59 protein-coding genes, 1 other RNA gene and 1 pseudogene (2 of these 61 cut by a window edge) are annotated in these 54597 nt (G+C 66.3%); 38 read left to right on the top strand and 23 right to left on the bottom strand.

The genetic code is table 11. From position 1 onward, the window contains the following. The 5 genes in view from SPICUR_RS09390 to SPICUR_RS09370 are tightly spaced (at most 38 nt apart) and all read left to right on the top strand, a layout consistent with a single transcriptional unit that may run on beyond the window. Nucleotides 1–207: the 3' end of a F0F1 ATP synthase subunit epsilon gene (locus SPICUR_RS09390; RefSeq protein ID WP_041381903.1), read on the top strand. Its footprint begins 222 nt before the window's first position; only the last 207 of its 429 coding nucleotides appear in the window; its start codon lies beyond the left edge, outside the window; it ends in the stop codon at nt 205–207. Nucleotides 208–245: 38 nt separating this feature from the next. After that, nucleotides 246–1616: a bifunctional UDP-N-acetylglucosamine diphosphorylase/glucosamine-1-phosphate N-acetyltransferase GlmU gene (gene glmU / locus SPICUR_RS09385; protein ID WP_023368392.1), complete on the top strand. Its 1371-nt coding sequence runs from the start codon at nt 246–248 to the stop codon at nt 1614–1616. Nucleotides 1617–1636: 20 nt separating this feature from the next. Beyond that, nucleotides 1637–3469 (top strand): glutamine--fructose-6-phosphate transaminase (isomerizing), encoded by a 1833-nt coding sequence (glmS, locus tag SPICUR_RS09380; protein ID WP_023368390.1) that lies wholly within the window; start codon nt 1637–1639, stop codon nt 3467–3469. 19 nt (nt 3470–3488) lie between these two features. Beyond that, the gene (locus tag SPICUR_RS09375; protein WP_023368388.1) at nt 3489–3938 is read left to right on the top strand and encodes an EF-hand domain-containing protein; all 450 of its coding nucleotides are present in this window, start codon (nt 3489–3491) and stop codon (nt 3936–3938) included. After that, nucleotides 3928–5214: a hypothetical protein gene (locus SPICUR_RS09370; RefSeq protein WP_023368386.1), complete on the top strand. Its 1287-nt coding sequence runs from the start codon at nt 3928–3930 to the stop codon at nt 5212–5214. The genes SPICUR_RS09375 and SPICUR_RS09370 overlap by 11 nt, the downstream gene beginning before the upstream one ends. An 11-nt stretch (nt 5215–5225) precedes the next feature. Here SPICUR_RS09370 and SPICUR_RS09365 read toward each other — a convergent pair whose 3' ends face one another. Both SPICUR_RS09365 and SPICUR_RS09360 read right to left on the bottom strand, forming a co-directional pair. Next, nucleotides 5226–5690, bottom strand: a complete 465-nt coding sequence (locus SPICUR_RS09365; RefSeq protein ID WP_023368384.1) for a PAS domain-containing protein — start codon at nt 5688–5690, stop codon at nt 5226–5228. Then, the gene (locus SPICUR_RS09360; RefSeq protein ID WP_023368382.1) at nt 5690–6166 is read right to left on the bottom strand and encodes an SRPBCC family protein; all 477 of its coding nucleotides are present in this window, start codon (nt 6164–6166) and stop codon (nt 5690–5692) included. The genes SPICUR_RS09365 and SPICUR_RS09360 overlap by 1 nt, the downstream gene beginning before the upstream one ends. 114 nt (nt 6167–6280) lie before the next feature. Here SPICUR_RS09360 and SPICUR_RS09355 point away from each other — a divergent pair, with 114 nt between their 5' ends. Together SPICUR_RS09355 and SPICUR_RS09350 are read left to right on the top strand one after the other, a co-directional pair. After that, on the top strand, nt 6281–6748 hold the full coding sequence (locus SPICUR_RS09355; protein WP_023368380.1) for a DUF4864 domain-containing protein: 468 nt from the start codon (nt 6281–6283) through the stop codon (nt 6746–6748). After that, complete coding sequence (locus SPICUR_RS09350; protein ID WP_023368379.1) at nt 6745–7458, top strand: fumarylacetoacetate hydrolase family protein; 714 nt, start codon at nt 6745–6747, stop codon at nt 7456–7458. Before SPICUR_RS09355 ends, SPICUR_RS09350 begins: the two co-directional genes overlap by 4 nt. Before the next feature lie 47 nt (nt 7459–7505). Here SPICUR_RS09350 and SPICUR_RS09345 read toward each other — a convergent pair whose 3' ends face one another. The 4 genes from SPICUR_RS09345 to SPICUR_RS09330 all read right to left on the bottom strand — a co-directional run bounded on the left by SPICUR_RS09345 (nt 7506) and on the right by SPICUR_RS09330 (nt 9985). Continuing rightward, nucleotides 7506–7928, bottom strand: a complete 423-nt coding sequence (locus tag SPICUR_RS09345; protein ID WP_023368377.1) for an organic hydroperoxide resistance protein — start codon at nt 7926–7928, stop codon at nt 7506–7508. Between the two features lie 44 nt (nt 7929–7972). Next, complete coding sequence (locus SPICUR_RS09340) at nt 7973–8371, bottom strand: PAS domain-containing protein (RefSeq protein ID WP_023368375.1); 399 nt, start codon at nt 8369–8371, stop codon at nt 7973–7975. A gap of 62 nt (nt 8372–8433) precedes the next feature. Beyond that, nucleotides 8434–9240, bottom strand: coding sequence for an iron chelate uptake ABC transporter family permease subunit (locus SPICUR_RS09335; RefSeq protein WP_041382602.1), 807 nt, complete (start codon nt 9238–9240; stop codon nt 8434–8436). After that, nucleotides 9230–9985 (bottom strand): metal ABC transporter ATP-binding protein, encoded by a 756-nt coding sequence (locus tag SPICUR_RS09330; protein ID WP_041382600.1) that lies wholly within the window; start codon nt 9983–9985, stop codon nt 9230–9232. The genes SPICUR_RS09335 and SPICUR_RS09330 overlap by 11 nt, the downstream gene beginning before the upstream one ends. A gap of 96 nt (nt 9986–10081) precedes the next feature. Between SPICUR_RS09330 and SPICUR_RS09325 the strand changes: the two genes are divergently transcribed. From SPICUR_RS09325 to polA, 5 genes are all read left to right on the top strand, one after another. After that, on the top strand, nt 10082–11068 hold the full coding sequence (locus tag SPICUR_RS09325; RefSeq protein WP_023368369.1) for a zinc ABC transporter substrate-binding protein: 987 nt from the start codon (nt 10082–10084) through the stop codon (nt 11066–11068). A gap of 71 nt (nt 11069–11139) precedes the next feature. Then, on the top strand, nt 11140–11913 hold the full coding sequence (locus SPICUR_RS09320) for a ParA family protein (protein ID WP_237220333.1): 774 nt from the start codon (nt 11140–11142) through the stop codon (nt 11911–11913). After that, the gene (locus SPICUR_RS09315; RefSeq protein WP_023368365.1) at nt 11910–12827 is read left to right on the top strand and encodes a LysR substrate-binding domain-containing protein; all 918 of its coding nucleotides are present in this window, start codon (nt 11910–11912) and stop codon (nt 12825–12827) included. Before SPICUR_RS09320 ends, SPICUR_RS09315 begins: the two co-directional genes overlap by 4 nt. Before the next feature lie 29 nt (nt 12828–12856). After that, complete coding sequence (uvrD, locus tag SPICUR_RS09310) at nt 12857–15031, top strand: DNA helicase II (RefSeq protein ID WP_023368362.1); 2175 nt, start codon at nt 12857–12859, stop codon at nt 15029–15031. 7 nt (nt 15032–15038) lie between these two features. Continuing rightward, nucleotides 15039–17765 (top strand): DNA polymerase I, encoded by a 2727-nt coding sequence (gene polA, locus SPICUR_RS09305; protein WP_023368361.1) that lies wholly within the window; start codon nt 15039–15041, stop codon nt 17763–17765. A 160-nt stretch (nt 17766–17925) separates the two neighbouring features. On the opposite strand, the gene yihA is transcribed toward polA, so the two are convergent. Further along, entirely contained in the window at nt 17926–18531 is a 606-nt protein-coding gene (gene yihA / locus SPICUR_RS09300; protein WP_023368359.1) for a ribosome biogenesis GTP-binding protein YihA/YsxC, read from the bottom strand. A gap of 80 nt (nt 18532–18611) precedes the next feature. Between yihA and SPICUR_RS09295 the strand changes: the two genes are divergently transcribed. The 5 genes from SPICUR_RS09295 (at nt 18612) to SPICUR_RS09275 (ending at nt 24109) form a co-directional block, all read left to right on the top strand. Then, the gene (locus SPICUR_RS09295; protein WP_023368357.1) at nt 18612–19250 is read left to right on the top strand and encodes a c-type cytochrome; all 639 of its coding nucleotides are present in this window, start codon (nt 18612–18614) and stop codon (nt 19248–19250) included. A 193-nt stretch (nt 19251–19443) separates the two neighbouring features. Beyond that, entirely contained in the window at nt 19444–21414 is a 1971-nt protein-coding gene (locus SPICUR_RS09290; RefSeq protein ID WP_023368355.1) for a cytochrome c biogenesis protein ResB, read from the top strand. A gap of 4 nt (nt 21415–21418) precedes the next feature. Continuing rightward, nucleotides 21419–22585, top strand: a complete 1167-nt coding sequence (ccsB, locus tag SPICUR_RS09285) for a c-type cytochrome biogenesis protein CcsB (protein ID WP_023368353.1) — start codon at nt 21419–21421, stop codon at nt 22583–22585. A 42-nt stretch (nt 22586–22627) separates the two neighbouring features. After that, entirely contained in the window at nt 22628–23272 is a 645-nt protein-coding gene (locus tag SPICUR_RS09280) for a thiol:disulfide interchange protein DsbA/DsbL (protein ID WP_023368351.1), read from the top strand. A 3-nt stretch (nt 23273–23275) separates the two neighbouring features. Then, a complete protein-coding gene (locus tag SPICUR_RS09275; protein ID WP_023368349.1) occupies nt 23276–24109 on the top strand; it encodes an endonuclease/exonuclease/phosphatase family protein in 834 nt (277 codons plus the stop codon). On the opposite strand, the gene SPICUR_RS09270 is transcribed toward SPICUR_RS09275, so the two are convergent. Further along, nucleotides 24036–24686 carry an arylesterase gene (locus SPICUR_RS09270; RefSeq protein WP_023368347.1) on the bottom strand — a complete coding sequence of 217 codons (651 nt, stop codon included), beginning with the start codon at nt 24684–24686 and terminating at the stop codon, nt 24036–24038. The genes SPICUR_RS09275 and SPICUR_RS09270 overlap by 74 nt on opposite strands. A gap of 10 nt (nt 24687–24696) precedes the next feature. Between SPICUR_RS09270 and SPICUR_RS09265 the strand changes: the two genes are divergently transcribed. From SPICUR_RS09265 to SPICUR_RS09255, 3 genes are all read left to right on the top strand, one after another. Further along, the gene (locus SPICUR_RS09265) at nt 24697–25392 is read left to right on the top strand and encodes an ABC transporter ATP-binding protein (protein WP_041382596.1); all 696 of its coding nucleotides are present in this window, start codon (nt 24697–24699) and stop codon (nt 25390–25392) included. Continuing rightward, the gene (locus SPICUR_RS09260) at nt 25392–27869 is read left to right on the top strand and encodes an ABC transporter permease (RefSeq protein ID WP_023368343.1); all 2478 of its coding nucleotides are present in this window, start codon (nt 25392–25394) and stop codon (nt 27867–27869) included. Before SPICUR_RS09265 ends, SPICUR_RS09260 begins: the two co-directional genes overlap by 1 nt. A gap of 329 nt (nt 27870–28198) precedes the next feature. After that, on the top strand, nt 28199–29950 hold the full coding sequence (locus SPICUR_RS09255) for a PHA/PHB synthase family protein (RefSeq protein WP_023368341.1): 1752 nt from the start codon (nt 28199–28201) through the stop codon (nt 29948–29950). Nucleotides 29951–30220: 270 nt separating this feature from the next. Here SPICUR_RS09255 and cysQ read toward each other — a convergent pair whose 3' ends face one another. Then, nucleotides 30221–31075 carry a 3'(2'),5'-bisphosphate nucleotidase CysQ gene (gene cysQ / locus SPICUR_RS09250; RefSeq protein ID WP_023368339.1) on the bottom strand — a complete coding sequence of 285 codons (855 nt, stop codon included), beginning with the start codon at nt 31073–31075 and terminating at the stop codon, nt 30221–30223. A 178-nt stretch (nt 31076–31253) separates the two neighbouring features. Between cysQ and trxA the strand changes: the two genes are divergently transcribed. Together trxA and rho are read left to right on the top strand one after the other, a co-directional pair. Continuing rightward, nucleotides 31254–31580, top strand: a complete 327-nt coding sequence (gene trxA / locus SPICUR_RS09245; protein ID WP_041382594.1) for a thioredoxin TrxA — start codon at nt 31254–31256, stop codon at nt 31578–31580. Between the two features lie 81 nt (nt 31581–31661). Continuing rightward, a complete protein-coding gene (rho, locus tag SPICUR_RS09240) occupies nt 31662–32918 on the top strand; it encodes a transcription termination factor Rho (RefSeq protein WP_023368336.1) in 1257 nt (418 codons plus the stop codon). Here rho and SPICUR_RS09235 read toward each other — a convergent pair. Genes SPICUR_RS09235 through SPICUR_RS09650 form a run of 4 tightly spaced genes read right to left on the bottom strand, consistent with a single transcriptional unit; the run spans nt 32915 to nt 36020 of the window. Then, nucleotides 32915–33409 carry a dihydrofolate reductase gene (locus SPICUR_RS09235; RefSeq protein WP_023368334.1) on the bottom strand — a complete coding sequence of 165 codons (495 nt, stop codon included), beginning with the start codon at nt 33407–33409 and terminating at the stop codon, nt 32915–32917. The genes rho and SPICUR_RS09235 overlap by 4 nt on opposite strands. Before the next feature lie 12 nt (nt 33410–33421). After that, nucleotides 33422–34216, bottom strand: coding sequence for a thymidylate synthase (locus SPICUR_RS09230; protein ID WP_023368332.1), 795 nt, complete (start codon nt 34214–34216; stop codon nt 33422–33424). A 24-nt stretch (nt 34217–34240) separates the two neighbouring features. Further along, on the bottom strand, nt 34241–35038 hold the full coding sequence (gene lgt / locus SPICUR_RS09225; RefSeq protein ID WP_023368330.1) for a prolipoprotein diacylglyceryl transferase: 798 nt from the start codon (nt 35036–35038) through the stop codon (nt 34241–34243). Nucleotides 35039–35087: 49 nt separating this feature from the next. Then, the gene (locus SPICUR_RS09650) at nt 35088–36020 is read right to left on the bottom strand and encodes a GGDEF domain-containing protein (RefSeq protein WP_158499843.1); all 933 of its coding nucleotides are present in this window, start codon (nt 36018–36020) and stop codon (nt 35088–35090) included. A gap of 167 nt (nt 36021–36187) precedes the next feature. Here SPICUR_RS09650 and SPICUR_RS09215 point away from each other — a divergent pair, with 167 nt between their 5' ends. Together SPICUR_RS09215 and argA are read left to right on the top strand one after the other, a co-directional pair. Beyond that, on the top strand, nt 36188–36841 hold the full coding sequence (locus SPICUR_RS09215) for a TIGR04211 family SH3 domain-containing protein (protein ID WP_148291351.1): 654 nt from the start codon (nt 36188–36190) through the stop codon (nt 36839–36841). 13 nt (nt 36842–36854) lie between these two features. Then, nucleotides 36855–38174 carry an amino-acid N-acetyltransferase gene (gene argA / locus SPICUR_RS09210; RefSeq protein ID WP_023368323.1) on the top strand — a complete coding sequence of 440 codons (1320 nt, stop codon included), beginning with the start codon at nt 36855–36857 and terminating at the stop codon, nt 38172–38174. On the opposite strand, the gene SPICUR_RS09645 is transcribed toward argA, so the two are convergent. From SPICUR_RS09645 to SPICUR_RS09185, 6 genes are all read right to left on the bottom strand, one after another. Beyond that, entirely contained in the window at nt 38171–39112 is a 942-nt protein-coding gene (locus SPICUR_RS09645) for a glucosaminidase domain-containing protein (RefSeq protein ID WP_023368321.1), read from the bottom strand. The genes argA and SPICUR_RS09645 overlap by 4 nt on opposite strands. Next, nucleotides 39093–39575, bottom strand: a complete 483-nt coding sequence (locus SPICUR_RS09200) for an EVE domain-containing protein (protein WP_041382589.1) — start codon at nt 39573–39575, stop codon at nt 39093–39095. The genes SPICUR_RS09645 and SPICUR_RS09200 overlap by 20 nt, the downstream gene beginning before the upstream one ends. A gap of 42 nt (nt 39576–39617) precedes the next feature. Then, on the bottom strand, nt 39618–40157 hold the full coding sequence (locus tag SPICUR_RS09195; protein ID WP_202951846.1) for a 5-formyltetrahydrofolate cyclo-ligase: 540 nt from the start codon (nt 40155–40157) through the stop codon (nt 39618–39620). A 19-nt stretch (nt 40158–40176) separates the two neighbouring features. Then, nucleotides 40177–40364: non-coding RNA, 6S RNA (ssrS, locus tag SPICUR_RS09845), on the bottom strand. Nucleotides 40365–40397: 33 nt separating this feature from the next. Then, nucleotides 40398–40712 carry a cell division protein ZapA gene (locus tag SPICUR_RS09190; RefSeq protein ID WP_023368315.1) on the bottom strand — a complete coding sequence of 105 codons (315 nt, stop codon included), beginning with the start codon at nt 40710–40712 and terminating at the stop codon, nt 40398–40400. Continuing rightward, entirely contained in the window at nt 40709–40927 is a 219-nt protein-coding gene (locus SPICUR_RS09185; protein WP_023368313.1) for a TIGR02449 family protein, read from the bottom strand. Before SPICUR_RS09185 ends, SPICUR_RS09190 begins: the two co-directional genes overlap by 4 nt. Before the next feature lie 56 nt (nt 40928–40983). On the opposite strand from SPICUR_RS09185, the gene SPICUR_RS09180 reads away from it, so the two are divergent. From SPICUR_RS09180 to SPICUR_RS09155, 6 genes are all read left to right on the top strand, one after another. Beyond that, nucleotides 40984–41571 (top strand): UPF0149 family protein, encoded by a 588-nt coding sequence (locus SPICUR_RS09180; RefSeq protein WP_023368311.1) that lies wholly within the window; start codon nt 40984–40986, stop codon nt 41569–41571. After that, nucleotides 41571–42881, top strand: a complete 1311-nt coding sequence (locus tag SPICUR_RS09175; RefSeq protein WP_023368309.1) for an aminopeptidase P N-terminal domain-containing protein — start codon at nt 41571–41573, stop codon at nt 42879–42881. The genes SPICUR_RS09180 and SPICUR_RS09175 overlap by 1 nt, the downstream gene beginning before the upstream one ends. Nucleotides 42882–42953: 72 nt before the next feature. Next, nucleotides 42954–44189, top strand: coding sequence for a 2-octaprenyl-6-methoxyphenyl hydroxylase (ubiH, locus tag SPICUR_RS09170; protein ID WP_023368307.1), 1236 nt, complete (start codon nt 42954–42956; stop codon nt 44187–44189). A 32-nt stretch (nt 44190–44221) separates the two neighbouring features. Continuing rightward, nucleotides 44222–44617 carry a glycine cleavage system protein GcvH gene (gene gcvH / locus SPICUR_RS09165; RefSeq protein ID WP_023368305.1) on the top strand — a complete coding sequence of 132 codons (396 nt, stop codon included), beginning with the start codon at nt 44222–44224 and terminating at the stop codon, nt 44615–44617. Beyond that, nucleotides 44610–46412 (top strand): phospho-sugar mutase, encoded by a 1803-nt coding sequence (locus SPICUR_RS09160; RefSeq protein WP_023368303.1) that lies wholly within the window; start codon nt 44610–44612, stop codon nt 46410–46412. The genes gcvH and SPICUR_RS09160 overlap by 8 nt, the downstream gene beginning before the upstream one ends. A gap of 22 nt (nt 46413–46434) precedes the next feature. After that, a complete protein-coding gene (locus SPICUR_RS09155) occupies nt 46435–47856 on the top strand; it encodes a Wzz/FepE/Etk N-terminal domain-containing protein (protein ID WP_023368301.1) in 1422 nt (473 codons plus the stop codon). Here the strand turns inward: SPICUR_RS09155 and SPICUR_RS09150 are convergent. Next, on the bottom strand, nt 47847–48869 hold the full coding sequence (locus tag SPICUR_RS09150; RefSeq protein WP_023368299.1) for an NAD-dependent epimerase: 1023 nt from the start codon (nt 48867–48869) through the stop codon (nt 47847–47849). The two genes, SPICUR_RS09155 and SPICUR_RS09150, sit on opposite strands and share 10 nt — an antisense overlap. Before the next feature lie 138 nt (nt 48870–49007). Between SPICUR_RS09150 and rfaH the strand changes: the two genes are divergently transcribed. Beyond that, nucleotides 49008–49505 (top strand): transcription/translation regulatory transformer protein RfaH, encoded by a 498-nt coding sequence (rfaH, locus tag SPICUR_RS09145; RefSeq protein WP_023368297.1) that lies wholly within the window; start codon nt 49008–49010, stop codon nt 49503–49505. 13 nt (nt 49506–49518) lie between these two features. Here rfaH and SPICUR_RS09140 read toward each other — a convergent pair whose 3' ends face one another. Then, on the bottom strand, nt 49519–50847 hold the full coding sequence (locus SPICUR_RS09140) for an Arm DNA-binding domain-containing protein (protein WP_237220332.1): 1329 nt from the start codon (nt 50845–50847) through the stop codon (nt 49519–49521). A 113-nt stretch (nt 50848–50960) separates the two neighbouring features. Between SPICUR_RS09140 and SPICUR_RS09640 the strand changes: the two genes are divergently transcribed. Together SPICUR_RS09640 and SPICUR_RS09135 are read left to right on the top strand one after the other, a co-directional pair. Further along, nucleotides 50961–51380 (top strand): AAA family ATPase, encoded by a 420-nt coding sequence (locus SPICUR_RS09640; RefSeq protein WP_051373265.1) that lies wholly within the window; start codon nt 50961–50963, stop codon nt 51378–51380. After that, complete coding sequence (locus tag SPICUR_RS09135) at nt 51313–52137, top strand: ATP-binding protein (RefSeq protein WP_077176372.1); 825 nt, start codon at nt 51313–51315, stop codon at nt 52135–52137. Before SPICUR_RS09640 ends, SPICUR_RS09135 begins: the two co-directional genes overlap by 68 nt. Before the next feature lie 27 nt (nt 52138–52164). Here the strand turns inward: SPICUR_RS09135 and SPICUR_RS09840 are convergent. Then, nucleotides 52165–52506: pseudogene (locus SPICUR_RS09840) on the bottom strand (putative toxin-antitoxin system toxin component, PIN family); the annotation flags it as partial. Continuing rightward, entirely contained in the window at nt 52503–52742 is a 240-nt protein-coding gene (locus SPICUR_RS09130) for a ribbon-helix-helix protein, CopG family (RefSeq protein WP_023368293.1), read from the bottom strand. The gene SPICUR_RS09130 and the pseudogene SPICUR_RS09840, both read right to left, overlap by 4 nt. Before the next feature lie 338 nt (nt 52743–53080). On the opposite strand from SPICUR_RS09130, the gene SPICUR_RS09125 reads away from it, so the two are divergent. The 5 genes from SPICUR_RS09125 to SPICUR_RS09830 form a co-directional block, all read left to right on the top strand. Next, complete coding sequence (locus SPICUR_RS09125) at nt 53081–53440, top strand: MarR family EPS-associated transcriptional regulator (protein WP_023368291.1); 360 nt, start codon at nt 53081–53083, stop codon at nt 53438–53440. Beyond that, nucleotides 53437–53739 carry a nucleotidyltransferase domain-containing protein gene (locus tag SPICUR_RS09120; protein WP_023368289.1) on the top strand — a complete coding sequence of 101 codons (303 nt, stop codon included), beginning with the start codon at nt 53437–53439 and terminating at the stop codon, nt 53737–53739. The genes SPICUR_RS09125 and SPICUR_RS09120 overlap by 4 nt, the downstream gene beginning before the upstream one ends. Next, on the top strand, nt 53736–54257 hold the full coding sequence (locus SPICUR_RS09115) for a hypothetical protein (RefSeq protein ID WP_051373263.1): 522 nt from the start codon (nt 53736–53738) through the stop codon (nt 54255–54257). Before SPICUR_RS09120 ends, SPICUR_RS09115 begins: the two co-directional genes overlap by 4 nt. Nucleotides 54258–54326: 69 nt before the next feature. Further along, nucleotides 54327–54503, top strand: coding sequence for a DUF1902 domain-containing protein (locus tag SPICUR_RS09835; RefSeq protein ID WP_023368285.1), 177 nt, complete (start codon nt 54327–54329; stop codon nt 54501–54503). Next, nucleotides 54484–54597, top strand: the 5' portion of a protein-coding gene (locus SPICUR_RS09830) for a nucleotidyltransferase family protein (protein ID WP_418064541.1). Its footprint extends 228 nt past the window's final position; the window shows 114 of its 342 coding nt (coding positions 1–114); the start codon lies at nt 54484–54486; its stop codon lies beyond the right edge, outside the window. Before SPICUR_RS09835 ends, SPICUR_RS09830 begins: the two co-directional genes overlap by 20 nt.

Below are 54597 nucleotides of genomic sequence, written 5' to 3'. Positions count from 1 at the left end.
GACGTGGTGACGGTGCTCGCCGACGCCGCGACCCGCGCCCACGATATCGACGAGGCCGCCGCTGAGCAGGCGCGGAAGCGCGCCGAGGAAGCGCTCGCCAATCGAAGCAGTGAGATCGACTACGCCCGGGCCCAGGGCGAGCTGGTCGAGGCCGCGGCCCAGCTGCGCACCATCCAGAAGCTCCGCAAGACCGCCAACCGGACCTGATCCCGGCTGGACGGCCCCTTCGGGCGGGAAGGAGTCCCATGTCCAGTCCACCACTCAGCATCATTGTCCTCGCCGCCGGCGAGGGCAAGCGTATGCGCTCTCACACGCCCAAAGTGCTCCAGACCGTGGCCGGGCGCTCAATGCTCGGTCATGTGCTTGATGCCGCCCGGCCGCTCAACCCGCAATCCATCCACGTCATCCACGGCCACGGTGGCGAGGCGGTGCGCGCCGCGTTCCCCGATCCGGACCTGCACTGGGTTCACCAGGCCCAGCGGCTGGGAACGGGCCATGCCGTCCAGCAGGCGCTGCCGCACATCCCCGATGCCCATCAGGTGCTGGTGCTCTGTGCCGATGTGCCGCTGACACGACCGCAGACGCTGCAGGCGCTGGTGGCCGAGGCCCAGCCGGGGGTATCGCTGCTCACGGTGGTTCTCGACGACCCCCGGGGTTATGGGCGGATCCTCCGTGATGGCGCGGGACTGGTCAGTGGCATTGTCGAGCAAAAGGATGCGACACCCGAGCAGCAGCGCATCGGCGAGATCAATACCGGTCTGCTCTGCCTGCCCGCCGGTCCGCTGCGCCGTTGGCTGGAACGGCTTCATACCGGTAACGCCCAGGGTGAGTATTACCTGACTGACTGCATCGCCATGGCCCACGACGAGGGCTGGAGCGTACGCCCGGTGACCTGCAGCGATCCGCGTGAGGTACAGGGCGTCAATGACCGCGAGCAGCTGGCGGCGGTGGAACGGGCCTGCCAGCAGCGCCAGGCACAGGCCCTGATGCGCGATCAGGGCCTTGGCCTTTCCGACCCAGCGCGTTTTGACCTGCGTGGAACGCTCACGGTGGGCCATGACTGTTCCATCGACGTCGATGCCATCATCGAGGGTGAGGTGAGCCTGGGGGATGACGTCCGGATCGGTCCGTTCACCCGACTGCAGGACTGCACGCTTGGGTCAGGCACCGAGGTCCTCGCGCACTGCGACATCGAGTCAGCGGCGATCGGCCGCGACTGCCGGATCGGGCCCTTCGCACGGCTGCGCCCCGGTACGACACTGGCAACGGGGGCCCGGGTCGGCAATTTCGTCGAGGTCAAACAGGCCCGGATCGGTGCGGGCAGTAAAATCAATCACCTTTCCTACGTGGGGGATGCCCGGGTGGGCGCCCACGTGAACGTGGGCGCGGGGACGATCACCTGCAACTATGATGGTCGTGACAAGCATGTCACGCAGGTGGATGACGGGGTTTTCATCGGCTCCAACACCGCGCTGGTGGCGCCGCTGCATATCGCCGCCGGCGCCACGATCGGTGCCGGCACCACACTGCGTGACGATGTCGCCGCCGACAGTCTCGCTGTGGATCGTGGCCAGGTTCGCCAGATCCCCGGCTGGGGCGCCGACCGGGACGGATAGTTCGACAGGGGAGAAGCCGAATGTGTGGAATCGTTGGAGCGATCGCGGAAAGGGATGTCGCGCCCATACTGCTGGAGGGGCTGCGTCGCCTCGAATACCGCGGCTATGACTCCGCCGGGCTGGCCCTGCTCGATGCCGCCGGCGACCTGCATCGCCACCGGGCCGTCGGCAAGGTGGCGGCCCTCGCCGACGCCCAGGCAGCAGCGCCCCACAGCGGCGGCGTGGGCATCGCCCATACCCGCTGGGCCACCCATGGTGCCCCCACCGAGGCCAACGCCCACCCCCATGTCGCCCGCGACGAGGTGGCGATCGTCCATAACGGCATCATCGAGAATCATGAGGCCCTGCGGGATCGCCTGACCGCGGTGGGCTATACCTTTGAATCGCAGACCGATACCGAGGCGGTGGTGAACGCCGTCCACGAGCGGCTCGAGGGCGGTGACGACCTGCTCGCCGCCACGCAGGGTGTGATCGCCGAACTCACCGGCGCCTATGCGCTGGGGGTGATCGCCCGGCGTGATCCACAGCGTCTGATCGTCGCGCGGCGGGGCAGTCCGCTGGTGATCGGGGTGGGTATCGGCGAGCATTTCATTGCCTCCGATGTCGCCGCCCTGCTGCCAGTGACCCGCCGTTTCATTGACCTCCAGGAAGGGGATGTCGCCGAGCTCACCCGCCAATCCGTGCGGGTGTTTGATGCCAACGGTCACGCCGTCGAGCGCCCGATCCGCACCTCTGATCTGACGGCCGATGCCGTTGAGCGCGGGGCATTCCGGCATTTCATGGCCAAGGAGATCCACGAGCAGCCCAATGCCGTGGCGGAGACGCTTGAGGGTCGCGTGGCCGATGATCGCATCCTGCCCGAGGCCCTGGGACCGGCAGCGACGCAATTACTGGCCGATGCCCAGCGCATCCAGATCGTCGCCTGCGGGACGAGCCATCACGCCGGTCTGGTCGCACGCTACTGGTTCGAGTCCATCGCCGGGCTGCCCTGCGACGTCGAGGTGGCCAGCGAATTCCGCTACCGCCGCCATGTGGTCGCGCCGGGGACGGTGTTCGTCACTCTGTCCCAGTCCGGGGAGACCGCCGACACCCTTGCCGCCCTGCGCGAAGCGAAGACCCTCGGCTATCGGGCGACCCTGGCGATCTGCAATGTTCCCGAGAGCTCGCTGGTCCGTGAATCCGATCTGGTCATGATGACCCGGGCCGGCCCAGAGATCGGCGTTGCCTCCACCAAGGCCTTCACCACCCAGCTCACCGCATTGCTGCTGACGGTCATCGCCGCCGGCCGGGCCCATGGCATGGACCGTGAGGCGGAGGCGCGCCTGATACGGGCATTGCGCCAGATCCCGCGACAGATCGAGACGGTGCTGGATCTCGAATCGCGCATTGAGACCCTCGCCGAGGCCTTCATCGACAAGCACCACGCCCTGTTCCTGGGCCGGGGAACGCAATACCCGATCGCCATGGAGGGGGCGCTCAAGCTCAAGGAGATTTCCTACATCCACGCCGAGGCGTATCCTGCCGGCGAGCTCAAGCACGGCCCGCTGGCGCTGGTGGATGGGGATATGCCGGTGGTCACGGCCGCGCCCAACAACGACCTGGTGGAAAAGCTCAAGTCCAACCTCCAGGAGGTTCGGGCCCGGGGCGGACGGCTCTACGTGTTCGCCGATCCGGCCGCGGCCCCGGCAGCCTATGACGACTGTCAGGTGATTGCCCTGCCATCGGTGGACGAGGCGGTGGCCCCGCTGCTCTACAGCGTGCCGTTCCAGCTCCTCGCCTACCATGTCGCAGTGCTCAAGGGCACCGACGTCGACAAGCCGCGCAATCTGGCGAAATCGGTCACGGTGGAGTGACCCCGAACAAAGGAGATCAATGATGCGTCAATCAATCACCGCGCTGTTCGTGGCCGGGGTACTCAGCGCCGCTCCGGCCCTCGCTTCGGAGGAGTCGGCTCAGATGCCGCCGGCCGAGCGCTTCCTCGGTGTCTGGGACCTGAACGGCGATGGCACCGCCACGCTCGAGGAGCTCGAGACCATGCGTGGACGGGTATTCAACAGCTTTGACCGCAACGGCGACGGCGTCCTCGACGCCAGCGAGTACGAGGCCTTCGATGCCGCGCGGGAAGGCGACGTGGCCGGCTACGAGGGCGAGGCCCGCGAGCTGATGGAGCGGATTACCGACGGCATGAGTCTGCCGGCCTCGGATGCCAATGGCGACGGCCGGGTCCAGCGCGCCGAATTCATCAACGGCACCGAAACCTGGCTGGATGACCTGGATCGCAACGACGACGGAGTGATCACCGCCGACGATCTTGCCCCTTAAGCCGGTTCTGGCGACGGTCGCGGGGCTGGCACTGACGGCCTGCATCGCGCTCAGCGCCGTCGCCAGTCTCACCGGTGTGGTGCCACTGCTGGCCGCCGGGCTGCCGGCCTGGCTGGCCGGTGTCATCCTCTGGCGCGATGTGCCGCGCCGGGTCCGCATTCAGGCCAGTGTCCTGCTGGCCGTCGGCGGACTGGGACTGGCGGCCGGGTTTTTCGCCGACGGCCAGGTGGACTGGCACACCGCCGTCGCCGGCAATGCCCTGCTGATCGCCATGCTGGGGGCGGTGAGTTTTCTGCGCCTGATCGCCGTGCCGCCCACCGCGGCGTCGGCCGAGGCGCCGCCGGGTCGGCGCAGCCTCGTCAATACGCTGGCCGGGGTGCACCTGTTCGGATCGGTGGTGAACCTGCCCACCGTGTTCATCATGGCAAGGCGCATGAGCGATGGCCACACCCTGACGCGCCAGCAGGCCATCACGCTGGTCCGCGGGTTTGGCAGCGCCGCTTTCTGGTCACCGTTCTTTGCCGCCATGGCCGCGGCGCTGACCTACGCGCCGGGTGCGCGACTGCCGCTGCTGCTGGCCTTTGGCGGGCCCCTGGCGCTGGCGGCGCTCGCGCTGACGTTCCGTGATGTCAGCGCGCTGGATGTCGATGCCTTCCACGGCTATCCGATCAACTTCGGCAGTCTCTGGCTGCCCGGCCTGCTGGGGGTTGCGATCCTGCTGGCACACAGCTGGCGGCCATCGCTGTCGGTACTGGGTCTGATCGCGCTGCTGGCACCGAGCGTGACGGCCGTTACCCTGCTCCTCACCGATTCGCGCCCCGGTCAGACGCTGGGGGATCATGTGCGGCGCGGCCTGCCGGCGATGCGTGGCGAGCTGGTGCTGTTCCTGTCCGCCGGCGTCATGGCAGCCGGCCTGATGAGTCTGGTGTCGGTGACCGGGGTCGCTCTGCCCTTCGAGCAGTTCGGTGGACTCCAGGCAGGGCTGCTGCTGACGGTACTGGTCGCGCTCTCCATCGTCGGGGTGCATCCAGTGATCGGTGTCGCGGCGGCTGCGGCCGTTGTGGCGCCGCTCGATCCCAACCCCAGTCTGCTGGCGAGTTGCTTTCTCGCCGCCTGGGGCATCGGCGTGGCGGTCAGCCCGCTATCCGCCATGAACCTCGCCCTGCAGGGCGCCTACAGCCTGCGTCCGTTGGACCTACTGCGCTGGAACCTGCCCTACGCCGCGGTCATGATCGCCATCGCCAGCGCGCTATTCTTCCTGCATCCGGGGGCCTAGCCGGCGCGCCGTTATGAGGGGGTGGAATCCTCGCCCTTTTCGAATAGCGCCGCCATCCGGTCCGCCTCCTCGCGAGCCGTTACGATCGGAGTGATGTCGTACTGCACGCCCAGGTAGTAGATCAGCTGGCCGTTTTCGTCGCGCAATGGCTGGACGGTCAGCTGGTTATGGAAGAGCTCCCCGCTCTTGCGGTAATTACGCAGTACCACCTCGACACGCGAGCCCGTGCGCATCGCCTCGCGGATCGACTCCAGCCCGGGCTGATCGCGGTCATCACCATGCAGGAACCGGCAGTTGCGGCCGATGATCTCGTCCTGCTCGTAGCCGGTCATGTCCTCAAAGACCTTGTTGGCGAATACGATCGGGTTGTCCGGCTGGTCAGGATCCGACAGCGTGATGCCGTTCACGCAGGTATCGAGGATCTGGGTGAGGACATTGGGGATCAGGCCGGTGTCTTTCTCGGGGGTGAATTCCATCACTGCTCTCCTGACGGGGCACGAGCGGGATCGGGCGTCTCCGATTCCACCAGTTGTTTGAGGTTGCGGGCGACGCGGTCGACGCCGGTCTGGACCGCGTGCGTGATGAGCTTCTCGAAGGGCCGGAAGGCGAGGCCCAGCTGCCCGAGCTCGAATCGAAAGGTCAGTCGGGTAATACCGTCGCCTTCGGCGGTGAACCAGAAATCGATGTAATAGGGATCCTTCACGCCCTGAAAGCCGATGTGCTCATGCGGCTCCAGCGCCACTACCTCGAAATCGGTCGTGGTCCGGCGGCCCTGATCGACGCGCATCTGACGGCCCCGCCAGCCCTTGACCAGCGGACCCTCGGACAGCGGTTTGAGGCTTTTGACCTCGGGCGACCAGCGTGGGTAGTTATGGACGAAGTCGTCCACGACAAACGAAAACACCACGGGAGTGGGTCGGCGGATCATCGCGGTTGCGCTGGTTTTGACCATGACTCTCCCGGCGTTCATTCGCCAGCCTTGATGTTTGCACTCTAACCCGATGTCGAAGAATATCGGAACCGTGTTGTCACACAGTGGTGTTCATCAGCTCAAGGATCAATCGCCATGCCCTATGCCCGTCCGCTTCATGGCCTGATGGCCAGTGTCCTCCTCACCACCGCCGCCGTTGCCAGCGAGCCCGCCACGCCCGGTCCTGATCTTACCGCGCGGGAGGTCGTCGATATCCAGCTCCAGGCACTCAGTGACAACGACAGTCCCACGCCCGATGCCGGCATCGAACAGGTCTGGGCGTTTGCCCATCCCGATAACCGTTCGGTCACCGGCCCGCTGCCGCGCTTCAAGCGCATGCTCAAGGGACCGGGCTACGGCGTTCTCATCAACCACGCCAGCGCCGAGATCATCACCCTTGACGAGGGGCGTGGCCGTGCCCTCTACCGGGTCCGGGTGCGCGACTGCGATGGCGGGTTCTATCGGTTCCGCTGGCGCCTCGAGCGGGCATCGCTCGACGCGGGTGAGGCATGGATGACCACCGGCGTGACGCCGGCGCGCGACACCGGGGAGCAGATGCTGTGACGGCACCGGGTCATCACGACGATGGGCCGGTCATTCCGGTCCCGCCGCGCGTCATGCTGCCGGTGAGCGGCGGCGGATCATTCCCGGTTCGGCGGGTGTACTGCGTCGGGCGGAACTACGCCGATCATGCCGTCGAGATGGGGCACGATCCGGATCGCGAACCGCCGTTTTTCTTCCAGAAAAACCCGGAGGACCTGTGCACCGACGGCCGCTTCCCCTATCCCCGCCAGAGCGCTGATGTCCACCACGAGCTCGAGCTGTTGGTCGCTCTCGGTGCCGGCGGGCGGGATATCCCCGAGGCGCGGGCGATGGAGCATGTGTGGGGGTATGGCGTGGCATTGGATATGACCGCCCGTGACCTGCAGGCACAGGCCAAGGCCAGGGGCCGGCCATGGATTGACGCCAAGGCATTCGATCACGCCGCGCCCTGCTCGCCCCTGTGGCGCGCCGATCAGTGCGGCGATCCCGCTCACGGTGCCATGGTGCTGGAGGTCAATGGTGAGGCCCGCCAGCGCGGTGATCTCAACCAGCAGATCTGGAAGCTACCGGCGATCATCGCCACACTCTCGGCCCGGTTCACCCTGGCCGCGGGGGATATCGTGATGACCGGGACGCCGGCGGGCGTCGGTCCGGTGGAGCCGGGTGACCGGCTGCGCGGGCGGATCGAGGGGATGGGAACGCTGACCGTCACGGTGACGGCGGGCGGCTGAACCGCTGCCGGATCAACGACCCGGCGGCGGTGATGTCACGATCGCGTTCAGGCGAGCGTGGTCGTGACGTCGATGTTGCCCTGCGTGGCGTAGGAGTAGGGGCAGACCACATGGGCGGCCTCCACCAGCCTCTCGGCCTCGGCCCGCTCGACGCCGGGCAGGTCAACCGACAGGTCGACGCCAATGGCAAAGCCCTGACCATCGTCGCGCTTGCCCAGCGAGACCTTGGCGGTGACCTGGGTCTCGGAGGGGACCTTGATCCCCGCCTGACCCCCTGCGAACTGCATTGCCCCGAGGAAGCAGGCCGAATAGCCACAGGCGAACAGCTGTTCGGGGTTGGTGCCGTCGCCGCCGGGACCGCCCAGCTCCTTCGGTGCGGTGAGCGTGACATCCAGCGAGCCGTCGCTGATGGCCGCGCGTCCGTCGCGGCCGCCGTTGGCGGTGCCGGTGGTGGTGTAGAGGACTTCCATGATGTGACTCCTGTTGGTTGAGGGGTGGATGCGGCGGCGGTTGTTCAGATCCGGCCGGTGACGTCGTACTGGACCGCGACATGGTGGGTGACCTGCCCGTCCTGACGGACCGGCACGACCTTCCATTCGAGGATGAACTCGCTACCGTCCTTACGATAGTTGACCGTCTCGCCGTGGAATACCTCGCCGCGACGGATCTGCTCGCCCAGGCGCTGGAGGACGGCGGCCTCGGTCTTCGGCCCCTGAAGCATGCCCGGGGTGCGGCCGAGTACCTCGTCGGCCGTATAGCCGGTGATCTCGGTGAACGCCGGATTGACGTAGATGATCGGACCGGCGCTGCCGTCCTCGGCGGCCTCGGTGATGGTGATGGCGTTCAGTGAGTGATCGGCGGTCGCCTTGAAAAGCGCATTGCCAAGGGATTCATCGATCTTGGGATTATCCATTCCAGCGTGCTCCATTGCGGTTGTGGCTTGTTCTTTTACGCTCCCAGCCGCGGGGGGTCGTGTCAAACGCCGGCGTGGCGGCGGGGCAGGCTGCGCGCCAGCGTGTTGAGCGCCACAAAGAGGATCGCGGCCACACAGACGATACTCGCGCCGGTGGGCGTGTTGAGGTGCCACGATCCCCACATGCCGCCCAGCACCGAGACCGCCCCGATCATCGCGGCGATCAGCGCCATGCGCTCGGGCGTGTGGCTGAACGGCCTGGCGCTGGCGGCCGGGATGATCAGCAGGGCGGCGATCAGCAACACGCCCACCACCTTGATCGCCACCGCCACCACAATCGCCAGTGCCACGGTCAGGATCAGACGCTCCCGACTCGGGTCGATGCCCTCGGCATGGGCCATTTCCGTGCTCACGGTGGCCAGTAGCAGTGACTGCCAGCGCCATAGGGTCAGTCCCAGCACCAGCAGCGATCCGGTCCAGATAATCGCCAGGTCGGTGCGGCCGACGGCAAGGATATCGCCGAACAGGTAGGCCATCAGGTCGATGCGTACATCGCTCAGGAACGACACCGCCACCAGCCCAAAAGCCAGCGACGAGTGGGCCATGACCCCCAGCAGTGTATCCATGGCATAGCCGCGGTCACTGAGCAGGCTGACCGTGACCGCCATCAACAGGGAGACCGCCAGCACACCGACGAATACCGACAGCGACAGCGCGAGCGAGAGGGCGACGCCAAGCACCGCGGCATGGGCGGTCGCCGCGCCGAAAAACGCCATCCGCCGCCATACCACGAAGCAGCCCAGCGGCGCCGCGGCCAGCACCACACCCAGACCGGCGAGGGTAGCCCGCACCATGAAGTCATCCAGCATCGTCATCCTCCGCCGCCGGGGCATGGGGGTGGTGATGGGGATCATGGCGGAAGATCGCCAGCGCCGTCTCATCATCGGTGCCGAACAGCGCGCGGTATTCCGGCGCGGCCGTCACCGCCTCGGGCCGCCCCTGACAGCAGATGTGATGGTTGAGGCAGATCACCCGGTCAGCGGCGCGCATCACGACATGAAGATCGTGACTGACCAGCAGGATTCCACAGCCGAGGCGGTCGCGGATGTGCTCAAGCTGGCGATAGAAATCGGCGGTACCGGTCTGGTCCAGGCCCTGTGAGGCCTCATCGAGCATGAGCAGATTGGGTTCATCGATCAATGCCCGTGCCATCAGTGCACGCTGGAACTCACCGCCGGAGAGCGAGGCCAGCGCCGCGTCTGCCCGGCCCGGGATGCCCGCCTGCTCCAGCGCCTGATCGATGGTGGCCCGGTGATGGCGGCGCGGCAGGTTGAGGAACCGCCGCACGCTGAGCGGCAGCGTCGGATCGATATGGAGCCGCTGCGGGACATAACCGAGGCGCAGGTCGCGGGCCTTATGGATGTGGCCACCATCGATGGCGAGCGCGCCGATCAGCGCCCGCAGCAGGGTCGATTTCCCCGAGCCATTGGGCCCGACCACCGTGACGATCTCACCGGCGCGCAGGCACAGGGTGATGTCCTCGAGGATGGCGTTGCCACCGATGCGGACGTTGAGGTCGTGCGCCTCGATCAGTGGGGTCTGTGGGTGCGTCATGATGGGCGCTGACAGTGCCATAGCCGAGGGGCCTCGAAAAGCGGAATATTGATGTTATAGTATATCATTACATTCGTTACCCAAAGGAGCAGCCTCATGAATGGCCCGCACCCACTCGACTGGACGCGCCGGATGGCGTGGTCCCTCGCACTGATGGCGAGCGCCGTGGCGGCGCCGGTATCCGCTGCGCCGCAGGTGGCCACCGACGTCGCACCGGTCCACTCGCTGGTCACCCAGGTGATGGACGGGGTGGCTGAACCTGCCCTGGTGATCCAGCCCGGCGCATCACCGCATGACTATTCCCTGCGCCCATCCGACGCCAGTGCCCTCGAATCGGCCGATGTGGTGTTCTGGGTCGGTGGCGCGCTGACGCCCTGGTTGACCGGAGCGCTGGATAACCTCGCCGGTGAGGCCCGCGCGGTGGCTTTGCTGCATACCGAGGGCACGGAGCGCTATGCCTTCCGTGACCGTGTGCTCGCCGAGGCCGGGGGAGATGACGATCCGGGTCACGACGGTCATGACGATCACGGGGATCATGGGGGCCACGACGATCACGGTCATGAGCGTACCGACCCACATGCCTGGCTGGATCCAGCCAATGCCATTCACTGGCTGGATGTGATCGCCGCGACCCTGGCGGCGGAGGATCCCGCCCATGCCGACCAGTACCGAGCCAATGCCGAGGCCGCTCAAGCGGATATCGAGGCGATGATGGCGGACATCCGCACGGCAGTGGAACCGGTCTCGGATGTGCCCTTTATCGTTTTCCATGACGCCTACCAGTACTTCGAGCGGCGCTTTGGTATGAACACCGTGGGCGCGATCTCGCTCAGTGATGCCGGCGATCCGGGGCCGGCCCATATCGCTTCGATCCGGACCGTTGTCGACCGTCACGACGTACAGTGCGTATTCGCCGAGCCGCAGTTCAATCCACAGCTGGTCGACACGGTGCTCGATGAGACGGATGCCCGCACGGGTGTCCTCGATCCGCTCGGCAGTGATGTCGCCGTCGGGAACGGCTTCTATACCGCCCTGATCAACCAGCTCAGCGAGCGCCTGGTGAGCTGTCTCGACAGGCGTTGAGCGCAGCCGCCGGCCGGCAGTGCGGAGCGCGCGGGACGGATCCCGCGCCGGCACGCTAGAATGACCCTTGAATGGAGAGGGTCAGCCGGTTAATGGACATCATTGCGCTCCACAATCTCAAGGGCGGTGTGGGCAAGACCGCCACGGCGGTGAACCTCGCCGATCAGGCGGCCCGCGCCGGGGTGCCCACCCTGCTCTGGGATCTCGATGCCCAGGCGGCGGCGACCTGGTGTGTCGGCGCCGCGCCAGGCCTTGCCCGGCCGCCGGCGAAGCTGTTCCGGCGCAAGTCCCCCATCGGCCGCGAGACGGTCCGCACCCGGCAGACCTATCTCGATCTCCTGCCCGCAGACGGATCGCTGCGCCAGCTGGATGATCTCATCGACAAGGGCAAGGATGGCGCGCGGCTGCTTGATCGGCTCCTGCAGCCGTTCTCGGAGAATTATGGGCTGGTGGTGTTGGACTGCCCACCGAGTTTCTCGCGGCTCGCCGATGCGGTGGTCCGGGTGGCGACCCGGGTGCTCTGCCCGCTCATCCCGGCGCCGCTGTCCCTCAACGCCTGGCGGCAGATGGTGGCGCGCTTCGATCGTGGCCGCTACGGTCGCGATACGCTGCGACCGTTCCTGTCCATGGTCGACCGCCGCCGCGGGCTCCACCGGCGCTGGTCGGAGGCACCACCGACCTCGCTGCGCCACTGCCTGCGCACCGGGATCCCCTACAGCACCGACATCGAACAGATGAGCGTCCACCGCCAGCCCCTGGCGGCCTTCGCCCCACGCGCCACTGCCACTGAGGCCTATCGGCGGCTGTGGCTTGAACTTGCGGGAGATATCGAGATCCGCCCATGAACCATATCAACTTCCGTGACCTGCGCTATCTGGTGGCTGTCGCCGATCATCAGCACTTCGGCCGCGCCTCCGCCGCCTGCTATGTCAGCCAGCCCACCCTCAGCACACAGATCAAAAAGCTCGAGGCCTATCTCGACGTCCAGCTCGTTGAGCGCACCAGCAAGCGGGTGCTGGTCACCCCCATCGGTCGGATGATCACCGAGCGCGCCCGTCAGGTGCTCAACGAGGTCGATGATCTGGTCAGCGTCGCCCGCACCGCCGGGGATCCAATGAGTGGCGACCTGCGCATCGGCATCATCCCCACGCTGGGGCCCTATCTGATCCCGCACCTCTTCCCGGTCCTGCAGGCGCAGTACCCCAAGCTGCGGCTGTTACTCCACGAGGAGCGCACCCGCGGGCTGGTCGAGCGGCTGCAGGAGGGCACCCTCGACGCCGCGATCATGGGCGTGCCGGTCCCTGACGAGGGGCTGATCGCCCAGTCGCTGTTCAAGGAGCCGTTCGAGGTGGCGCTGCCGGCGGATCATCCGCTGGCGGCGCAGTCGAGTATCGGCCGGAACGATCTCGACGCCACCCCGATGCTGCTACTCGAGGAGGGTCATTGCATGCGCGATCAGGCGCTGGATTTCTGCTCGCGGGTGGGCGCCCGCCAGCAGCAGGACTTTCGCGCCACCAGCCTTGAGACCCTGCGCCAGATGGTGGCGACCGGCGCCGGCGCCACCCTGCTGCCGACCCTTGCCGTCCAGGCCGCCGGCGCCCAGACCGAGGGACTCGCGGTGCGGGCGTTCTCGGGTACGCCACCCGTGCGGGAACTGGCCATCTATCGGCGTCGTGGCTGTGCCCGTGAACCGGTCGTCAGCGCCCTGGCCGAGCTCATCCGCGATCTGCCGCCGGTGAGGGCGCTGTCCGTCACCTAGTCCCGGGGCACGCTGATATACTCTGAGCGATGGATGTATCCGATCTGATCGACCCGCTCAACCCCGCCCAGCGTGAAGCCGTCAGTGCGCCGCTGGGCCACGCCCTGGTCCTTGCCGGCGCCGGCAGTGGCAAGACCCGCGTCCTCACCCACCGGGCCGCCTGGCTGGTCCGGGTGGAAGGGGCCACGCCCTGGAATCTGCTGGCGGTCACCTTCACCAACAAGGCCGCCGCCGAGATGCGCGGGCGCATCGAGGAGCGCCTTGGTATCAGCCGCTCGGGGCTCTGGGTCGGCACGTTCCACGGCCTCAGCCACCGGCTGCTGCGCCTGCACTGGCAGGAGGCGGGGCTGCCGCAGGGTTTTCAGATCCTCGACAGTGAGGATCAACGCCGGCTCGTGAAGCGGATCATGCGCGATCTGGAGCTCGACGAGAACCGCTGGCCGGTGCGTCAGCTGCAGGGCTTCATCAACGCCCGAAAGGACGCCGGCGAGCGCGCCGAAGACCTCGACAGCGCCGACCCCTACACCGGGCAGATGGCGCGGGTCTACGCCGCCTACGAGCAGGCCTGCCGCAGTGCCGGCGTCGTGGATTTCGCCGAGCTGATGCTGCGCACCGTGGAGATGCTCCAGAACCACCTCGAGCTGTTGGGCCACTACCGGCGTCGCTTCCGCCATGTGCTGGTGGATGAGTTCCAGGACACCAACGGCATCCAGTACGAGTGGCTCAAGCTCCTGGCCGGGCCGGAATCGGATGTGTTCATCGTCGGCGATGACGATCAATCGATCTATGGCTGGCGCGGCGCCCGGGTGGAGAACCTGGAGCGCTTTCGCAAGGACTACTCCAACACCCGCGTGCTGCGGCTCGAGCAGAACTACCGCTCGACCCGCACCATCCTTGACGCCGCGAACACGCTGATCGCCCGCAACAGCGACCGTCTGGGCAAAAAGCTCTGGACCGAGGGCGAGGCCGGTGAGCCCATCGCCCTCTATGCCGCGTTCAACGAGCAGGACGAGGCGCGGTTCGTGGTGGAGCGGCTGATGGCCATGGTCGACGAACAGGGCCTGGCGCGTAGTGATATCGCCATCCTGTATCGCTCCAACGCCCAGTCACGGACCTTCGAGGAGGCGCTGATGGCCCGGCGCGTTCCGTATCGGGTCTATGGGGGCCTGCGCTTTTTCGAGCGCGCCGAGATCAAGGACGCCCTCGCCTACCTGCGGCTGATGGCCAACCGCGACGACAGCGCCGCGCTCGAGCGGATCATCAATACCCCGACCCGGGGGATCGGCAATCGCACCGTTGAGACCCTGCGGATCGCCGCCCGCGATCAGGGGATCAGCCTCTGGGCCGCGGCACGTGGACTGGTCACTCATGGCGGCGGGCTGCCCGCCCGTGCCGGCAATGCCCTGCGGGCGTTTCTGGATCTGATCGATGGGCTGGCCGCGGACACCGCCGGGGCATCCCTGCCCGAGTGTATGGAGACGATGCTGACCCGGACCGGGTTGCGCGCGCACCTGGGCAAGGACGGATCGGAGCGGGCTCAGGACAAGCTTGAAAACCTCGACGAGCTGATCACCGCGGCCGGCAACTTCGAACAGGACAACACCGCCGAGGCGGAGATGGAGCCGCTCACCGCGTTCCTTGCCCATGCCGCGCTGGAGGCGGGTGAGGGACAGGCCGGCGCCTGGGAGGACTGCGTGCAGCTGATGACCCTGCACTCCGCCAAGGGGCTTGAGTTCCCGGTGGTGTTCCTGGCCGGGCTTGAGGAGGGACTGTTCCCGCATCGCATGTCCGTCGAGGAGCCGGGCCGGCTCGAGGAGGAGCGCCGCCTCGCCTACGTGGGCATCACCCGGGCCCGGCAGCAGCTTTTGATCAGCTACGCCGAGCGCCGCCGCCTGCATGGGCGGGACGACTTCGCCATCGCCTCACGCTTTATCCGCGAGCTGCCGCCGGCGCTGGTGGATGAGGTGCGGGCGCGGTTCTCGGTGACCGGCCCGACCGCCGCCGGGACCGGTCCGGGGGAGGGCGCCGCCACCGCCACCGAGGCCGAGTTCGGCCTCGGCGAGCGCGTCCAGCACAGTCGCTTCGGCGAGGGGATCGTGCTCGACTGTGAGGGTAATGGCCCCAACGCCCGCATCCAGGTCAACTTCAACAGCGCGGGCACCAAGTGGCTGGTCGCCGCCTACGCCAATCTGGAACGGATCTAGGACTGCTATGAGTGACCCCGACAAGCGCCTGTTGCTGGTGGATGGTTCGTCCTACCTCTATCGGGCCTATCACGCGCTGCCGCCCCTGACCAATGCAGCGGGTGAACCCACCGGCGCGATCTATGGGGTGATCAGCATGCTCCGGCGACTGATCGAGGACTACCGCCCGGTACACATGGGCGTGGTCTTCGATGCCCCGGGCAAGACCTTCCGGGACGCGCTGTTCGCCGAATACAAGGCCAACCGCCCGCCCATGCCCGATGATCTCGCCGCCCAGCTCGAGCCGCTCAAGGCCGTTGTCCGGGCCATGGGCCTGCCGCTGATCGAGGTCGGTGGCGTCGAGGCGGATGATGTGATCGGCACGCTCGCCGTGCGCGGCCGGGACGAGGGGCTGACGCTGTTGATCTCCACCGGCGACAAGGACATGGCGCAGCTGGTCAACGGCGGGGTCACGCTGCTCAACACCATGTCCAATACCCTCCTGGATCGCGACGCGGTGGTCGAGAAGTTCGGCGTGCCCCCGGAGCAGATCATCGACTACCTGGCGCTGGTGGGCGATACCTCGGACAACATCCCCGGCGTCCCCAAGGTGGGGCCCAAGACCGCTGCCAAGTGGCTGACCCAGTACCAGTCCATCGACGGCATCCGTGCCCATGCCGGGGCGATCGGCGGCAAGGTCGGCGAGAGCCTGCGCGCGCATCTCGACGAGCTCGATCTCTCACGACAGCTGGCGACCATCCACTGCGATGTCGAGCTGCCCCTGGCGCCGCTGGCGATCCGGCTCGAGCGCCCCGACCGCGACGAGCTGGCGCGACGCTACCGGGGCCTTGGCTTCAACACCTGGCTGCGCGAGATCGAGGCCGATGCCACCGAGACCGCCGAGCCGGCCGCGGTGACCGCGCATCACGACCCCGCCGATCCCCAGGCCGCCTATCACTGCATCCAGACCGAGGGCGATCTGGCGGCATGGCTCGAGCGGCTCGCCGCGGCGCCGTTCTTCGCCTTCGACCTCGAGACCGACAGCCTCGATTACATGCGCGCCCGCGTGGTCGGTGTGTCGTTCGCGGTGACCGCGGGCGAGGCCGCCTATCTGCCGCTCGCGCATTGCGGCCCGGATCAACCCCAGCAGCTCGATCGCGACGCCACGCTCGCCCGGTTGAAGCCGCTGCTCGAGGATCCGGCGGCGGGCAAGCTGGGGCAGAACCTGAAATACGACATGAGCGTACTGGCCAACCACGGCATCACCCTGCGCGGCGTCGTCCACGACACCATGCTCGAGTCGTACTGCCTGGATGCCACCGCCGCGCGCCACGACATGGACTCGCTGGCGCAGAAGTATCTCAATTACCGGCCGATCGGCTATGAGGCGGTGGCCGGCAAGGGCGCCAAACAGATCAGCTTCGATCAGGTGGCGCTTGATCAGGCGGTGGATTATGCCGCTGAGGACGCCGACATCACGCTGCGGCTGCACGAGTCGCTGTGGCCATCGCTCGCCGAGCGCGCCGGGCCGAGGGCGGTGTACGAGTCCATCGAGCTGCCCCTGCTACCGGTGCTCTCGCGCATCGAGCGCACCGGTGTGCGCGTCGATGCCGGGCTGCTGGCGACACAGAGCCGGGAGCTCGCCGAGACCATGCAGCAGCTCGAGGCTCAGGCCCACGAAGCGGCCGGTGGCCCGTTCAATCTCGGCTCGCCCAAGCAGATCCAGGAGATCCTCTACGAGCGCCAGGGGCTGCCGGTACTCGCGAAAACACCCAAGGGGGCGCCATCCACCGCCGAGTCGGTCCTCGAGGAGCTGGCCGCCCAGGGCCATGATCTGCCGCGGCTGATCCTCGACTACCGCGGCGTCTCGAAGCTGCGCTCGACCTACACCGACAAGCTGCCGAGCCTGATCAATCCGCAGACCGGGCGCGTGCATACCTCCTACCATCAGGCGGTGGCGGCCACCGGGCGACTGTCGTCGTCGGATCCGAACCTGCAGAACATCCCCATCCGCACGCCCGAGGGCCGGCGCATCCGCCGCGCCTTCGTGCCCACACCCGGCTATCGACTGATGGCGGCGGACTACTCCCAGGTCGAGCTGCGCATCATGGCCCACCTCTCCGGCGACGATGGGCTGCGACGGGCGTTCGCCGAAGGGCTTGATATTCACTCGGCCACCGCCGCCGAGGTGTTCGGCGGCGAGGCAGCGGCGGTCAGCGGCGATCAGCGCCGCGCCGCCAAGGCCATCAACTTCGGCCTGATCTATGGCATGTCGGCCTGGGGGCTCGCCCGCCAGCTCGGCATCGAGCGTGGCGAGGCGCAGGCCTACGTCGATCGCTACTTCGAGCGCTACCCCGGCGTGCGGGCTTTCATGGACCGGACCCGGGAGACCGCCCATCAGCAGGGCTATGTGGAAACGGTGTATGGCCGCCGGCTCTATCTGCCCGAGATCAACAGTCGCAACAATCAGCGCCGCCAGTACGCCGAGCGTACCGCCATCAATGCACCCATGCAGGGAACCGCGGCGGACATCATCAAGCGGGCCATGATCGCCGTGGATGACTGGATCACCCGGGAGCATCCGGATGCGACGCTGGTCATGCAGGTCCACGATGAGCTGGTGCTCGAGGTGCCAGCGGGTGACGAGGCCGCGGTGGGCGAGCGGATCCGCGGTTTCATGGCCGCGGCCGCCGATCTCGACGTACCCCTGGAGGTGGAAGTCGGCATCGGTGACGATTGGGATACGGCCCACTGAACTTCGCTGCCGCGGGTACTGTCTTTATAAGTGCGTCAGTGCCCGGCGCGGCCCGCGACCCCCTCCCTTGGGTGCGGGTCAGAGTGACCCGGTCGTAACCCCCCCCCTCGGCCGGGTCAATCGTCCCCGGTATCCATACCCCCCTGGATGCCGGGGTTTTTTATGCTCCGAACCACTGATCGAGCTGGCGACGGGCGTCGTCGACGCCATGGCGTGTCTGCGATGAGAACAGCTGCGCGGTGGCGAGCGGACAGATCGCCTGGGTGCCCCGCCGGACCGCCTTTAGTGTGTTCCCGGCGCGGCCGCGGCCGAGCTTGTCGGCCTTGCTGAGTAGCACATGCACGGGCAGCCCGGCCGCCTCGCACCAGGTCAGCATCTGCTCGTCCAACGGGCCGAGCGGATGGCGGATATCCATGATCAGGACCAGTCCACGCAGGCTCTGCCGGCTTTCCAGGTACTGCGGCAGGATCCGCTGCCAGTGCTCGCGCACCGAGGCGGGCGCTCTGGCATAACCATACCCCGGCAGATCGATGAGCCGTGCGCCGTTCGCCTCGTCGGTGAGCGGGAAGACATTGATCTGCTGGGTCCGGCCGGGTGTCTTGCTGACGCGGGCCAGCTGCTTCTGGTCGGTGATGGCATTGAGCGCGCTGGATTTGCCGGCGTTGGAGCGCCCCGCGAATGCCACCTCGTCGCCGCGGTCCGCCGGCAACTGCTCGGGTCTGACGGCGGACAGGAGGAATTGCGCCCGGCGGTAGTCTAGTGTCATCGTTGAATCCTGAACCATTGAATTGACCCCCCGTGGGGGCGTTGGTATAAAGCCATTCTATCCAAGAACTATCGGACATCATGATCGTTAAGCTGCTATCCGCGCTCACGGCGCTGCTCCTGATGAGCGGTGCGGCCCATGCCCAGCTCGAGAACGCCGATCCCCAACGGGGCAAGGCGGCTTCGTCGAGCTGTGCTGCATGCCACGGGCAACAGGGCAACAGTGTCGTGCCCAATTATCCCAACCTGGCCGGCCAGCACGCGGACTATATCTACGACCACCTGCAGTTCTACAAGTCCGGTGAGCGTGAGAATGCGATCATGCTGGGCCAGGCCGCCGGGCTCGACAAGCAGACGATGGCGGATCTCGCCGTGTACTTCTCCGAGCTGGATGCGGAACTGGGCGAAACCCCGGAGGAGCTGCTCAGCACCGGCCGCAGCATCTACATGGGCGGCATCGACGAGAAGGGCGTGCCGGCCTGCGTGAGCTGTCACGGCCCCGGTGGCATGGGCGTGCCCAATAGCGGCTACCCGCGCCTGAGCGGCCAGAAGGTGGAGTACACCATCGAGCAGCTGGGGCTGTATCAGTCCGGCAAGCGCTCAGGCTATGGGCAGGCCGGATTGATGAACGACATCGCCTCGAAGCTCGACGACGAAGAGATTCAGGCGGTGGCCAATTACGTGCGCGGCCTCTACCCGACGGACATTGCAGCCGAATAGTTCGCGAACGATGGTCATTCCCCCGCTGGCGGATGGTTAAACCAGCCGTCGCTGCGGGGTATCATAAGATCGATAGCGGACAGGTGGGCATTCAATGGTCCAGGATGCTGCAACAGTAACAGACAGCCCCTCGGGGCCGAAGCGGCGCGGCCGGCGGCGCTCCGGCAGCATATGGCTTGAATTCCTGGGATCGATGAACCTGGCGATCACCCTGCTGGTGGTGGTCAGCATTGCCTCGATCATCGGCACTGTCCTGCCCCAGAACAATCCCTACAACGAATACCTCATTCAGTTCGGACCGTTCTGGTTCGAGGTGTTCAAGGCCCTGAATCTCTACGATGTCTACTCGGCCGCCTGGTTTCTGGGCATTCTGGGCTTTCTGATCGTCTCCACCGGGGTCTGCGTCAGCCGCCACATCCCCAGTGTCTGGCGCGAGGTCACCCGCTATCGCACCCACGTGCGTGAGCGCTCACTCATGGCGTTGTCCAATCATCGGCGCTGGCAGGCCGGCATGGACGCGGATCACGCCGAGCTGCTCGCCGACTCGGCGTTCCGCGGCTATGGCTATCGCACCCGGCGCGAAGTGCGCGGTGACACGGTCATCCTTGCGGGCATGAAAGGCGGTGCCACGCGCGCAGGTTATGTCCTCACCCATGTCGCCGTGGTAGTGATCGCGGTCGGCGCGCTCATCGACGGCAACATCGGCCTTAAGATCCGGGAAATGGTCGGTGATCTGCAGATCGAAACCCGTGACCTGCCGGTCTCCCAGGTGCCTGGCGAGAGTTGGCTGCCGCCTGAGAGTGGTTCATTCCGCGGTAACGTCACCATCCCTGAGCAGAGCAACAGCGGCGTGACCTTTCTGCAGGTGCGCGATGGCTATCTGGTCCAGGAACTGCCCTTCGAGATCTATCTCGAGGACTTCCGGATCGACCATTACCCCAATGGCATGCCGAGCAGCTACGAGAGTGATCTGGTCATCCATGATCCGAAGCTCGACGAGCCGATCCGTGAAACCATCTCGGTCAATGAGCCACTGACCCACCGTGGGCATACCCTGTATCAGGCGTCGTTCACCGACGGGGGCACCGCCCTTGAGCTCACCGGCCACATCCTCGATGGCTCCGGGGCATCAATGCCAGTGGATGGCCGCGTGTTCGAGGATCTGCGCCTGCAGCTCGGCGGCATGGCGCGGACGATGGAGATCGATGATTTCCAGCTCTTCAACGTCAATCCGGATCCGCGCGCCGTGGAGCGGACCGGCGCCCGTGACGAATTCCGTAATGTGGGCCCGTCGTTCAACTACACGCTCCGCGACGAGGCCGGTCAGGCGCGTGAGTTCCATACCTACATGGCGCCGGTGGAGATCAACGGGCGCTGGTATTACCTCCACGGCGTACGCGGCAACCCCGGCGAGCGCTTCCGCTATCTGCATGTCCCGGCTGACGACGCGGTCTCGATGGAGACGTTCACTGAGTTCTATGCCGCACTGGACGATCCCAACCGCGTCGAGCAGGCGGCCCGCCGGGCCGCGGATGGACTGCTTGCGCGCATGGGCGTCGCCAACTCCGATCTCGGCACACGGGTGGCCGGTACCGCGGATGATATGATCGCGACATTGCTTGAGGGTGGCTTCGGCGCGGTGAATCGCCAGCTCGAGGCGCGTGTCGCCGGTTCGAATCGCCCCGAGATGCTGCTTGAGTTCTCCCGCTCGGTGCTTCAGCGCACCCTCTTCGAGCTCTATCGCGAGACGCTCGCGGCGCGGCAGGGTGTGCAGCTATCGATGGTGCAGACGGATGCCGACCAGCGGACCTTTTTCGAGGATGCCATCAATGCCGTCTCCACGGTGGCTGATTATGGCGCGCCGGTGATCTTCAGCATCGATCATTTCGATCATCGTCAGGCCACCGGGCTTCAAATCACCCGCGCGCCGGGCAAGAATGTGGTCTACGCCGGCTCCGCTATGCTGACGCTCGGGGTGTTCCTGCTTTTCTACGTCTCCCACCGGCGCGTCTGGGCGCTGGTGACCCCGCGGGACGACGGCGGCGCCGACCTGTTGGTGGCCGGTGCCAATCAGCGCCAGCCCGAGGCCTTTGCCAGGGAGTTCGGGGAACTGGCGGATGCGGTCGATGAACAGGTCGACCGCGATCAAACGGACCGAGGTTAGGGATATGGTTGCTTCACGCGAGGAAATGTACCGCCAGATGCGCCGACCGTCGCTGTGGCAGCGGCTGACGGCGGGTGACTGGGCCTGGGCGGCCCTGGTGGCGGCGGCCACCGCCGGCACCTTCCAGGTGCTCGGTGATGTCATGAATGGCTACGAGGTGGTGATCACGCTGTTCACCGCCGGGGTGATGATCGGCATCGGCTGGCACTGGAGCGCCTCGAAGACCTACATGGCCGCGGTCTGCTCGCTGAGCCTGTTCGCGGTCATGCGCTACCCGGCGCTGGAGGTCGCGCAGACGGATTTCTTCCTGCAGTACCTGCTCTCCAGCCAGTCGGCGATCATGTGGATGAGCGCGCTGTTCCCGGCGGCCACACTGGCGTACGGCGTCTCGCTGTTCACCGGCCACCGCTTCACCGGCCGGGTCGCCTCGACGCTGACCTGGTTCGGCGCCGGTGCCGGCCTGGTGGGCCTGCTGGTGCGCTGGCATGAGACGCATCTGTTCGCCGGGGGCATCGGCTATATCCCGGTCAGCAACCTCTATGAGGTGTTCGTGCTGTTCGCGGTCATCACCGCGCTGATCTACCTCTACTACGAAAAGGCCCAGCAGACCTATTCCATGGGGTTTTTCGTGCTGCTGGTGATCACCGCCTCGGTGGGCTTTCTGCTCTGGTACCACTTTGACCGGGGCGCCTCGCAGATCGAACCGCTGGTCCCGGCGCTGAAGAGCTACTGGATGAAAATCCACGTGCCCACCAACTTCATCGGCTATGGTTGCTTTGCCATCGCCGCGATGCTCGGTGTCGCCTATCTGATCCGGGCACGGGTGCCCGATGACAGCAAGTGGGCCGAGCGCCTGCCCACCCTCAAGCAGATCGACGATGTGAGCTATCGCAGCATCGCGCTCGGCTTCGCGTTCTTCACCGTGGCCACCATCCTTGGCGCACTATGGGCGGCCGAGGCCTGGGGGGCCTACTGGTCGTGGGATCCGAAGGAGACCTGGGCGCTGATCGTCTGGCTCAACTACGCGGCCTGGCTGCATCTGCGCTACACCAAGGGCCTGCGCGGTACGCCCATGGCCTGGTGGGCGGTGATCGGGCTGTTCGTCACGACCTTCGCCTTCCTGGGCGTGAATATGTTCCTCTCGGGCCTGCACTCCTACGGCGAGCTGTAGGGTAGAGTGTGCTTTGACGATCAACGGAGCCCATCGATGCCAATGACACGATCCACCCGCCTGTTCACCGGCGCTGCGCTGGCGCTGCTGTGCCTCATCGTCGGGCTGGGCTCGACCACGGCCGTGGCGCAGCAGGGCTATCGCGTGCTGGATACGCCCCAGTCCACCGACACTGACGCCGGCAGGGTGCAGGTGCGGGAGTTTTTCTCCTACGGCTGCAGCTACTGCAACCAATTCGAGCCGCTGCTCAGCGACTGGACCGCGGCCAACGCCGATCGGGTCGAGGTGATCCATACACCGATCACCTTCGGTCGCGACAGCTGGGCCGTTCTGGCGCGGGCCTACTACGCCGCCGAGGCGCTGGAGATCCTCGATCAGACGCATCGGGCGCTATTCACCGCCATTCATGACGAAGGCCGCGCTTTCCAGAGCCATGAAGACGTCGCCGCGTTCTACGCCAGCGTCGCGGATGTCAGTGAGCGCGAGGTGATGGATGCGCTGAACTCGTTCGCGGTCAGCTCCAGCCTCAACCGGGCGGAGCGCCTCGCCAACGCCTATAAGGTCCGCGGGACGCCGTCCATCGGTGTTGCCGGCCAGTACCTGGTGGACGTCCGCGAGGCCGGCGGGCAGCAGGACATGCTGGATGTGGCGGATTCACTGGTGGCCACTGAATCCGGCGACGGCTGAGCGGTGAGCGATCGCCCCGCGGATGCCGGGGCCCGATTGCCGGCGCGGTTGCGGCTGATGAGCTACAACATCCAGGCCGGGATCGAGACCCGCTACTATCATCAGTACTTCACGCGGGGATGGCGGCACGTGCTGCCGGACAGTGGCCGTGTGCCCAACCTGCGGCGTATCGCCGAGACCATCAGCCAGTTCGACCTGGTCGGCCTCCAGGAGCTCGACGCCGGCAGCCTGCGCAGCGGGTTTGTTGATCAGACCGCGTTTCTGGCCGAGACCGCGGCCTTTCCACATCGCTACATCCAGACCAACCGGCCGCTCGGCCGCTTTGCCCAGCACAGCAACGGCCTGCTGTGCCGGATGCCGGCGACGGCGGTCACCGAGCATCGGCTGCCCGGGCGCATCCCCGGGCGTGGGGCGTTATTGGTGCGATTCTCGACGCCGGCGGCGGATCTCGTGGTGGTACTGCTGCACCTCGCGCTCAGTCAACGCGCCCGGCTGAGCCAGCTCGCCTATATCGCCGAGTGCATCGCCGATGAAGAGCACGCCATCGTCATGGGTGATCTCAACTGCCATTCGACCAGTCCCGAGCTGCGCTACCTCTTTGCCGAAACCGGCCTGCGCGAGCCGGTCAACGACATGCCGACCTACCCGAGCTGGCGTCCGGCCCGTAATATCGACCATATCCTTGTCACCCCGAGTCTCGCGGTGGAGACGGTGGCGGTGCTGGATGCCCCGCTCTCCGACCATCTCCCGCTGACCATGACCGTCAATCTGCCGACCGCGCTGCGGGGCCCGATTCGAGCATCGGATCAAGGGCGGCCCGCACTGTCTCGAGGATGATGGGCTGGGCCTTTTCGTTGGGATGGATGCCATCGGCCTGCATCAGCGAGGGCGCTCCGGCGACGCCCTCGAGGAGTTTCGGGATATAGCTCACGTCGGTGCGCGCCGCGACCTCGCGGTAGACGCCACGGAACCGCTCGATGAAGGCGTTGCCATAATTCGAGGGCAGTCGGACGCCGGCGAGAATGACACGGGCGTCAGCGCCGCGCGCCTGCTCGATCATCGCGATCAGGTTATCGCGCATCGCGGCCAGTGAGATGCCGCGCAGGCCGTCGTTACCGCCCAGCGCGATGATGACGATCGACGGCTGGTGGGTATCGAGGGCGTCAGGGAGTCGCGCCCGGCCGCCGGCGGTGGTCGCGCCACTGATCGCGGCGTTCACCACCTCGGCATCGGCGCCCAGGTGATCCGACAGGCGGGCCACCCAGCCTGAACCGGTCGGCATGTTGTAGGCGGCCGACAGGCTGTCGCCGAGAACCAGTATCCGCGGCTCGTCGGTCGCGGTGGCGGTCGTCGAACCGATCACCCACAGGGTGATCACCAGTAACCACTGTGCACTCAGGAGTCGCACTCGCATGCCCGATACCATGGAATCATCCCCTCACGGCTCGCCGGTGCTCGAAGCCAGCGCCCTGGCGATGCGCTTCGAGGCCCCGGAAGGCCGGATCAGCCTGTTCGAAAACCTCGATCTTAGCATTGATGCCGGTGACTCCCTGGCGATCCTCGGGACCTCGGGCTCGGGCAAGTCGACGCTGCTGGGGCTGCTGGCCGGACTGGACCTGCCGAGTGGCGGCCGGGTCAGCCTCGACGGCCACGATCTGACCGCCATGGACGAGGATCAGCGCGCGGCACTGCGCAGCGGCCGGGTCGGGTTCGTGTTCCAGGCCTTCCACCTCCTGCCCGGACTGACCGCGCTGGAGAACGTCATGCTGCCGGTCGAGCTGGCCGGTGACGACGATGCCCGCGGCAAGGCGGCGGCGGCGCTCGAGCGGGTCGGGTTGCGGGATCGCACCGCCCACTATCCCGCCCAGCTCTCCGGCGGCGAGCAGCAGCGTGTCGCCCTCGCCCGTGCGTTTGTGGGCCAGCCGCGGATCCTGTTCGCCGACGAGCCCACCGGCAACCTCGATCATCACACCGGCGAGCAGATCATTGATCTGCTGTTCGCCCTCAATCGCGACGCCGGCACCACGCTGGTGCTGGTGACCCACGACCACGCCATTGCCGGGCGCTGTGCGCAGGTGCGCTACCTGCGTGATGGCGCCCTGGCACAGGAGGCCGGCTGATGCTCTCGCTGCGTCTGCTCTACCGTGACTGGCGCGGCGGGGAGCTACGATTGCTGGCACTCGCGCTGATCATCGCGGTGGCGGCGGTCACCGGCGTGTCGTGGCTGGCCGATCGGGTGGCCGGTGCCACCGAGGCCCGTGCCGCGGATCTGCTCGCCGCTGATCGTGCGGTGGAATACCCCTCGCCGATCCCTGATGCCTGGCAGGCGGAGGCGCAGTCGCGCGGGCTCGCCACCGCGCGCACGGCGGTTTTCCCCACCGTCGTGCTGAGCGATGACGCGAGCCGGCTGGTGTCGGCCAAGGCGGTCACCGGCGGCTATCCGCTACGCGGCAGCCTGCGTATCCAGCCCCGGCCCGGGGCCGCGGAAGTCGAGCCGGCGGGTATCCCCGAGCCCGGCTCGGCCTGGGTCAGCTCGCGACTGCTGGGGCTGCTCGATCTGGCTGTCGGCGAGACCCTCAGCATCGGCGATCGTGATCTCGAGATCGCGGCGGTCCTGAGTTTTGAGCCCGATCGGGGCCAGGGCTTTGGCGGACTGGCGCCGCGGGTGATGTTCAATCAGGCCGATCTCGCCGCCACCGAGCTGCTCGGCGAGGGCAGCCGGGTGCGGCACAAGCTGCTGCTCGCCGGCGAGCCGGCCACCCTGAAGGGCTTTACCGACCGCCTGGTGGCCGAGCAGGGCAATGCCGTTGAGATCGAGCGTCCCAGCGAACAGGGCCGGGGTGCCTCGGAGATCATCGGTCAGGCCAAGCGCTTTCTCGGCCTGGCCGCCCTGCTGACGGTGATCGTCGCCGGCGTCGCGGTGTTGCTGACGGTCCGCCACTATGCCGAGCGCCAGATCACGGGTGTGGCGGTGATGCGCGCCATCGGCGCCACCCGCCGGCAGGTCCTGGGGCTGATGGTGGGCAAGCTCCTGTGGCTGGGGCTCTTCGCCGGGGCGATCGGCGCCGGCCTCGGCTATCTGCTGCATCTGGGCATGCTCGCGCTGGTGGCGGACCTGCTCGACACCCGCCTGCCGGCCGCTGGCTGGCAGCCCCTCGCCACCGGTTGGCTGACCGCGGCGGCCGCGCTGATCGGCTTCGCCCTGCCCACGCTTGCGCGGCTGCGCGATGCCCCGCCCATGCGGGTACTGCGCCAGGATCTCGGCAGTGGTCTGTTGCGTGCCGGTATGCCGCTGCTGGCGGCGGCACTGGTGATCTTCGCGCTGATGGCCTGGCAGGCCGGTGACTGGCGCGTCACCCTGAGTGTCTTCGGTGCAGTGACGGCGACGCTGGCGCTGCTCACCGCGGTCGCGGCGGCGGTTGTCTATGGCGCCCGGGCCTGGTCGCGGCGGGGCGGTCATCGCCGGCTGCTGTGGCTGACGGGCTTCACGCGGCGGCCGGTGACCGCCATGATCCAGATCGTCGCGGTCGGGATCGGGCTGATGAGCCTGTTTCTGCTCGCGGTGGTCCGTCATGACCTGTTGAACGCCTGGGAGAGCGAGATCCCGCCCGATGCGCCCAATCAGTTCCTGATCAATATCCAGCCTGATGAGCTCGATGGCGTGCGCTCGAGCCTTGCCGACGCCGGCATCGACACGCGCTTTTACCCGATGGTGCGAGCGCGACTGACATCGCTCAACGACGATGCCGTGCAGGCCCAGGATTATGACAGCGCCCAGGCCCGGCGCCTCGCCCGGCGTGAGTTCAACCTGTCGTGGACCACCGGGCTGCAGGCGGATAACCGCATCGTCGCCGGCGAGTGGTGGGGCGCGGCGGACGATCCACCGCCACAGCTCTCGGTGGAGACCGACTTTGCCGAGCAGATCGGCGTCGATCTCGGCGATCGGCTGACCTTCAGCTCCGGCGGCCGTCAGGTCACCGCCGAGGTGACCAGCCTGCGTGAGGTGCGCTGGGAGAGCTTTAACGTCAACTTCTTCGTGCTCGCCTCGCCGGGGACCTTCGATGAGCTGCCCCGGACCTGGCTGACCAGCTTCTACCTACCCCCCGAGAACAGCGCGGTGCTGAACGAGCTGGTGCGCGACTACCCAAGCGTGACGCCGATCGATGTGAGCAGCGTGCTGCGCATCGTGCGCACCATCATCGATCAGGGATCGAGCGTGGTAGAGCTCATGGCCCTGCTGACCCTGGCGGCGGGCGTGCTGGTGCTGCTGGCGGCCCTGCAGATCACCGGCGAGCAGCGCCGCTTCGAGAGTGCCCTGCTGCGGGCCCTCGGTGCCAGCGGCCGACGCATCCGGCGCATGGCACGGCTGGAGTTCTGGCTGGTGGGCCTGGTGGCCGGCAGTCTGGCCGGCCTGGCCGCCACGGCCGCCGGCATGGTGGTCGCCGAGGTGCTGTTCAGCCTGGACTACCCGTTCCGGCCGCTGACCCTGGTGGTGGGCGCGCTGGTGGGACTGGTCACCGTCTGGGCCGCCGGCGCCCTGGGGGCGCGGCGCTACTATCGGGCGTCGCCGATGCGGTTGTTGCGGGAAGGGGGATAACACACTGCGCGGGGCGGTGGTGTGCCGCTTCCGTCCCCTTTCCCCGCGCTCACACGATGCGGGGCGCCTCGAGATCGCACGGTGAAAGGGGACGGAATCGGCAATCCCCGGATCCGGTGGCGCGCCCTGCATTGGCGATTCCGTTGCCCTGGATCGGGCGACCTCGGGACGCCGTGGTGTGTGGGATCCACTGCGTGAACCGCCCCGCGTCCCGCGCGAGCCCGATTCAGGGTAATGGGAGCGCCACCGCACACCTCCACACCGACGAATGGAACGTACTGCCGCTCTCCTGAGCCCAACGGTATAGAGCGGCACGAATGGGAAGCGATATGACACGACTGGACCACGCCTTCTCCGAGCAGGTCACCGACCCCGTGGCCTGGGATCGACTGCTGCACGCCCTGATGGGGCGCATGACCGGCGGGATTTCGCCGACGGCCCTGCAGCTCGCCTTTTTTGACTGGGCCGGGCATCTCGCGCTCAATCCCGGCCGCCAGGGCGCGCTTCAGGAAAAGGCCCTGCGCAAGGCGCTGCGGCTTGCCGCCTATTCCGGACACTGCCTTGCCGATGATGAGCAGACCCGCTGTATCGAGCCACTGCCCGATGACCAGCGGTTCGAGGCGCCGGCCTGGGGGAACTGGCCGTTTTCGTTCATCCACCAGGCATTCCTGCTTCAGCAGCAGTGGTGGCATGTGGCGACCACCGGGGTGCCGGGCGTGAATCCGCATCATGAGGAGGTGGTCAACTTCACCGTCCGGCAGATGCTGGATATGGTCTCGCCGTCGAATTTTCTGCCCACCAACCCGGAAGTCCTCGAGCGGACCGTCAACGAGCGCGGTGCCAACCTGGTCCGCGGCGGCTCGAACTGGCTTGAGGACGTGCAGCGCGAGCTCGCCGGGCGGCCGCAGGCAAGCGACGAGGATTATCAGGTCGGCCGCGATCTGGCCGTGACGCCGGGCAAGGTGGTCCATCGCAACGCGTTGATGGAGCTGATCCAGTACGAGCCCACCACCAACACGGTCCACCCCGAGCCGGTGCTGATCGTGCCGGCCTGGATCATGAAGTACTACATCCTCGATCTACAGCCGGGCCGGTCACTGATCGAATACCTGGTCGGTCAGGGTCACACGGTGTTCGTGGTGTCGTGGAAAAACCCGGGGCCCGAGGACCGCGGCATGGGGATGGCCGACTATCGGCGTCTGGGCGTGAACGACCCGCTGGATGTGGTCAACCACATTGTCCCCGATCAGAAGGTGCACGGCGTGGGTTACTGCCTGGGCGGCACGCTGCTGACTCTGGCGGCGGCGGCCATGGCGCGCGACGGCGACGACCGGCTGGCCACACTGTCACTGCTGGCGACGCAGACCGACTTTACCGAGCCGGGTGAGCTGGATCTGTTCATCGACGAATCCCAGGTCTCGTTCCTCGAGGATGTGATGTGGGCCCGCGGCTACCTGGGCCGGGACCGCATGGCCGGCGCCTTCCACCTGCTGCGCTCCCAGGACTTGGTGTGGTCGCGGATGATACGCCACTACCTGATGGGCGAGCGCGATTCGACGTTTGATCTGATGGCCTGGAACGCCGACGCCACGCGCCTGCCCTACCGCATGCACAGCGAGTACCTGCGCAGTCTGTTCCTGCATAACGATCTGGTGGAGGGCCGTTACGACATCGGCGGGCAGCCGGTCTCCGTCGCCGACATCGATATCCCGATCTTCTCGGTGGCCACCCAGAAAGACCACATCGCCCCGTGGCATTCGGTGTACAAGATCACCCGCCTGGCGCGCACCGACGTGACCTTCCTGCTGACCCGGGGCGGGCACAACGCCGGCATTGTCAGCGAGCCGGGCCATCCGCGCCGGCACTATCAGATCAGGCACTTCAAGCCGCTGGAGCCCACCTATCCGGCGGAGCGCTTCGAGCGCGAAACGCCGCAGCAGGAAGGCTCGTGGTGGCCGGCCTGGCAGGACTGGCTGGCGCAGCGCTCGGGGCAGGCCGTGGCACCGCCGAGCCTCGGCGCGCCGAGTCAGGGCTACGCCCCGGATGTCGAGGCGCCGGGTGAGTACGTGTTGATGCCGTAACACCGTCGGTGTGGCGGTGTGCCGCTTCCATCCCCTTTCCCCGCGCTCACACGATGCGGGGCGCCTCGAGATCGCACGGTTAAAGGGGACGGAATCGGCAATCCCCGGGTCCGGTGGCGCGCCCTGCATTGGCGATCCCGTTGCCCTGGATCGGGCGACCTCGGGACGCCGTGGTGTGTGGGGTCCACTGCGTGAATCGCCCCGCGTCCCGCGCGAGCCCGATTCAGGGCAATGGGAGCGCCACCGCACACCACCGCACCGTTGTGCCGTCTACCGCTCCTCCACCGGCAGCCCGTCAAGCGCATCCGCCCAAGGCCACTGCGGGTCGCCGATGACCACAAAGTTGGGATTAAGCGTCGACGCCTTGGTGTTGTAGCGCAACGGCGTGCCATCGGGGCGGATGACCGCGCCGCCGGCGGCCTCGACGATGCACTGGGCGGCCGCGCTGTCCCACTCCGAGGTGGGGCCGAAGCGCGGATAGCAGTCCGCCTCGCCCTCGGCGACCAGGCAGAACTTGATGGAACTGCCCATGGAGCGGGTCCGGTAGGCGGGCAGACGCTGGAGCAGGGCCTCGACCTGCGGGTGGCGGTGCGAGCGACTGACCACCAGGGTGAGGTCGCGCTCCGGCGCGCGCCGGGTCTGGATGTCGTGGCTGCCCTGCGAGTCATGGCGGCGCGCCCAGCCGTGGGCGATGTCGCTGTCCGGCCCGTCGGCAGGGCGATGCACCGCCTCCCAGGTACAGTTGAGGACCGGGGCATGGACGACGCCAATCACCGGCCGCTGCGCCTCGATGAGGGCGATGTTGACGGTGAACTCGCCATTGCGCTTGACGAACTCACGGGTCCCATCCAGTGGATCCACCAGCCAGTAGGTCGTCCAGCCCTGACGCTCGGCGTAGTCCGCCAGACCGCCTTCCTCGGAGAGGATCGGGATGTCGGGGGTCAGGGCCTGCAGCCGATCGGCGATGAGCCGATGGGCGGCGTTATCCGCCGTGGTCAGGGGCGAGTCGTCCGCCTTCGACTCGACCTCGAAGCCGGCGGCGTAGATCTCGAGGATCGACTGCCCGGCAGCCCTGGCGACGGTGACGGCGTTTTCGGCAAGCGTGGCGAGATGATGGTCATTCATGGCACCCGAATATACACGGCCGTCGGGTAAAGTTGACAGCGCAGAATCAGGGGGATAGCCTTCGCTCATCCGCCTCACAGGCGATGTCCCCATTCAATATACCCAGTAATTCGCCGGGCGATCCGTCCGATCGGCCCAATCTCGATCAGTCACCGATACCCCTTTGGAGGAATGCTTCGTGAGCGACAATATCGTCCACGTGTCCGACGCCAATTTTGAATCCGAAGTCGTCAACGCCGGTCAGCCTGTCCTGGTGGACTACTGGGCGGAGTGGTGCGGCCCCTGCAAGATGATCGGTCCGATTCTCGAGGAGATTGCGGGCAACTATGACGGTCAGCTCAGGATCGCCAAGCTCAATATCGACGAAAACCCGGAGACGCCGCCCAAGTACGGCATCCGCGGGATTCCCACGCTGATGCTGTTCAAGAATGGCGGCGTCGAGGCCACCAAGGTGGGTGCCCTGTCCAAGGCGCAGCTCTCCGCGTTCATCGACAGCAATCTTTAACCCGCGGGACACCTTCGGGGTGCGCCCCTCTCCTCTCCTACCAAGGTAGTGGCCGTCCATCGGGCGGCCCTTTGAGTACTCATGAATCTCACCGAACTCAAGCATAAGCGTGCCGCCGAACTCGTCGAGCTGGCGCAGGAACTCGGCATCGAAAACATGGCGCGCTCGCGCAAGCAGGACGTCATCTTCGCGCTGCTCAAGGCGCATGCCAAAAAGGGCGAGGACATCTGGGGCGATGGCGTGCTGGAAATCCTCCAGGACGGCTTCGGCTTCCTGCGCTCGGCGACCAGCTCTTACATGGCCGGGCCTGATGACATCTACGTCTCGCCCAGCCAGATCCGGCGCTTCAGCCTGCGCACCGGCGATACCATTTCCGGCAAGATCCGACCGCCCAAGGACGGCGAGCGCTACTTCGCGCTACTCAAGGTCGATCAGATCAACTTCGAAAAGCCCGAATCGGCCAAGTACAAGGTCCTGTTCGAGAACCTCACACCGCTGTTCCCCAAAGAGCGGATGCGGCTGGAGCGGGGCAATGGCTCCACCGAGGATCTCACCGCCCGGGTGATCGATCTGAGCGCGCCCATCGGCAAGGGACAGCGGGCGCTCATCGTCTCGCCGCCGAAGGCCGGCAAGACCATGCTGCTGCAGAACATCGCCCAGTCCATCACCTCCAACAATCCAGAGACCTACGTCATCGTGCTGCTCATCGACGAGCGGCCCGAGGAGGTCACGGAGATGGAGCGCACGGTGCGTGGCGAGGTGGTCTCCTCGACCTTCGACGAGCCGGCGAGCCGTCACGTCCAGGTGGCCGAGATGGTGATCGAAAAAGCCAAGCGGCTGGTTGAGCACAAGCGCGACGTGGTCATCATGCTCGACTCCATCACCCGGCTGGCGCGGGCCTACAACACCGTGGTGCCAAGCTCTGGCAAGGTCCTCACCGGTGGTGTCGACGCCAACGCCCTGCACCGGCCCAAGCGCTTTTTCGGTGCCGCGCGGAATATCGAGGAGGGCGGCAGCCTGAGCATCATCGCCACGTCGCTGATCGAGACCGGCTCGCGCATGGACGATGTGATCTATGAGGAGTTCAAGGGCACCGGCAACATGGAGGTCCACCTCGACCGGCGCATCGCCGAGAAGCGGATCTACCCGGCGATCAACATCAATCGCTCCGGTACCCGGCGCGAGGAGCTGCTGCTCACGCCCGAGGAGCTGCAAAAGATATGGATCCTGCGCAAGCTCCTCCACCCCATGGACGAGCTCGCCGCTGTGGAATTCCTCCTCGATAAGCTCAAGGATACGAAGACCAACAACGAGTTCTTCCAGGCGATGAAGCGCTAGTCCGCGGGCTGGCGCTCCCAGGTCTCGAAATCCATCGGGTAGGCGTGCTCGGCGTCGGCCGGATGATGGGTGGTCGCCGTGCGCTGCCAGTCCGGGCCCTCGAACACCGGAAACCACGTATCCCCCGCCAGCTCCGTCCGCACCCGGGTCAGCTCGATGCGATCGGCCCGTGGCAGGAATGCCGCATAGATGGCCGCGCCGCCGATCACCATGAGCTCATCCACCTCGCCCGCCGCCGCGATCGCCGCCGCTACGGAATGCACCACCTCGACCCCCGGCGCCGACCAGTCCGGATCGCGGGTCATGACGATGTTCTGGCGCCGCGGCAGCGGCCGGCCGATGGACTGGTAGTTGCGGCGCCCCATGACGATGGGCTTGTCCCGGGTCAGCGCCACGAAATGCCGCATGTCGTCGGGCAGCCGCCAGGGCAGATCATTGCCCTGGCCGATCACACGGTTGTCGGTCATGGCGACGACGAAGGTTATCTGCATGGCGTGGGGCTCCTAGACGGCGATGGGCGCGGTGATGCGCGGATGGGAGTGATAGCCGCTCACCTGGATGTCGTCAAAGCGGAAGTCGAACAGATCATCGACGCCCGGATTGAGCTCGAGGGTGGGGAGCGGCAGCGGATCGCGGGCGAGCTGGGTATCGGCCTGCTCCAGATGGTTGAGGTAGAGATGCGCATCGCCCAGCGTGTGGATGAACGTCCCCGGCTGCAGGCCGGTGACCTGCGCGATCATGTGGGTGAGCAGGGCGTAGGAGGCGATGTTGAAGGGCACGCCCAGGAACAGATCGGCGCTGCGCTGGTAGAGCTGACAGGACAGACGCCCCTCGGCGACATAGAACTGGAACAGCACGTGACAGGGCGGTAGCCCCATACGCTCGATTTCAGCCGGGTTCCAGGCAGTGACGATATGGCGGCGCGAGTCGGGGTTGTCACGGATCTGCGCCACGACCCGGGCGATCTGGTCGATATGACCGCCCTCGGGCGTGGGCCAGGATCGCCACTGAACGCCATAGATGGGCCCCAGATCGCCGTTCTCGTCGGCCCACTCATCCCAGATGCGGACATTGTTGTCCCTGAGATAACGGATATTCCGCTCGCCGGCGAGGAACCACAACAGCTCATGGATAATGGCGCGCAGATGCAGCCGCTTGGTGGTCACCATCGGGAAGCCATCGGCCAGGTCATAGCGCGCCTGCCAGCCGAATACCGAGCGGGTGCCGGTGCCGGTGCGATCGGCCTTCTCGACGCCGTGGTCGCGGACATGGCGGAGGAGATCGAGGTATTGCTGCATGGCGGTAAAGGCCTCCCTTGTGGCCTATTTCAAGGCGGTGGACAGACGCTGGCGATAGGCCCAGGCGAGCAGCACCAGGCCGGCGGCGATCATCGGCAGCGAGAGCAGCTGCCCCATGGTCAGCCAGCCGCCGGACAGATAGCCGATATGCGCATCCGGCAGGCGCACGAACTCCACCGCGAACCGGACGGACCCGTAGCCGCTGAGGAACACCCCGGTGACCGCCCCGGCCGGTCGCGGATGGCGCGAAAACCCCCACACCAGCGCAAACAGCACCAGCCCCTCCAGCGCCAGCTCGTAGAGTTGCGAGGGGTGGCGTGGCTCGGGGCCGAGCGGGGGGTAGACCATGCCCCAGGGGAGCGCGGTGGGTGCGCCCCAGAGCTCGCCGTTAATGAAGTTGCCAAGCCGTCCGGCGGCCAGTCCCGGTGGGATCAGCGGCGCGACGAAGTCGCCCAGTGCCAGTGGCGTGATGCCCTGACGGCGCGCGTACCATGCCATCATCAGGATCACGCCCAGCAGGCCGCCATGGAAGGCCATACCGCCTTCCCAGACGCGCAGCAGCGAGAGCGGATCGGCCAGCAGGTCGCCGCCGCTGTAGAAAAGCGCATAACCGATACGGCCCCCCACCACCACGCCGATCGCCCCGAACAGCAGCAGATCGTCGATCTGCGCTGGCACCACCGGGGTGTCGGCACGGGCGGCCCGGCGGCGGCCCAGCCACCACGCCAGGCCGAAGCCGATGGCATACATCACTCCATACCAGTGGATGTCGAGGGGGCCGAGTGACAGGGCGATCGGATCGATGGCGGGATACTGCAGCATGGCGGGCATTGTGACCCAGCCGGCGGCGATGGCAAAGACGCGGGCGGTGTTACCCGCCTTCGCCGGTCACCTCGGCACAGCGAACGATCGTGCCCCGGCCCCGGCCCCGGGCCTTCGCCTCGTAGAGCGCGGCATCGGCGCGCATCAGCAGGCTGCGGCTGTCACGCCGTCCCTTATCCAGCGGCGTCAGACCGATGCTGATTGACAGCCCCTGGCGGCGATCCGAGCCCGGTACCTGCAGGGCGCCGACATCGCTACGCAGCCGTTCGGCGACCGCCTCGGCCCCGTTCTCATCGGTGAGGGGCAGGAGAATGAGGAACTCATCACCGCCGATGCGCCCGACGATATCGGTCATCCGCAAGCTGCGGCGCAGCGCCCCGCTCAGGTTGACGAGGGCCGTGTCGCCTGCGATGTGACCGTGGGAGTCGTTGATTTCCTTGAAAAAATCGATATCGACCAGCATCGCCGTCGCGGGCCGGTCGCTGCGCGACGTGCGCGCCAGCTCCTCTTCAAGCCGGTCCATGATGTGGCGGCGATTGGGCAGACCGGTCACCGGGTCGGTGTTGGCCAGATCCATGAGGCGCTGCTCATAGGCCCGACGCTCGGTGATGTCCCGATACTGCCAGAGGTGGCCATGATAGACGCCATCGAGGAATACCGGGACGTAATCGCGCTCGAGCCGGCGGCCGTCAGCGAGGTCGAACGATTCACCATGCACGGCCGAGCGACCCTCCAGGATCTCCTCGGTCCGGCGCAGAAACGCGGCCGGATCCACGAACACCGTCGACAGGCGGGCGTTGATGGCGCCGCCGTCGGCGCCCACCAGCTCATCACTGTCCGCGTCCAGGGCGAAGGCATGGCAGAAGACCTGGTTGGCGAGGATGACGCGGCGCGATCCGTCCTCAACCAGCATGGCGGCGTTGAGGTTCGTGATCAGCTCATGGAGGCGCTGGCGCTCGGTGCGGAGTTCGTCTTCGATCACAGCGCCTTCTCTATCGGTTTTATCGTTCACTGTATCGATGAGTATACCTGCACCACGGGTCGCGGACACAACAAAAGCCGGGTGTCCAGTTGGATAGGGGTCAGCTAGACTGATGGATTGAGTGTTTTCCAGCAGAGGGTGCATCGGTGCGGCAATGGATACGGACAGTGCGACTGGGTGGAGCGATGATGGTGGGGCTGGCCATTGCGCTGGGTGGCCCCGCCATCGCCCAGACCACCGCCTATGTCACCGATGAGCTCGAGATTACCCTGCGCAGCGGCCAGGGCAATGACTACCGCATCATGCGCCTGCTCAGCTCCGGCAGCCAGCTCGAGGTCCTCCAGCGCGGCGAGACCTGGACGCAGGTGCGCGCCGGCGATGATGAGGGCTGGGTGCGCAGTCTCTATCTGCAGCCCGACCCCGGCGCAGCGGCGCAGCTCGAGGCGGCCACCAACCGCCTGAGCGAATTGCGCGACGAGAATCAGACCCTCAGCGAGCGGGTGACCGAGCTTGAGTCGCGGCTCGAGACGCTGAGTGATGACAACCGGCAGCTGCAGGCCGATAACCAGCGCATGACCCAGCGCTTGCAGGAGGCCGGCGAAGGGCTCGAACTGGCCGACGAGAACCAGGCGCTGCAAAAGGAGGTGCTCGATCTCGAGCGCCAGGTTCAGGATCTCTCGCGTGAGGCCGATCGCATGGCCGATCGCGAGAGCCGGGACTGGTTCATCGCCGGGGCCGGGGTGATCGTCTTCGGCATGCTGCTGGGCATTACCCTGACCCGTGTCCGCTGGCGTCGGCGCAGCAGCTGGAGCGAGCTGTAGGGGGCGAGTGATCATGACCGACCGGCTCGATGCACTGGTGGACTGGTTCCGCCACAGCTCGCCGTTCATCCATGCCCATCGCGGGCGCACGTTCGTGGTGAGTGTCGGGGGCGAGGCGCTGACCGATGGGACGGCCGCGGCGCTGGTCCATGACCTGGCGCTGCTCAACGGCCTGGGGATCCGGCTGGTGCTGGTCCCGGGGGCGCGGCCGCAGATCGATGAGCGCCTCAATGCCCGCGGCGCGGCGATCCGCTACGTCAACGGCCTGCGGGTGACCGACGCCGAGGCCCTCGGCTGTGTGGTGGATGCCGTGGGCAGTGTCCGGCTCGCCATCGAGGCGCTGTTCTCCATGGGGCTTGCCAACTCGCCCATGGCAGGGCTGCGCCTGCAGGTCGCCAGTGGCAATTTCGTCACCGCCCGGCCGCTGGGGGTGCGCGATGGCATCGATTACCTGCAGACCGGCGAGGTGCGCCGGGTTGATACCGCCGCCATCCGTCAGCGGCTCGATGATGGTGCGTTGGTGCTGATGAGTCCGCTCGGGGTCTCGCCGACCGGCGAGCAGTTCAACCTCTACGCCGAGGATGTCGCCGTGGCCGCGGCACGGGGGCTGCAGGCCGATAAGCTCCTGTTCCTCCACGAGGGCGAGGGCCTGGTCACCGCCGCGGGCACGCCGCTCGGCGAGCTGACGGTGGAGGAGGCCCGTGAGCGCTTCGAGCCGGCCACCCCCACGGCCGAACCCCTCGGCGCTCAGGTTGCCCGCGCCATCGCGGCCTGCCGGGGGGGGGTGCCGCGGGTGCATCTGCTGCCAAGACGCCGCGACGGGGCCATCCTCGGTGAGCTCTTCACCCGCGATGGTGTCGGCACATTGATCACGCCACGCGCTTTCGAGCGCCTGCGGGCAGCCTCGGTGGAGGATATCAGCGGTATCCTGGCACTGATCGCACCGCTCGAGGACGACGGGACGCTGGTCCGTCGGACCCGCGAGCGGCTCGAGACCGAGATTGGTGACTTCACGGTGATGGAGCGCGAGGGGACGGTGGTCGCCTGTGCGGCGCTGCATCGTATTGCGGATACCGCCGCGGCGGAGATCGCCTGTCTGGTGGTGCATCCGGGCTATCGCGATGGCCATCGCGGCCGCCAGCTCCTCGAGCGGCTGGAGCGTGACGCCGTGGCGGCGGGCTGCGAGGCGCTGTTCGTACTCACCACCCGCACCGCGCACTGGTTCCGCGAGCAGGGCTTCGCGCCGACCGAGGTCGAGTCACTGCCCGCCGGGCGGCGGGCCTTCTACAACCTCGCGCGCGGCTCCAAGGTGCTGGCCAAGGCCCTCGGCTAGCGCTGCGCGATACGCTCGGGCAGCTCGGTCAGGCGGGCATTGGCCATGACCCGATCAAGCCGGTTGGTGGTGATCATGGCGCGCACCTCGTTGACATAAGCGAGGCCGCGCTCGGAGTACTGCTCGAGCCCGCCGGCCATCTGCGCCGGGGTCATGCCGCGGCCGGCCTGGCGCGCCTCGGTGCGCAGCGTGCGAAAGCGCTCATAGGCGCCATGACGGTTGAGATTGTTCAGGTAGCTTCGCACCGAGATGCGCAGGGTCTCGAATCGGCGCACGAAGTGATCGGCATCCGCCGAACGCTCGCGCGGCGTCATGCCCTGGCTCGCATCCCAGGTCCATTCGCCGAACAGGTTATTGCCCTCAATCGCGAAGCGCGATGTGCCCCAGCCGCTCTCCTTGGCCGCCTGCGCCAGCGCCAGCGCCGGTGGGACCGTGTCCACCCGCGCCCTCAGGGTCCGGGCGGTGGCATCGGTCAGCGGATCGGTGTCGACGCCGTACTCACCGGCGAGCCGGGTGAGGATCGCCACCCGGCGCGCCTCTGGCAGATCGCCGTCGATGGCCTTCATCAGCGACTCGCGCTGCGCCTCGATCCGCGCATTCTCGGCCAGCACCAGCGGTAACAGGGTGCGGAAGAACAGCGACTTTTTCACCGGCGTACGGGTCTCGGCGAGGTCGTGCGGGAACGTCTGCACGCTCACCGGCGGCACCTGATCGGCCGGCCAGGCATAACCGAAATCGGCGAAGGTCGCCTCCAGTGCCTCGGCGCTCCGGGCCTCCACCGGCTGCAGCGGTGGTACGTCACCATCGCTGTTGGCGACGTCGGGCCAGCTCAGCCAGGTGAGGACGATGGCGGTCAGCGTCGCGGTGAGCGGTAGCGCATCAATGACCGCGCGCAGCGTGCCGGCCGGGGCCGGTGGGTTATCGGTTGTCGTTGCCATCCTGCTTTTCCATGTCGAGGATATGTTGCCACTCCACCTCGCTGACCGGCATCACCGACAGCCGGTTCCCGCGCTGGACCAGCCGCATGTCGGCGAGCGCGGGATCGGCCTTGAGCTCGGCGAGCGTGATCAGGCGATCGAGGTGGCGGATATAGCGCACATCGACCATGAGCCAGCGCGGATGATCCGGGTCGCTCTTCGGGTCGTAGTACTTCTCGTCCGGGTCAAAGGCGGTGTGGTCGGGATAGGCCTCGCTGACCACCTCCATGATGCCCACGATCCCCGGCACCTTGGTGTTGGAGTGATAGAAAAAGGCCTGGTCGCCGGGCTGGAAGCGGTCGCGGAACAGGTTGCGGACCTGGTAGTTGCGGATCCCATCCCAGTGCTCGGTCCCATCGGGTTCGGCGGCGAGATGGTCGATCCCGTAGACATCCGGTTCGGATTTCATGAGCCAGTAGGCCATCGCTGTATCCATTAAAGCCGTGCGATTGATTGACCCCCCAGTCTAGCAGAAATGCGTTGACTGATCCGTGACCACCCGATCCAGGCGCTGGTCCCAGCGGTCATGAGGAATGGCGGGCTGTTGCTGACAGACGTGGGCCAGGCCCAGGCGCAGCGGCCGCCGGCCCCGACGTCGACCCGCCAGTGTCCGGTCATAGAATCCACCGCCCATGCCCAGCCGATGGCCGGCGGCATCGAAACCCACCAAGGGCATGATGAGCAGATCGAGGCCGGCCACCGCGCGCAGCGGCTCGGCGGTGCGGGCGGGGATGCGGATGCCGAACCGGCCGCTGCGGAGCGCTGTGGTGGGGGTGTAGCGGCGGAAGGCCAGCCGCCCGGATGGTGATCGGATGACCGGCAGATAGACGCGCTTACCCGCTCGCCAGGCGGCGTGGATCAGCGGTGTGGTATCGATCTCGCCATCGGCGGCAAGGTAGAGCGCGACATGCCGCGCCCGGCGCCAGTGCGGCAGCCGGGTGACACGATCGGCGGCGGCGCGCGCGGCCTGACGGGCCGCACGGCGGGCACGCAGCCGGCGGCGCAGATCCGTCTTGGTGTAGGAGTGGATTCCCGCAATGCCGTTCGGGCAACGCCCTTGAACCCTTTGGTTCAGGTCGGGGAGGTCGAATGACGCCTTAGGCTTTCCGCACAGGGCGGACATGCACACCAACGGCACTACAGCACCTCCCCTGAGGCGCATGATTGTAGGGTCAAGAATGCATAGGCCCGGTATCGGCCATCACAGGAACCCGGAACACAGTCTGCATCCCTGCCTGCGCCGCGTCTAGCGCCGGCGAAGCTCTGCCGGGATCTCGACGCTCTCGAGGTAATCATCGATGCGTGCGTCCAGTGCCTTCAGCCGCTCGGCGACCCCCTCGGCATCACGGCGCTGAGCCTGGGCCTCGAGTAGCTCGTGGGTGATGTTGAGGGCCGCCATGATGGCGATTCGGTCGGTCCCCACCACCTTGCCGCTGTCACGGATCTCGCGCATCCGCGCATCGAGCTGGCGGGCCGATGCGCGCAGGCCATCATGCGATCCCTCCGGTGCCGCCACCATGAAGTCGCGATCGAGAATGCTGACCTTGACCGGTTCGCTCATCCGTCCTGCTCCAAGGCCTTCAGCCGACTGATCATGGCCTCGATGCGGGTGCGGGCGGTGTCGTTTTTCTCCCGCAGCGCGGCGCGCTCGGCGTTGAGCGACTCCTGGGTGCGCAGCAGCACGCGGTTCTCATCACGCAGCTGCTCGCAGAGCTTGATCAGCCGCTCCACGCGCTGTTCCAGCCGTGCCGTCTGTTCGCTAACGGAATCAACCACTTGCAATGCCCCCATGAACGCCCTCTGAGTCTAGCAGCAATGCTAGACTGATGCCCATGAGTCAATCTGAACGCTATACCGAAGTGGTGGCGGCGCTGGCGGGCGTCGACGCCGAAATCTCCGCCGCCGAGGCGCAGGGCATGCTCTGCGGGTTATTCTGCAGCCCCGAGACCCCGGAGGCGGCGCAATGGATCGCCCAGGTCCTCGATGGCCTGTCGCCCAAGGGTGAGCCGGCGCGGGACGTCCTCGAGGCGCTGACCGCGCTCTATCAGGACACCCGCGACCGGCTCGAGAACGACAGCCTCGAGTTCGAGCCGCTGCTCCCCGACGATGATGAGCCCATCAGCCTGCGCGCCGCTGCGCTCGGGCAGTGGTGCGAGGGGTTTCTGTTTGGCATCGGCGTCGCGGGCAGCCACGACCCGGCCAAGCTGCCGCGTGAGGCCAACGAGGTGATCAATGACCTCACCGAGATCGCGCGCATCGACCACGACTCGGCGGTCGATGAGGACACCGAGATCGCCTATACCGAGCTGGTGGAGTATCTGCGCGCGGCGACGCTGCTGGTGCGCGAGCACACCGCACTGCCCTCCTCGGCCCAGCCGGTGGATGCGGGGGACCGCGCCGACCCTGACCTGCTCCACTGATGCCGGAGCCGATCGCCATGGATGCCACTGAAACCGCCCGTCACCGCGACGCCCTCATGCAGCGGATGGGGGATGACGCGCTCGCCGTGATCGCCGGCGCATCGATGCGCCCGCGCAATCGCGACGTCGACTACCCGTTCCGGCAGGACAGCGACTTCCGCTATCTCACCGGCTTCATCGAGCCCGACGCCATCGCCGTGCTGATCCCCGGTCGCACGGCGGGATCGTTCATTCTGTTCTCCCGCGAGCGTGATCCGCAGCGCGAGACCTGGGAGGGACGGACCATCGGGCAGACCGCTGCGGTCGAGGAATACGGCGCCGATGCGGCCTATCCCATTGACGAGATCGACGCCGTCCTGCCCGGGCTGATGGCAGGCCGCCGGCGGCTCTACTGCCGACTGGGTGATGATGAGGCCTTCGATCAGCGTCTGATCGGCTGGGTCGAGCGGGCCCGGGCCCAGCGCGGTGACGATGCCCCACAGGCCTACGAGGCGCTGGATCCGCTGGTCCATGCCCTGCGCCAGGTGAAATCCCCCGCCGAGATCGAGCGCATGGGCGAGGCCGCGCGGATCTCCGCCGCCGCCCATACCCGATTGATGGAGACCCTGCGCCCCGGTATGGCGGAGTACGAGGTCGAGGCGGGGCTGCTCTACGATTTCCGCCGCCATAATGGCGAGCCGGCCTATCCGATCATTGTCGGCGGCGGCGCCAATGCCTGTGTGCTCCACTACATCGCCAACGGTGATGCCCTGCGTGATGGCGATCTGCTGCTGGTGGATGCCGGTGTCGAGCTCGATGGCTATGCCGCCGACATCACCCGGACCGTGCCGGTGAACGGGCGCTTCAGTGACGCGCAGCGCGTGGTCTACGAGGTGGTGCTGGCCGCCCAGCAGGCGGCCCTCGAGCGGGTCCGCCCGGGCGAGACCTTCAACGCCGCCCACGAGGCCGCCACCCGGGTGCTGGTCGAGGGCATGGTGGATCTGGGCCTGCTGGAGGGCGAGGTCGATGCGTTGATCGAGTCGGGCGATTACCGGCGCTATTTCATGCATCGCACCGGTCACTGGCTGGGGATGGATGTGCACGACGTCGGTGGCTATCGCCGCGACGGCGAATGGCTGACCCTGGCGCCCGGTATGGTGGTGACGGTGGAGCCGGGGCTCTACATCCCGCCGGGCAGTCCGGTGGACGCCCGCTGGCAGGGCATTGGCGTGCGCATCGAGGATGACTGCGTGGTCACCGGCGATGGTCATGAAAACCTCACCGCCGCGGTGCCGAAGTCGGTCGAGGCCATCGAGGCGGCGATGGCCTGATTCCGGTCAGTGGTCGCCCGCCCCACCGGGGCGTATCATCGCGGTATTGCTGGGTTGCGGGGAGGCGCGCCGATGTCATCCGATCATTCCTATGATGTGCTGATCGCCGGTGGTGGTCTCGTGGGCGCGAGCCTCGCGGTGGCGCTGCGCGGCAGTGGCCTGGCCGTGGCGGTGGTCGAGCCAGTGCCCCCGCAGTCCGACGGTCAGCCGAGCTTTGACGAGCGGCATACCGCGCTCGCCCCCACTTCGCGGCGGTTTTTCACCAACCTCGGACTATGGTCGGCCATCGAGCCGGGCGTTGAACCGATCCAGCGCATCCATGTCTCCGATCGCGGCCACGGCGGCTTCACCCGGCTGAGCGCCGAGGCGGAGGGGCTGCCGGCGCTGGGCCATGTCGCCCCCAACCGGGTCCTTGGCGCCGCCCTGCGGCCCGCCATGGCCGAGGCGGCGAGCCTCTACTGCCCGGCCCGGATCATCGACAGCCACCCGCAGTACGCCGCCGACGGTGACGACGAGGCCGCGCGGATGATCGGCCGCAAGGTGCGCATCACGACCGATGCCGGTGAGCAGACCCTGACCACACGACTGCTGGTGGTGGCGGACGGGGTGCAGTCGGCGACCCGCGAGGCGCTCGGTATCCACACCCAGACGCGCGATTACGGCCAGAGCGCGATCATCGCCAACGTCCGCGCCGAGCTCGCGCACAACGGCGTCGCCTACGAGCGCTTTACGCCGGAGGGGCCCCTGGCGGTCCTGCCGGCGAGCGCGGGCAGCGTGTCGATCGTCTGGCCGCTCGCCACCGACGATGCCCGCGCGATGGCCGAGGACGCCAGCGATGCGGCCTTCCTCGAGCGCCTGCAGCAGGCGTTCGGCTGGCGGCTGGGTCGCCTCGAGGCGGTGGGCGAGCGCCATGTCTATCCGCTCAAGGCCGTCACCGCCGAGGCGTTTGCCATCGACCGCGCGGTCATCCTTGGCAACGCCGCTCACGCGCTGCACCCGGTGGGTGGCCAGGGCCTCAACCTGGCCCTGCGCGACGTCGCGGCGCTGGCGGACGGCCTGAGCGGCGGCGGTGATCCGGGCGATGACGCGCGCCTCGCCGCCTACGCCCAGTCGCGGCAGAGCGACTATCGACGCACCTTTGGCTTTACCGACGGGCTGGTGCGGCTTTTCTCGAACGCCTCGCCGCCGCTCGCGGCGATCCGTAACATCGGCCTGACGGCACTGGATCTGTGCCCACCGGCGCGGCGGTTGCTGCTCAAGCAGGGCACCGGTGCGGCGGGGGAACTGCCGCCCCTGTGCCGGGATTAGCCGCTGCAGGACCCGCAACAGGAGATGATTGAATGAGTGAGATTCCGGCGGATCTGCGCTACGCGCAGACCCATGAATGGCTGCGTGATGAGGGTGACGGCGTGGTCACCGTGGGGATCACCGATCATGCCCAGGCCGAGCTGGGCGATCTGGTGTTCGTCCAGCTGCCAGCGGAGGAAGGCACGGTCGAGGCCGGCGCCGCCTGCGCGGTGGTGGAGTCGGTCAAGGCCGCCTCGGATATCTATGCCCCGGTGGACGGCGAGATCATCGCGGTCAACGAGGCGGTGACCGACGACCCCGAGCAGGTCAACACCGATCCCTACGGCGAGGGCTGGCTTTTCACCATGCGCATGGTGGATGTCGGGTCGCTGGGTGAACTGCTCGACGCCGATGGCTACGCCGAGCTGATCGACGACGCCAATGGATAGCGACGCCACGCCTGAGCTTCTGACCCGGGCCCGGGCCTGGCGCGATGCCGATCCGGACCCCGTGACCCGCGCCGACCTCGATGCCCGCATCCAGCGGGTCGAGGCGGGTGATGGCGCGGCGGGGGACGCCGTCGCCGGTCTGCGCGCCTGCTTCGAGCCGCCCCTGGGGTTCGGCACCGCCGGTCTGCGCGGGCTGAACGGCCCCGGTCCCGCGCATATGAACCATCGCCTCATCCAGCGGGTGACCGCGGTGCTCGCGGATCTGTTGCGCGCCGAGGTGCCCGATGCCGCGGAGCGGGGCGTGGTGATCGGCTATGATGCCCGCCATGGCTCTGCCGCGTTGGCCGAGACCGCGGCCCGCACCCTCGCCGGCGCCGGTTTTGGCGTCCACGTCTTTGACGCTGTCGCCTCGACGCCGTTGGTCGCATTCGCGGCGCTGGAGCTCCAGACGGCCGCCGGACTGGTGCTCACCGCCAGTCACAACCCGCCGGAATACCTCGGCTATAAGGTCTATGGCGCGCGCGGCGTGCAGATCGTCCCGCCCACCGACGAGCGGATCGCGCAGGCCCTGGCGGCCCTGCCCGCTGGCGTCGAGATCCCGCAGCTGAGCGCCGATGAGGCGCTCGCCAGCGAGCGTTGCCCCTACTGGCGGGTGCACGGCGATGCACTGCGCACCGCGCACCGCCAGGCAACCGCGACCGCCACCGCGGCCGGGGCGGCGTCGACGTCCCTGCGGGTGGCCTATAGCGCCATGCACGGCGTCGCCGGCGATGCGGTCAAGGCCGCGCTGGCGGATCAGGGCGGCATCGAGTGCGATGAAGTGGCCGAACAGGCGGCCCCGGATGGGGATTTCCCCACCCTGCGCTTCCCCAACCCGGAAGAGCCCGGCGCGCTGGATCGGCTCATCGCACTGGCTCAGCACGTGGACGCGGATATCGCGCTGGCCACCGACCCGGATGGCGATCGCCTGGGCGTGGCGCTGCCGGATGACGGCGGCCAGTGGCAGGTGCTGATGGGTGATCAGACCGGTGTCCTGCTGGGTGACTACCTGATGGCCCGGGCCATCGATACCGCCGGCCCATCGCCCAGCGGCCGGTGGTTTGTCATGAACACCGTGGTGAGTTCGCGGCTGCTTGAGCGCATCGCCACGGCCCGCGGTATCGATGCCGAGCAGACCCTGACCGGCTTTAAATGGCTCTGGAACCGTGCCCTCGAGCGCGAGGCGGCGGGCGATCGGTTCCTCTACTGCTACGAGGATTCGATCGGTTTCTGTCCCACGCCGCGGGTCCGCGACAAGGATGGTATCGCCACCGCCGTCGCGGTCACCGAGATGGCCCGCGAGGCCCGCGCCGCCGGCGCGACATTGTATGCGCGCCTGCAGGGTCTGTATCGACAGTATGGCCTGTCGGTGAACCGGCAGGTGAACCTCAAGCTCGAGGGCGGGGATGCCCATACCCGCATGGCGGCCGGGCTGCGTGAGCTGCGGCAGGCGCCGCCCACCGACATCGCCGGGCTGGCCGTGCACCGCGTGCATGACTATCGCGCGGCTGAGCGCCATGCCCCGGATGGCAGCGACCCCGAGCCCATCCCGCTGCCCGCCAATGACCTGATCCAGTTCGACCTTGCCGGCCACTGCCATGTCAGCATCCGCCCGAGCGGGACCGAGCCCAAGCTCAAGATCTATCTGGAGTATCTCGGTGATCCGGGCAGTGCGGATCTGGCAGCGGAGCGGGCCGAGGCGGTGGAGCGGTTGACGCGGATCGGAAAGGCGTTGGCCGATCGGCTGACTGACTGATACTCAGGGAGAGTCAAGAGTAATGACTGACGAGCAAGGAACGGAGGGTCGCTACCCCGCCAATCGCCGGACGCAGGAAACGGATTTCCCCATTGCAGGACCCTATCCGGCGGACGATGAAATCAGTCTCTATGATCTTTGGAATCTGTTGGTGCGACAAAAGTATCTGATTCTTGGGGTCGCTGCGGTTGTGGTTGCGTTGTCGCTTGTTTATGCGACGACGAGGGAGCCTGTGTATGAATACACCAGTGCGATCGAAATTGGGCGGTTGCCTGCCGGTGAGAATGATGAAGGGGAGTCCCGTCTTGTCGAAACACCGGCTCAGACACGGAGCCGGCTGAACAATACTATTGTGCCCACTGCTCGCGCTGAGCTGGCAGAAGAGCTCGGCGATGAGTCCGGTGGAGTGCCCGATGTTTCTCTTGCGGGTGAAGAAGAGAGCTCTATCGTGCTACTTACCTCTTCAGGAGGTTTAGAGAGAGGTGGAGAGATCTCACAGCTCCACAGCTTGGTGCTTAATCGGTTAGAGCAAATACAACAACGTGATATTCAGGCGCTGCGCAACGATTTGGATCGTCAGCAGAGCTCTCTCGAGGATGAGTTGGAATTGACCCGAGATGAGCGAGTGCTCAGGGCAAGGCGCGGACAGCGGGAACGCGCGATAGCCGCTGCTGAGGATCAGATTGAGAGCCTCCAGACGGCCCGTGATGAGCGAGAGCTGGAGCTGCGCTCACGGATAAGGAGCGCGGATCGTGCAATCGCTAAAGCGAATGACCAGCAGGAGTCAGCACAGGCCCGTCTTGACCGGCTCGATGAACGTGCTGATGTGTTGGATGAACGGATATCAACCACCCGGAATCTGTTAGCCGATTTGCGCGAGACTCAGCGACGTGGACTCCGAGGCGGGAGTGATGAAGGTCTACTCGGGCTATTCATGGGCTCCCAGGAGGTGAGTGCTTTGCAGCAGCGTTTGGATCAGCTGATCGACGAACGGCGGTTCGACCTGGATGAACGTCGCAAAGACCTCCAGAACCGCATCAGCGAAATGGAGCGCACGAAGGATGAACAGCGTGACATCAAGGCGCAGATACGGGAGGAGCAGGAGGATCTTATGGCGCGCTTTGACCGTCAGATTCGCGAACAGCAGCGCACGGTCAGTGAACAGCGAGCCGCACTCCAGCGCATGGAGGCCGAGCGCGAAAACGATATCGCCAACAGGCAGCGAGAAATTGCCAACGTCCAGGGGCGCTTAGAAAACATTCAACCCACTGAAGCCAGCTTCATAGCAAGTCGCTCGCTTCAGCCTACGAACGCGAGTACCCGCCTTATTCTTGCCCTGGGCGCCATCCTTGGCCTGATGCTGGGCGTGTTTGCCGCGTTCATCCGCGAATTTCTCGCCAATGCGCGCGCGTATCGCGAGCAACCGGACGCGGATCAGACCTGATAGTAGTCCCGGTACCAGTCCACGAAGCGGCGCACGCCCTCTTCCACCGGGGTGGAGGGCTGATAGCCGACGGCGTTCTTGAGGTCGTCGGCGCTCGCCCAGGTGTCGGGCACGTCGCCGGGCTGCAGCGGGCGCATCTGCATTTCAGCGCGTCGGCCGAGGCATTCCTCGAGGACGCGGATGTAGTCGAGCAGCTGCACGGGCTGGTTATTGCCGATATTGAACAACCGCCACGGTGCGGTGCTGGTGGCCGGGTCGGGGGCGTTGCTGTCCCAGTCCGGGTTGCCGGTGGCGGGCTCGTCGCAGGCGCGGACCACGCCCTCGGCAATGTCCTCGACAAAGGTGAAATCCCGCTGGTGATGGCCGTGGTTGAACACCTCGATGGGCTCGCCGGCGAGGATCTTTCGGGTGAACAGGAACAGCGCCATGTCGGGACGGCCCCAGGGGCCATAGACGGTAAAAAACCGCAGCCCGGTGCAGGGCAGGCCAAAGAGGTGCGCGTAGCTGTGGCTCATCAGCTCATTGGCGCGTTTGGTCGCACCGTAAATGGCCAGCGGATGGTCGGCGGGCTCATGCTCGGTGAACGGCATATGGGTGTTGGCGCCATAGACTGAGCTGGTGGACGCATAGACCAGATGCCCGACGCCGGTGTGCCGACAGCCCTCGAGCACGTTCATAAACCCGGTCACGTTGCTGTCGACATAGGCCTGGGGGTTGTCCAGCGAGTAGCGCACGCCCGCCTGGGCCGCCAGGTTGATGACCCGATCAAAGCCCTCGCGCTCGAACAGCGCCCGCATGGCCGGCGCGTCGGCCAGATCCAGCCGCTCAAATCGGAAACCGCCGGGCCCGTCGCCCTCGTGGGCCATCAGACGCGCCAGGCGTGCTTTTTTAAGGCTGACATCGTAGTAATCGTTGAGGTTGTCGAGCCCCACCACGGTATCGCCGCGGGCAAGGAGCTGTTCGCAGGTGTGATAGCCGATGAACCCCGCGGCGCCGGTGACAAGAATCTTCATGGCCACGAACGATACCGGCTGGTGCCGTGACTCGCCAGTGGGGGCGGGCGGGCCGAGGGTGGGGGTTGTTATACCGCTCGTCGCCCGGCATATTGCCGCCATCGAATGTTCACGGACTGAACGTCCGGGGGACGAACGTTGAAACGCTGGTATGCCATCTACTGTAAACCGCGCGAGGATGAGCGCGCCGAGCTGCACCTCGACCATCAGGCGTTTGAGGTGTTCCGGCCTAAACACCGTGTGCGCCGCAAGCGCTCGGGGGGCATGACGACGCTGATCGAATCGCTGTTCCCGCGCTATCTGTTCGTCCATCTCGACGATCTCACCGAGAACTGGGCGCCGATCCGCTCGACCCGGGGCGTCGCCGGCATGGTTCGCTGGGGCGATCATGTCCCGCCGGTCCCGGAGCCGGTCATTGACTGCCTGCGGCGCAACGTCGATGAGGTGGGCTGTATCCCGACACCTCAGGCCGACTATCAGAAGGGCGATCGTCTGGTGATCCAGGAAGGGGCGTTCGCGGGTCACGAGGGGCTTTTCTACGGCCGGCGCGGCGAGGACCGGGTCATGCTGCTGCTTGAGATCATGAAACAGCCGCAGACCATGGTCTTTCCCGAGGCCTCAGTGGCACGGGGCTAGCAGGGGATTCCGCTCAACGTGTCATCAGGGCCTCGAACGCTTCGCCATCCCGGCCCATGATGTTCGGGACGAACGGCGCGTAGACGTTGAACAGCATGGCCGAGTCGGCATGGCCGAGCAGCCGTGAGACGAACAGAGGATTCTCGCCGGCGGCCAGATGCAGCACGGCGGCGGTGTGACGGGTTTCGTAGACGCGGCGCCGCTCCAGGCCCAGGCGCTTTAAGGTCGGCAGCCAGAACTCTTTCGAGACCTGCGACGGATCCAGCGGCTGGCCTTCGAAGTCGGTGAATAGCAGCCCATCGAGTGGGTACCTCGGGTTGGCGGCATCCGGGACCACCAGTCGCGGGTTGTTGGCGAAGTCCCCCGGGTCGTCGGGGTCGAGGCGCTGACGGGCGCGGTCCCGCACTTCCACCGCATCGGGGTTGAACCCCTCGGGCTGCTCGGGGACGCCACCGCGCAACAGCGCGAGCATGCCGGCGCCGTGACGCTCGCCGACATAGGCCGCCAGGGCCTCACCGAGTCGGGGGGCGAGCTGGATGTTGCGCCGTGAGCGGCGCGTTTTGAGCATCTGCAGCATGCCGTCGGTCAGCGCCACCCGGATCCGCAGGCGGTTGCGCGGCAGGTCCAGATCGCGCAGGCGCAGGCCGTTGATCTCGCCGGTGCGCAGCCCGGTATAGAAGCGCACCTCAAAGTAAAGCCGCATGCGTGGGTCGACAGCGCGCAGAAAGGCGTGGACCTGCTCGACGGTCAGGGGCTGGGGGTCCTTGCGGTCGTCCGGCAGCCGCGGCAGGTATTTGATCGGATTGTTGATCCCCAGCTCGCGCTCGGCCAGGTTCATGATCGCCGAGATATGCGCCATCAGGTTGGTGATGCGGCTGTTGCTGAATGCCCGTCGGCCGTTGGGCCGGGTCTGCTCCAGCAGGCTCTGGCGGAACGTGCGCAGGGCGCGCTCGTCGACCTGGTCCACCGGGTAGTCACCGAGGAAGGGGACGATATGACCGCGCAGGTTATGGGCCACCCGGGTGCGGTAGGCGGGCTTCCAGTCGCCTTTGCACATCGCATACCAGCTCCAGGCGTAGCGGCCGAAGCGCTGCCCCGGGTCATCGCTGCGGTTCTCACGCAGCAGACGCTCGGCGGCCTCGATCTTTTTGCTGTCGGGGAACCACTTCGCGTAGTTGAACGCGCCCGTCTCGAGCTCGGCGTTGAGGCGGCGGACGTTGCGCCGCATGCGCTGACGGTTGGCCGGCGTGTCGGGCAGCCCGGTGCCTTCACGAAAGCGCTTGCCGTTGATGAACATATCGTACTGCAGGATGCCGTTGGGCCGGACCACGAATGACGCCATGTCGCCCAGCATGCGCGAGCGCCTAGCGTCGATGTTGTGAGCGCCGTCGCAGTGGGTTGTTTCGCTAGCCCGATCTATTAAAATTAATAGACCAATCTATTGAAATGGGGTCTATGTCGGTGCATTACAGAAGGCGCTTTGTGACCGAGCTGACCGATCGTCTCAATGAGGCTGCTCCCCTGATCCAGGTTGTCGTTGGCCCACGCCAGGTGGGTAAAACCACGGGTATCCAACAGCTTATCGATCAGCAGACGGCGCCGGCACACTACGCCAGTGCCGATGATCTGCTTGCAGGTGATGCCCAGTGGCTGCGCGAGCAGTGGCAGCACGCGCGACTCCTTGGCCCCAACGCGCTGCTCGCCATCGATGAGGTCCAGAAAATCCCCAACTGGCCCGAGACGGTGAAAGCGCTCTGGGACGCCGAGGCCCGCCGAGCAGCACGACCCGGAGGAGCGCCTCCGGGTCGTGCTGCTCGGCTCAAGCGCGGTGCAGATCCAGGACGGCGTGACCGAGTCCCTTGCCGGGCGCTTTGAGTTAACGCGCCTCGGCCATTGGCGCTTTTGCGAGCTGCAGGCCGCCTTCGCGTATGACCTCGAGCGCTATCTCGCCTATGGGGGCTACCCCGGGGCCGTCGCCTTCGAGGGGGATCACGATCGCTGGTATGCCTATCTAAAAGACGCCATCGTGGAAACGGTGATCGGCAGGGACATTCTGCAGTTCGAGCGCGTCGGCAAGCCGGCGCTCTTCCGACAGGCCTTTGAGATCCTCTGCCACTACCCCGCCCAGGAGATCAGCTACACCAAACTGCTCGGCCAGCTCCAGGATCGTGGCAATACCGATCTCATCAAGCACTACATCAGCCTCTATGAGAGTGCGTTCATGTTTCACACGCTGGCCAAGTACTCGGCGAAGGCGTGGCGGAGCCGCAGCTCCAGCCCGAAAATGCTGCCTGCGTGCCCCGCGCTCTACACCATGCATCAAAGCGCTCGGATACTGGCTGATCCCGAGCAGCGCGGCCGGGTCTTCGAACTTGCCGTCGGCGCTGAGCTCGCCCAGCAGCCCGGGGCTCTGTACTACTGGCGCGAGGGCAAGGCCGAGGTGGACTTCGTCTATGCACACCGCGGCGCGCTCTATGCCATTGAAGTCAAATCCGGGCGGCGAAAATCCCGCAAGGGCCTCACCGCCTTTGTTGAACAAACCCCCGACGCCATCCCCGTCATTCTCACCCCGGAGCATTTCGGCATGTTTTCGGCAGACCCGGTGGGGTTTCTTGAGCGCGTTGGCGGGTAAATCGTACGCTGCGTCGATGAGTCGTCGGTCTCCCGTCAAAAGGATTGCTTGCGGCTCGTGATCAAGCAGCGCCCACAAGTGATGATCCCCCGGATCTGGCGCATGCCCGTCTGTCACTGGCTCCCGCCAGAGCGCATTCAGCGTCAATTCGGTGAGAAGCTGATCAACCTCAGCCGCATTAAGTGCGTGCAGCGCGGCGAGCTTTCGTCGCAAAAGTACTGTTCGATATTCCGAGAGCAACGCGGGGGAGAGCAAAAACAGCAGTCGGCCGTTGAGCATCGCATCCACAACGCGTGCCGTTGGGCTTTGCCTATCGGCCGTTATCAGTCCCGCAACCAAAACGTTGGTATCGACGACAACGCGTCTCATTGTGTCTGGCGGGCTTGGCGGACCTCGCTGTCAGCAACCTCGAGCGCCTCTGATTCGCTAAGCCCCGCATGCGAACGCGCTCGCTCAACCAACGCCCTCGCATCCTCAGTCGGCTTAATGCCTCGCAGGTGCAGACTCTCCTCAATCAGCTTGCCAATCGAGCGGCCCTGGCGCGCAGAGGCTTCTTTGAGTGCGCGATGAAGATCATCATCCAAAGTAATGGTCAGTCGGCTCATGGAGTAGCCCCGCACGTTGTTGATGTACTATGCATATTATCACCAAAACACCAAGGTCTCGTGAGTTGAGATTGAGGACGGTGGCGGCGCATGAGGTCCTCTGCCACCACCCCGCCCAGGAGATCAGCTACAGCAAACTGTTCGGCCAGCCCGGGCGAGTTCCTCACGCGCGTTGGCGGTTAGCATGCACCACGCTCAAGCACCGGTGGTGTCGGCCTTTGACCCGGGCCTGTGACTTCGTTCACACTTCGAACCGTTGCCTCAGAAAATCGATGGGCGCGACACGGCGGTAGCGTGCCTGACTACCCGCCTCTACCCCAGAAAAGTCAGTAAAAACAGTGACTAATACGACCGCATCACTTGATGAAGCGCTGGCCCTGCGCGCGCTCCAAGCTCTTGAAACCGATCCCAATCTCAGCCAGCGCGCCTTGGCTCGCGAGCTGGGTGTGAGCCTCGGTAAAACGAATTATTGTCTGCGCGCGCTGATGGACAAGGGACTTGTGAAGCTTCAGAACTTTCAGCACAACCCGCGCAAGATGCGCTACGCCTATCTGCTCACGCCCCAGGGTATTGAGGAGAAAACCCGCATGACTTGGCAGTTCCTGCGCCGGAAAGAGGCGGAGTACGAGGCACTGCAGGCCGAGATCGCGGAATTGCGCCGGCGTGTGACCCCTGATGCGCAGGCGCAGGGGCGATGAGGCTGACGGATCAGCAAGTCGCTGCCATTCGTCAGGTAGTGTCTGCGGTTTGCGGGGATGACGCGACTGTCCAACTCTTTGGGTCGCGTCTGGATGATGATGCGCGTGGCGGCGATGTGGATCTGTTGGTCGTTTTGCCCGAGCCGGTTGAGCGTCCCGCAATGCTCTCAGCGCAGCTATCAGCGAAGATCAGCCGCCATATGCACGGCCGCTCGGTTGATGTTGTGCTATCTGCCCCGAACCTGACAACAACGCCAGTTCACGAAATCGCTGCACAAGAAGGGGTTACGCTGTCGTGACTGATCCCGCCCAGCGAGCACGGTTAGCGTTTTTAAGTCGGGTGATCATCAAAGAGACCGATCATCTTCTGATAACTAATGGCCGCGTATTCAGTCAGCCAATGACGCCTGAGCGCGCACAACGTCTGACTGATGACATAGAAGATTCTGAACAGGTAGACGCCTTTGTAAGCCGTTTCGGCCGACTCCAAGACACGCTTGGTAATCGTCTGCTGCCTGAACTGCTCGACGCCCTGGGTGAGTCCGTGGGGGCCGTGATCGATAACCTTGATCGAGCCGAAAATCTGGGCCTGGTGAGCTCGGCTGAGCAGTGGATGGTTGTTCGGCGGTTACGCAATCAAATGGTTCATGAGTATATTGAGAGCTCCTCAGTTCTGTCAGATGCGCTAGAAAGCGGCCATGCTTTTGCGAGCGAGCTCGAGGCAACATCGGTCGCAATGATGCGCATGTTGGGCGCCCATGAGTGGGGCGATAAGGCTACGATTGAAAAATTCCTGGCCGCCAGGGGTTCAAGCTGATTGCGTCAGCGCATGGCGTGTTTGCAGCGCGTTCAGACCTTAGCGAGTGCATCAGCGAGGGCGGCAGTGATGGAGACAAGCTACATTGTTCGATCCATGTGGGACGATGATGCAGGCGTTTGGGTTGCGACCTCTGATGACGTGCCCGGCCTCGTTGCCGAGGCGGAGTCACTTGACGCTCTCTACGAAAAACTCGAAGTACTCGTCCCTGAGCTGCTCGACGTCAATGAGCTCGACCAAGACTAAGACGCGTCAACGGAGTGAGGCAGTTGCTGCAATGAAGCCGTCAGAAGCACTGAATTTGCATCGCGCTGCGATCAGACAGGTCGTTGAGTCTCAT

The sequence above is a fragment of the Spiribacter curvatus genome (assembly GCF_000485905.1).
GTDB classification, from domain to species: domain Bacteria; phylum Pseudomonadota; class Gammaproteobacteria; order Nitrococcales; family Nitrococcaceae; genus Spiribacter; species Spiribacter curvatus.
This window is presented reverse-complemented; position numbering and strand designations above follow the sequence as displayed.

Bases quoted from the DNA above. Each gene is read 5' to 3' on its own strand.
- glmS (WP_023368390.1), top strand. From the start codon at position 1,637: ATGTGTGGAATCGTTGGAGCGATCGCGGAAAGGGATGTCGCGCCCATA.
- SPICUR_RS09835 (WP_023368285.1), top strand. From the start codon at position 54,327: ATGGAGACAAGCTACATTGTTCGATCCATGTGGGACGATGATGCAGGC.
- SPICUR_RS09640 (WP_051373265.1), top strand. From the start codon at position 50,961: ATGTCGGTGCATTACAGAAGGCGCTTTGTGACCGAGCTGACCGATCGT.
- SPICUR_RS09265 (WP_041382596.1), top strand. From the start codon at position 24,697: ATGGAATCATCCCCTCACGGCTCGCCGGTGCTCGAAGCCAGCGCCCTG.
- SPICUR_RS09260 (WP_023368343.1), top strand. From the start codon at position 25,392: ATGCTCTCGCTGCGTCTGCTCTACCGTGACTGGCGCGGCGGGGAGCTA.
- SPICUR_RS09150 (WP_023368299.1), bottom strand. From the start codon at position 48,869: ATGAAGATTCTTGTCACCGGCGCCGCGGGGTTCATCGGCTATCACACC.
- SPICUR_RS09345 (WP_023368377.1), bottom strand. From the start codon at position 7,928: ATGGAAGTCCTCTACACCACCACCGGCACCGCCAACGGCGGCCGCGAC.
- lgt (WP_023368330.1), bottom strand. From the start codon at position 35,038: ATGCTGCAGTATCCCGCCATCGATCCGATCGCCCTGTCACTCGGCCCC.
- SPICUR_RS09290 (WP_023368355.1), top strand. From the start codon at position 19,444: ATGAACCTGGCGATCACCCTGCTGGTGGTGGTCAGCATTGCCTCGATC.
- SPICUR_RS09320 (WP_237220333.1), top strand. From the start codon at position 11,140: ATGGAGAGGGTCAGCCGGTTAATGGACATCATTGCGCTCCACAATCTC.
- SPICUR_RS09230 (WP_023368332.1), bottom strand. From the start codon at position 34,216: ATGCAGCAATACCTCGATCTCCTCCGCCATGTCCGCGACCACGGCGTC.
- SPICUR_RS09140 (WP_237220332.1), bottom strand. From the start codon at position 50,847: ATGGCGTCATTCGTGGTCCGGCCCAACGGCATCCTGCAGTACGATATG.
- SPICUR_RS09325 (WP_023368369.1), top strand. From the start codon at position 10,082: ATGAATGGCCCGCACCCACTCGACTGGACGCGCCGGATGGCGTGGTCC.
- SPICUR_RS09280 (WP_023368351.1), top strand. From the start codon at position 22,628: ATGACACGATCCACCCGCCTGTTCACCGGCGCTGCGCTGGCGCTGCTG.
- glmU (WP_023368392.1), top strand. From the start codon at position 246: ATGTCCAGTCCACCACTCAGCATCATTGTCCTCGCCGCCGGCGAGGGC.
- SPICUR_RS09360 (WP_023368382.1), bottom strand. From the start codon at position 6,166: ATGGTCAAAACCAGCGCAACCGCGATGATCCGCCGACCCACTCCCGTG.
- SPICUR_RS09200 (WP_041382589.1), bottom strand. From the start codon at position 39,575: ATGGCCTACTGGCTCATGAAATCCGAACCGGATGTCTACGGGATCGAC.
- SPICUR_RS09375 (WP_023368388.1), top strand. From the start codon at position 3,489: ATGATGCGTCAATCAATCACCGCGCTGTTCGTGGCCGGGGTACTCAGC.
- SPICUR_RS09335 (WP_041382602.1), bottom strand. From the start codon at position 9,240: ATGCTGGATGACTTCATGGTGCGGGCTACCCTCGCCGGTCTGGGTGTG.
- SPICUR_RS09355 (WP_023368380.1), top strand. From the start codon at position 6,281: ATGCCCTATGCCCGTCCGCTTCATGGCCTGATGGCCAGTGTCCTCCTC.
- SPICUR_RS09365 (WP_023368384.1), bottom strand. From the start codon at position 5,690: ATGGAATTCACCCCCGAGAAAGACACCGGCCTGATCCCCAATGTCCTC.
- SPICUR_RS09180 (WP_023368311.1), top strand. From the start codon at position 40,984: ATGAGTCAATCTGAACGCTATACCGAAGTGGTGGCGGCGCTGGCGGGC.
- cysQ (WP_023368339.1), bottom strand. From the start codon at position 31,075: ATGAATGACCATCATCTCGCCACGCTTGCCGAAAACGCCGTCACCGTC.
- uvrD (WP_023368362.1), top strand. From the start codon at position 12,857: ATGGATGTATCCGATCTGATCGACCCGCTCAACCCCGCCCAGCGTGAA.
- SPICUR_RS09270 (WP_023368347.1), bottom strand. From the start codon at position 24,686: ATGCGAGTGCGACTCCTGAGTGCACAGTGGTTACTGGTGATCACCCTG.
- SPICUR_RS09235 (WP_023368334.1), bottom strand. From the start codon at position 33,409: ATGCAGATAACCTTCGTCGTCGCCATGACCGACAACCGTGTGATCGGC.
- SPICUR_RS09315 (WP_023368365.1), top strand. From the start codon at position 11,910: ATGAACCATATCAACTTCCGTGACCTGCGCTATCTGGTGGCTGTCGCC.
- SPICUR_RS09120 (WP_023368289.1), top strand. From the start codon at position 53,437: ATGAGGCTGACGGATCAGCAAGTCGCTGCCATTCGTCAGGTAGTGTCT.
- SPICUR_RS09190 (WP_023368315.1), bottom strand. From the start codon at position 40,712: ATGAGCGAACCGGTCAAGGTCAGCATTCTCGATCGCGACTTCATGGTG.
- SPICUR_RS09295 (WP_023368357.1), top strand. From the start codon at position 18,612: ATGATCGTTAAGCTGCTATCCGCGCTCACGGCGCTGCTCCTGATGAGC.
- SPICUR_RS09330 (WP_041382600.1), bottom strand. From the start codon at position 9,985: ATGACGCACCCACAGACCCCACTGATCGAGGCGCACGACCTCAACGTC.
- SPICUR_RS09160 (WP_023368303.1), top strand. From the start codon at position 44,610: ATGGATAGCGACGCCACGCCTGAGCTTCTGACCCGGGCCCGGGCCTGG.
- rho (WP_023368336.1), top strand. From the start codon at position 31,662: ATGAATCTCACCGAACTCAAGCATAAGCGTGCCGCCGAACTCGTCGAG.
- SPICUR_RS09255 (WP_023368341.1), top strand. From the start codon at position 28,199: ATGACACGACTGGACCACGCCTTCTCCGAGCAGGTCACCGACCCCGTG.
- gcvH (WP_023368305.1), top strand. From the start codon at position 44,222: ATGAGTGAGATTCCGGCGGATCTGCGCTACGCGCAGACCCATGAATGG.
- SPICUR_RS09340 (WP_023368375.1), bottom strand. From the start codon at position 8,371: ATGGATAATCCCAAGATCGATGAATCCCTTGGCAATGCGCTTTTCAAG.
- ubiH (WP_023368307.1), top strand. From the start codon at position 42,954: ATGTCATCCGATCATTCCTATGATGTGCTGATCGCCGGTGGTGGTCTC.
- SPICUR_RS09645 (WP_023368321.1), bottom strand. From the start codon at position 39,112: ATGGCAACGACAACCGATAACCCACCGGCCCCGGCCGGCACGCTGCGC.
- polA (WP_023368361.1), top strand. From the start codon at position 15,039: ATGAGTGACCCCGACAAGCGCCTGTTGCTGGTGGATGGTTCGTCCTAC.
- SPICUR_RS09175 (WP_023368309.1), top strand. From the start codon at position 41,571: ATGCCGGAGCCGATCGCCATGGATGCCACTGAAACCGCCCGTCACCGC.
- yihA (WP_023368359.1), bottom strand. From the start codon at position 18,531: ATGACACTAGACTACCGCCGGGCGCAATTCCTCCTGTCCGCCGTCAGA.
- argA (WP_023368323.1), top strand. From the start codon at position 36,855: ATGACCGACCGGCTCGATGCACTGGTGGACTGGTTCCGCCACAGCTCG.
- SPICUR_RS09155 (WP_023368301.1), top strand. From the start codon at position 46,435: ATGACTGACGAGCAAGGAACGGAGGGTCGCTACCCCGCCAATCGCCGG.
- SPICUR_RS09130 (WP_023368293.1), bottom strand. From the start codon at position 52,742: ATGAGCCGACTGACCATTACTTTGGATGATGATCTTCATCGCGCACTC.
- ccsB (WP_023368353.1), top strand. From the start codon at position 21,419: ATGGTTGCTTCACGCGAGGAAATGTACCGCCAGATGCGCCGACCGTCG.